This window comes from Sinomonas cellulolyticus (genome assembly GCF_014656475.1).
Taxonomy (GTDB): Bacteria; Actinomycetota; Actinomycetes; order Actinomycetales; family Micrococcaceae; genus Sinomonas; species Sinomonas cellulolyticus.
Genome location: NZ_BNCM01000001.1, coordinates 288,358 through 344,438 on the forward strand (window position 1 = coordinate 288,358; position 56,081 = coordinate 344,438).

Sequence of the window (56,081 nt, forward strand, 5' to 3'; positions counted from 1 at the left end):
CGGTGCCCCTCGACCACAGCAACCCCGGCGGGGAGCTGATCGAGGTCTTCGCGCGGGAGTACGTCTCCTCCGCGCACAGCGTGGCGGCCGCGGGGAACCTGCCCTGGCTCGTGTTCCTGCAGGGCGGACCCGGCGGCCGCGGCAACCGGGCCACGAGCCTGGCCGGATGGATGAAGGCCGCCGCGGCCGACTTCCGCATCCTCATGCTCGACCAGCGGGGAACAGGCCTCTCCTCCCCCGCGGACCGCGTGACCCTCCCGCGCCGGGGCGGACCCGCGGCGCAGGCGGAGTACCTCGCGCACTTCCGCGCCGACTCGATCGTGAAGGACTGCGAGGTGATCCGCCGGGCCCTCGGTTCCGGCCCGTGGACCGTGTACGGGCAGAGCTACGGCGGCTTCTGCACGCTCAGCTACCTCTCGATCGCCCCGGAGGGCCTCCGTCGGGCCCTCATCACGGGCGGCCTCGCGCCGCTCACGGGGCCGGCGGAACGGGTCTACCGGGCCACGTACGCGCGGGTCGCGGCTCGGAACGCCGAGTACTTCGCCTGGTACCCGCAGGATCGGGCGGCCGTGAACCAGGTCATGGAGCATCTCGCATCGGAGGACGAGCGGCTCCCCTCGGGAGAGCGGCTCACGCCCGAGCGCTTCCAGCTCGTGGGGAGCCTCCTGGGCGGGAACACGCGGGTGGACTCGCTCCACTACCTCCTCGAGGACGCCTTCACGCAGGGGATCGCCACGCGGCGGCTCTCGGACGGATTCCTCGCCCAGGTCCAGGCTCTCGTCTCTCGCGCCGCGAACCCGCTGTACGCGCTCATGCACGAGTCGATCTACGCCCAGGGCGAGGCGACGGGCTGGGCCGCCTGGCGCGTCCTCGACGCGCATCCGGAGTTCAGGGCCGACGCCGACGAGCCGCTCCTGCTGGGCGAGATGGTCATGCCGTGGTACTTCGAGCAGGATCCAGCGCTCGTGCCGCTCGCGGAGACAGCCAACCTCCTCGCCGAGAAGGCCGACTGGGGCGCCCTCTACGACACTGGGCAGCTCGGCGCGAACGCCGTGCCCGCCGCAGCCGCCGTGTACCGGGACGACATCTTCGTGGACCGCACCCTGTCCCTCGAGACCGCGGGTTCCGTGGGGAACCTCCGCGTCTGGGAGACCGCAGACTTCCACCACGACGGCATCTCGGACGACGGCGAGGCCATCTTCGCCCGGCTCCACGGGATGGCCGATCCGGACTGACCCCCGCGGCCCGGAACGGTTCACGCGGCCCGGAACGGTTCACGCGGCCAGACTGACCCCAGCGGCCCGGGGGGTTAACGCGGCGCGGGCGCGCGTCGTAGTCCCCGCGCTGCGCCTGCCGGCTCAGGCCGCGGCGGCGCGCCGCCTTCCCAGGGCCGCGGCCGCGAGCACCCCCACGCTCAGCACGCCGGCGATGAGGGCGAGGCCCTCGAAGCCCACGAGGGCCATGGCGACGCCGGCGAGGGCTCCCCCGGCGGCTCCGGCGAGGCCCATGCCGGTATCGCTCACCCCCTGGGCCTGGACCCGGTGCTCGTCCTCCACGCTCTCGGCCAGCAGGGCCGAGCCGGCGATCGTCGCGGCGGACCACCCCAGGCCCAGCAGGACGAGTGCGACCGTCACGGCCGCCGGGCTGGCAGCGCCGATGGCTGCGAGGATCACGGCGACGAGGAGGATCCCGTGGCCGACGGCAAGCATCCTGCGCCGCCCGAAGCGGTCCGAGATGGAACCGACGAGCGGTGAAAGCGCATACATCCCCGCGATGTGCAGCGAGATCGTGAAGCCGATCAGTGCGAACGAGTCGGTGCTGACGTGGCCCTCGTGTCCCATACCGCCCAGTGGACCCACGGTGACCTGCTGCAGGTGCAGGGGCGTCATGGCCATGACTGCAACCATCACCGCGTGCGCGGCGACGACGCCGGCCACCGCGAGGGCGGCGTCCGGCGAGGTGCGGATCGCGACGAGACCGCCCCTGAACGCCGTTCCCCACGGCTGCCTGCCCGAGCCTGCCGCAACGGCCGTGACGCCCAAGCGCCGGCGCGCCTCGAGCAGCGGATCGGGGCGCAGGCCGAACCACAGGATCGCGGCGGCGAGGGCCATGCCCGTCACCGAGATGACGAACGGGCCGGCGGTCTCGGGCAGATTCAGCGCGCGTCCGAGCGCTGCCCCGGGCTTGATGAGATTGGGGCCAGCGACCGCACCGACCGTGATGGACCACACGACGAGCGAGAGGTCCCGCCCGCGGTGGGCCGGCCGGGCGAGGTCGACGGCGGCGAAGCGCGACTGCAGGTTCACGGCCGTCCCGACGCCGAGGAGCGCCGCGCCCACGAGCAGCGGAATGAGGGACGCCACGATCGTGGAGACGACGATGCTGGCCGAGCCGAGCATCGCGAGGCCGAGGCCCGTCACGAGCGCCGTTCGCCGGCCCAAGGCCGCGGCAAGGCCGCTCAGAGGCAGGGCGGCGATGGCCGCGGTGAGGGTGAGGATCGTCGTCACCGAGCCCGCCCAGGCGTCGGAGCCGCCGTACTGGACCGCGAGAAGGGACCCGATGGCCAGGGTGGCGCCGTTCCCGAGGCCGCTCAGCAGCTGGGCCGAGGCGAGCACGCCGACGGTGCGCCGCTGGACGCGACGGAAGCCCGCGTCGTCGTCCCCGGGCCTGGGCGGGGATGGCCGCTCTGCCTCGTCGGCGGCGGCCTCCTTCGGCTCAGGCATGCCCGGCCGCCTGCATCTGGCGCAGTTCCTTCTTGAGGTCTCGGACCTCGTCCCTCAGCCGCGCGGCGAGCTCGAACTGGAGCTCGGCTGCGGCCCCGTGCATCTGCTCGGTGAGCTGCGCGATGAGACCGATGAGGTCCTCGGCCGGCGCGGCGGCAACGCCGTCCTTCCGGACCGTCTCCCGGCCGGCCTGCACAGCCCGCGCCGAGGAGTAGCCCCGTTTGCCCTTGCCGTAGTCGAACTGCTTGAACAGCTTCTCCGTGTCCTGGTCCTCGCGGGCCAGCTGGTCCGTGATGTCCGCGATGCGCTTCCGCAGCGGCTGCGGGTCGATGCCCCGCTCCCTGTTGAACGCCACCTGGATCTCACGGCGGCGGTTCGTCTCGTCGATCGCCTGGGCCATCGAGTCCGTGATCTTGTCCGCGTACATGTGCACTTGGCCCGACACGTTGCGCGCCGCGCGGCCGATCGTCTGGATGAGTGAGGTCGCCGAGCGGAGGAAACCCTCCTTGTCCGCGTCGAGGATGCTCACGAGGGACACCTCGGGCAGGTCGAGGCCCTCGCGCAGGAGGTTGATGCCCACCAGGACGTCGAAGGTGCCGAGCCGCAGCTCCCGGAGGAGCTCGACGCGCCGGAGGGTGTCGACGTCGGAGTGCAGGTACTGGACCTTCACGCCGTGGCCGAGGAGGTATTCGGTGAGGTCCTCGGCCATCCGCTTGGTCAGGGTCGTGACGAGCACGCGCTCGTCCCTCTCGACCCGGTCGCGGATCTCGCCCAGCAGGTCGTCGATCTGGCCCTTGGTGGGCTTGACGATGACCTCGGGATCAATGAGCCCGGTAGGACGGATGATCTGCTGCACGACGCCGTCGGACTTGCCGAGCTCGTACTTGCCCGGGGTCGCCGAGAGGTAGATCGTCTGGCCGATCCGCTCGAGGAACTCGTCCCACTTGAGCGGCCGGTTGTCCATGGCCGAGGGCAGCCGGAAGCCGTGTTCCACAAGGGTCCGCTTGCGGGACATGTCGCCCTCGTACATTGCCCCGATCTGCGGCACGGTCACGTGGGACTCGTCGATGACGAGCAGGAAGTCCTCCGGGAAGTAGTCCAGGAGGCAGTGCGGCGCCGTCCCCGCCTCGCGGCCGTCGATGTGCCGCGAGTAGTTCTCGATGCCGTTGCAGAACCCCATCTGCTGCATCATCTCGAGGTCGTAGGTGGTCCGCATGCGGAGGCGCTGGGCCTCGACGAGCTTGTTCTGGGACTCGAGGAGTGCAAGCCGGTCCGCGAGCTCGTCCTCGATGCCCTTGATGGCCCGGGCCATGCGCTCGGGGCCGGCCACGTAGTGGCTCGCGGGGAACACGTACATCTCGGTCTCTTCCCGGATCACCTCGCCGGTGAGCGGGTGGAGCGTGTGGATGGACTCGATCTCGTCCCCGAAGAACTCGATCCGCAGCGCCTGCTCCTCGTACATCGGAATGATCTCGACCGTGTCGCCCCGCACCCGGAACGTGCCGCGGTGGAAGTCGACGTCATTGCGCACGTACTGCATCGAGACGAACTGGCGCAGCAGTGCGTCCCGGTCCATCTCCATGCCGCGCCGGAGCGTGACCATGCCAGCCACGTACTCCTCGGGAGTGCCGAGGCCGTAGATGCACGAGACCGTGGCGACCACGACGACGTCGCGACGGGTCAGGAGGGCGTTGGTCGCGGAGTGGCGCAACCGCTCGACCTCCTCGTTGATCGAGGAGTCCTTCTCGATGAAGGTGTCCGTCTGCGGCACGTACGCCTCGGGCTGGTAGTAGTCGTAGTACGAGACGAAGTATTCGACCGCGTTGTTGGGCATGAGCTCGCGGAACTCATTGGCGAGCTGCGCGGCGAGCGTCTTGTTCTGCACGAGGACGAGCGTGGGGCGCTGGAGCTTCTCGATGACCCACGCGGTCGTGGCGCTCTTGCCCGTGCCAGTCGCGCCGAGGAGGACGACGTCCTTCTCCCCGTTCTGGATCCGCTCGGCGATCTCGGCGATGGCGGTCGGCTGGTCGCCCGCCGGCTCGTACTCGCTGACCACCTTGAACGGCGCCACGACGCGGTTGATCTCCTGGGCAAGGCTCATAGGTCAAATCTACGCCCGCGCAGCGGACAGCAGCTGTCCGCAGCGGCCCGTGATCGCGCAGGGCTGACTGGGGTCTCCGGGACACGGACCCTACGCGGCCCGTCCGGCGCTCATCCTCCAGGCCGCGCAGCAGCCGGCGCGAGGACGTCGTCCCAGAGCCGGTCCACCTGGGCGCGCAGGGCCTCGAGCGAGCCGTCGTTGTCCACCACGTGGTGCGCGGCCGCCAGGCGCTCCTCGCGCGTTGCCTGGGCGGCGATCCGCGATCGGGCCTCCTCATCGCTCATCCCGTTGCGCGCGCGCAGGCGTGCGATCCGGACGTCGTCCGGCGCATCGACGACCACCACGGTGTCGAAGGCCGCCGCCTGGCCCGTCTCGACGAGGAGGGGGATGTCCTGCACCACCACCGCGTGGGGATCAGCGGCCACTGCGTCTGCGACGAGCTGGGCGGCACGCGCCCGGACCCGGGGGTGGATAATGCCGTTGAGCCTCTCGCGCTGCGTCCGGTCCGCGAAGACGATCGCGCCGAGCGCCGCCCGGTCCAGCCCGCCGTCGTGCGTGAGGACTCCGGGGCCGAACGCCTCGACCACCTCCGCGAGCCCGGGAGATCCCGGGGCGACCGCCTCCCGTGCGAGCACATCCGCATCCACGATCACCGCGCCGCGCTCCGCGAGGCGCCGCGACACTTCCGACTTGCCAGAGGCGATCCCGCCTGTCAGCCCAACCCTCAGCACCGCTCCAGAGTAGCCGAGCAGGGCTCCTAGACTGGTGACGGTGAGCGAGATCAGCCGCGCCACGGCCTATACGACCATCGACGGGGAGCACCGCCATGAGCTCGAGGTCAAGCGGTCCCGGTTCATCACCGTCCTGCGGAGGGCGACCAGCGAGGAGGAGGCCCGCGCGCTCGTGGCCGCGCTGCGCCGGGAGTTCCACGACGCGCGCCATCACTGCAGCGCCTTCGTGCTCGGGCCCGACCGCACGATCCAGCGCAGCAGCGACGACGGAGAGCCCTCGGGAACCGCGGGAATCCCGATGCTCGAGGCCCTCCTGAAGCGCCAGACGCACGACGGCGTGGCGGACCTCAGCGACATCGCCGCGGTGGTCGTGAGGTACTTCGGCGGGATCCTGCTGGGCGCCGGCGGGCTCGTGCGGGCCTACTCCGAGTCAGTCTCCGCGGCCCTGGCATCGGCGCCGCTCCTGGGCCGGCAGCGCCTGCGCCTCCTCGAGATCGAGGCGCCGCACGCCGTCGCCCCTCGGCTCGAGAATGACCTGAGGGCAGCCGGCACCGTGGTGCTGGGGAGCGAGTACGGCCCGCACGCGGCCGTCCTCCGGGTGGCGCTTGATGATTCCGACGACGCCGCCGACTCGTTCCAAGAACGTCTTGCGAGCCTCACCGGTGGCGCTGCACGGGCCGTTCCCCGTGGCACGTCCTGGGTGGACCTTCCGCTCTAGCAGGACTGTGCGCCTCTAGCAGGACTGTGCGGCGGCCGTCAGCCGGCAGCGGCGAGCTCTCTGCCCCATGCCTCGGCGCGCTCGACCTCGCCGTCGAGCAGCGGGCCCTCCTGGCCCGCGACGTAGTACCACGAGGGCTCGGCCGCGCGCCGGGCGCCGGCCTTCTCGAGCGCGTGCTCGATCTTCTTCGCGGCGTCTCCGTGGATGAAAAGCTTCACGCGCGTGTCGAAGGCGGCGGTCCGGATCCCCGCGAGCGACCCGGGCGCGAGGGCGTCGAGCCACGCACCGAGGCCCTCGAGGGGCCTCCACCCGACGATCGGACTGCCCACCACGAGCAGCGAGCCCGGCCGGAGGCCCGCGGGAGAGAATCCACTCGCGTCAACCGCTGGCGTGCCGGACCCGATCCCGCGCGCGATCGCCTCGGCGATCATGCGGGTGTTGCCGAACTGGGACGCGTAGACCACGACCGCTTCCATGCCGCTGCCTTCCGAGGACGAGTACGGAAGGCGGGTGCTGGGGGTTAACCCGCCTCCCGCCATCCACGCTAGGAGCCGTCGGAACCCGCTGTTAGGGACCAAGGACCCGCACCTTCCCAGGCTCCGTCCCCGTCCACTCCTCAGAGACGCCCGAGGGCGGGTCCCGCTCGTGCAGGACCCGCCCTCAGGGACGGTGCAAATCCTCGACGGTCCCAGCGGACCGCCAGCAGGATCAGTTGCCGGTGAGCTTCTCGCGCAGGGCGGCGAGAGCCTCATCGGAGGCAAGCGTGCCGTGCTCGGTGGCCGGAGCCTCGGAGGAGTAGGTGGTCGGCGCCGACTCGTGGCCAGACGCGGCGGCCGCGTCGTCCGAAAGGTGCTGCGCGACCTGCTTCTTGTGCGCCTCCCAGCGGGCCTGGGCATCGGCGTACTGCTGCTCCCACGCGGCGCGCTGCGCCTCGTAGCCCTCGAGCCACTCGTTGGACTCCGGGTCGAAGCCCTCCGGGTACTTGTAGTTGCCCTCCTCGTCGTACTCCGCAGCCATGCCGTACAGGGCCGGGTCGAACTCGGTCGAGTCCGGGTCCACGCCCTCGTTGGCCTGCTTGAGCGAGAGGGAGATGCGGCGACGCTCGAGGTCGATGTCGATGACCTTGACGAAGAGCTCGTCGCCCACCGAGACGACCTGCTCGGCGAGGTCCACGTGGCGGACTGCCAGCTCGGAGATGTGGACGAGGCCCTCGATACCGTCCTCGACGCGCACGAATGCGCCGAACGGCACGAGCTTGGTGACCTTGCCCGGGACGACCTGGCCCAGCGCGTGGGTGCGCGCGAAGGTCTGCCACGGATCCTCCTGCGTCGCCTTGAGCGACAGGGAGACGCGCTCGCGGTCGAGATCGACCTCGAGGACCTCCACCGTGACCTCCTGGCCGACCTCGACAACCTCGGACGGGTGGTCGATGTGCTTCCAGGACAGCTCCGAGACGTGCACGAGGCCGTCGACGCCGCCGAGGTCCACGAACGCACCGAAGTTGACGATCGAGGACACGACGCCCGTGCGGACCTGGCCCTTCTCGAGCTTGTTGAGGAAGGACGAGCGGACCTCGGACTGGGTCTGCTCGAGCCAGGCACGGCGGGACAGGACCACGTTGTTGCGGTTCTTGTCGAGCTCGATGATCTTGGCCTCGATCTTCTGGCCGATGTACGGCGCGAGATCGCGGACGCGGCGCATCTCCACGAGGGAGGCAGGGAGGAAGCCGCGGAGGCCGATGTCGAGGATGAGGCCACCCTTGACCACCTCGATGACGGTGCCGGTGACGACGCCGTCCTCTTCCTTGATCTTCTCGATGTCGCCCCACGCACGCTCGTACTGCGCACGCTTCTTGGACAGGATCAGGCGGCCTTCCTTGTCCTCCTTGGTGAGAACGAGGGCCTCGACCTGGTCGCCGACGGCAACGACGTCGCTCGGATCGACGTCGTGCTTGATGGAGAGCTCACGGGAGGGGATGACACCCTCCGTCTTGTACCCGATGTCAAGCAGGACCTCGTCGCGGTCGACCTTGACAACAGTGCCCTCAACGAGATCGCCGTCGTTGAAGTACTTGATGGTGGCGTCGACGGCGGCGAGGAACTCCTCGGGCGTGCCGACGTCGTTGATGGCGACCTGCGGCGTAGAGGACGTCGTGGAGGTGATGGTCATGTAGTAGGGGCTCCGATGTGGATAGTTGGTCGGTCAGGCAGGGCGATGGGACCGGCTGCAGCCGGCACCGTGGTCCCGCGTGAAGTTTCAATGGTTCTTGCATGGATCTCGCGTGAATGCACGCGCGGTACACGCCCATCCAGTCTAGTGGCGGCCGCAATCCGGGTCAAAACAGCTCAGACGTGGGCGGCGCCCGCGCGCGAGAGCGTCGCGAAGGCCACTCCCCGGTCCAGCATCCGCGGCAGCACGGCCTCGTATCCGGCCGCAGTCCCCGAGGCGGGGCGGTTCAGGTGGCTGATGACGATGTCGCCGGGACGGGCCGCTCCCACGGCGTCCACGACCTGCGTAGGCGTGAAGGTCGCCCCGCCGTCGCCGTTGACGGCGAAGTTGACCGGGACGAGCCCGAGCGCGCGGACCAGGTCCACCGCGACGTCGTCGTAGTAGGCCGTCCCCGGACGGTACCAGGGGGACGGCTGGGCGACGAGCAGTTCCAGATGCTGCCGATTGGACACCAGCTCGTCATAGGCGGCCGCGACGGAGGCCGTGCCCGGGATTCCGTACGCTGCACGTCCGGTCACCGACAGCGGGCGGTGGGCCGTGCCGTGGTCGGCCAGCTCGAACAGAGGGTCGGCAGCGAGCTCGCCGCTGAGCCCGGGGTTGGCCGCGATCCACCGGGCGTTGAGGAAGAGCGTCGCGGGAACCTTGTTCTTCCTCAGCGCTGCGAGGAGGCGCTGGTCGATCGAGGATCCTCCGGGACCGCCGCACGCGTCGAAGGTCAGGGCAACGGACCCGGAGCCCGTCCGCGTCACCACACCCGCCAGGTCCAGCCCCCAGCCGCGTGGGCGCCGGCCGCCGAAGCGCTCGACCATCTCGGCGGCGGAGGGACGCGCGATGGCAGCCCCGTGGGGTGCCCCGGGGGACTGTGCTGGAGCCGTCGCGACCGCGTTGGCGGCGGCAGCATCGTCCGCGGGCGCCGTCCCGTCGACAGGCGAGGCGGCACGGGCACCTGCAGTGCCAGCCTCGATGGCGCGCGGCGCCGCACAGGCGGTGAGCGCGAGCGCGGGCAGCATCATGAGGGCGTGGCGGCGGGTGGGCATGGGGTCTCCGGGTGAGGGCCTGTCAGGCGCTGGTCGTCAGGGTCGTGCTGCGGGAGGCCAGCGCGCATGCCGAAGGGCGCGCTCTGGCTAGAAATGGGTGGAACAGTGGGGCGCACGCTCGACGGCGAGCATCCGCTCGAGCGTCAGTGCCGCCTCAGGCGAGTGCTCCCCGCTGCGGATGCGGCCCGCCTCCGCGAGCAGCACCGGGCTCACCCCGCCAATGTACACCGACGAGAGCTCCGCGATGTCCATCGTGAGATCGTCCGGCGAAGGGTCATCGTCGGGCACCCGCTCGACCTGGCACTCGCCGGATGCCACCGACACGCGGTAGCGCCCGGACGTGAGGCCGAGCGGGTCGTCGATTCTGGTCAGGAGCGCGCCGTCGTGCGCGAACCGGCGCCCCTGCAGGGCAGCCGCGACGTCGAGGATCCGCAGCCACAGCATGTCCTGGGCGCCGTCGGCCTTCAGCACCCGCGGGTCGACGAGCGCCCATGAGAGCGGGTCTTGGACGGGCGCCTCGTCCCACGCGACGCGCTCGACGAGGTCGAGCGAGCCGAGGAACTCCCACAGGCCGAGGTACGCGTCGGGGGTGGCGGCGACGAGGTCACACAGGTCCATGGTCGGCGGCTCGTGCGACCATCCGCGGAAGGAGTACGCGGCGTAGCCGTCGGGACGGCCATCCTCGCCCACGTGGACCGCGACACGCGCCGCACTGTCGGGGCCGCCCGTCTCCTCGGCCCACTCGCCCGCGGCGCGCAGCCGGTACCTCTCCTGCCGGTCGATCGATCCGGGGACCGCCCCGTGGGCCAGGGCGAAGATCTCGGGAGCGAGCCGGCGCATCACGGGAGGGTCAACCGAGAGGACGCGGCCCCGCGGCTTGACGGCCAGCGCGAAGCGCGGGCCCGTGTCGACGGTGATGCGCCGCTCGAGGGTTGCCACGCCGTAGCCGAATCGCCGGTAGATCGAGGCCTCGGACGCGGTGAGCGCGGCGACGGGCACGCCGTCCGCCTTCGCCCGCGCGAGGTCCTCGCCCATGAGTCGGCGCAGGAGGCCACGGCGGCGGTGGTCGGTCCGGACCGTGACGGCGGTGACGAGGTGCGCGGGGACCAGCCGGCCGTAGCCGACATTGAGCGTCTTGCGGAGCGTGGCGAAGGTTGCGACGGGCCGATCGGGGCCGAAGCCGGGGATGCTCGAGGCGTCCACCTCATAGGCGCCGGTGAGCTCACGGTCGTCGGCCACGTGGGTGTCGACGATCTGCCGCAGGAGGTCCTCGCCGACCGCCTTCTGGTAGAACCCGTAGTTGACCGCGCGGATCCACTCCGCCGTCCGGGAGGCGCCGGCCCCCTCGCCGGGCTCCGCGTGGAACCGCCGGATCTCGTAGCGTGCCTCCGGCCCCGGCATCAGTGTCCGGCCTCGTTCCAGGTCCGGCCCACTCCGATCTGGACCTCGAGGGGCACGCTCAGCTCCGCGGCCGAGCCCATCTGCGCCGCGACGATCTCGCGCACCTGGGCCTCCTCGCCGGGAGCCACTTCGACCACGAGCTCGTCGTGGATCTGGAGGAGGAGCCGCGAGCCGAGGCCCCGTCCAGCCAGCTCGCCCTCGACACCGATCATGGCCCGCTTGATGATGTCCGCGGCCGACCCCTGGATCGGGGAATTGAGGGCGATCCGTTCCGCGAGTTCCCGATGGGCCCGATTGGGGCTCGTGAGGTCCGGCAGGTAGCGGCGGCGCCCGAAGATGGTCTGGGTGTAGCCGTCCTGGCGCGCCTGCTCAACGACGCCCCGGAGGTAGTCCCGCACCGCACCGAACCGGTCGAAGTAGTCCTTCATGAGGGTCCTCGCCTCGTCCACCGAGATCTCGAGCTGCTTCGAGAGCCCGAACGACGAGAGCCCGTACGCGAGCCCATAGGACATGGCCTTGACCTTGGAACGCATCTCGCTCGTGACGTCCGCGGGCTCGACGTGGAAGATCCGCGAACCGACGAACCGGTGCAGGTCCTCCCCCTCGCGGTACGCCTCGATGAGGCCCTCGTCGCCGGAGAGGTGCGCCATGATGCGCATCTCGATCTGCGAGTAGTCCGCCGAGAGCAGCGACTCGTACCCCTCGCCTGCCACGAACACGTCGCGCACCCGCCGGCCCTCCTCGGACCGGATCGGGATGTTCTGCAGATTGGGGTTGTTCGAGGAGAGGCGGCCCGTCGCGGCGATCGTCTGGGCGTAGGTGGTGTGGATGCGGCCGTCTGCGGTCACGGCCTTCTTGAGCGTCTCGACCATCTGGCGCAGCTTGCTCGACTCGCGGTGCGCCATGAGCGAGGCGAGGAACGGGTGTCCGGTGCGGTCGAGGAGTTCCTTGAGGGAGGCCGCATCAGTCGTATAGCCGGTCTTGATCTTCTTCGTCTTGGGCAGCTCGAGCTCCTCGAAGAGGACCGTCTGCAGCTGCTTGGGCGAACCGAGGTTCACCGGGTGGCCGATCGCCTCGTACGCGGCCGCCGCCGCCTGCTCGCTCGCGGCGCCGAGCTCGTCGAGCAGCGCATCGATCTGCGGCTCATCGACGCTGATCCCGATCCATTCCATGTCCAGGAGCACCCGGGAGAGCGGCAGCTCCATGTCGGCCAGGAGCGCGCTGGCTCCCCGCTCCTCGAGCTGGGGCGCGAGCACCTCATGAAGCGCGTGCACGACGGCGGCCTCCCGGACGAGCGCCGCAGCGGCCGCCTCGGCTCCCGCGAGGTCCAGGGCGAGCTGGCCGCTCTGCTGCGTTCCCGACGCGAGCTCGATGCCGAGGTGGTGCTGGGCGAGGTCCCCGAGGGCATACGAGCGGCGGTCCGGTTCGGCGAGGTAGCCCGAGATGGAAACGTCGTCCACCACCCCGGCAATCTCCGTGCCGGCTGCGCGCAGGGCCTTGGCCAGCTCCTTGAGCTCCGCGGTTGACTTGTGGATCGCAGGATCGGCGAGCCATTGGGCGAGGGCGGCGGGGACCCTGCCCTCGAGCCGCACCACGAGGGCCCGGTCCGCGGTCGCAAGCGCGAGGGCCTCCGGGGCCGGCCGGGGGCTCGCCCCATCGGTGCGCACCGCCACGGCGATGGGCGCACCCGCCGCGCCCTCGGTGAGGTCCGCGAGTTCGGCGGCCAGGGCGCCGTCGTCCGTGACCACGGTGTGCTCCGGGACATGGAACTCATCAGCGGACTCCTCGGGGCCTTCCGTGCCGAAGATGTCGTAGACCCTCCCCCGGAGGGCCTTGAACTCGAGCTCGTCGAACAGCGCCTCGACCGCCGAGCGCTCCGGTCGCGGATCTGCGAGGTCGTCCAGCGCGAGCGGCAGCTCGAGATCGGTCAGGAGGCGGTTGAGCCGTCGATTCCGCTCCACCGCCTCGATGTTCTCGCGAAGGTTCTCACCCGCCTTGCCCTTGATCTCGCCGGCATGCGCGAGGACGCCTTCGAGCCCGTCGTACTGCGTGATCCACTTCGCCGCCGTCTTGGGCCCCACCCCCGGAACGCCCGGGAGGTTGTCCGCGGACTCCCCCACCAAGGCGGCCAGATCGGGGTACTGGGCCGGAGGCACGAAGTACTTCTCCTCGATCGCGGCCGCGTCCATCCGCGGGAGGTCGCTCACACCCTTGCGCGGGTACAGCACCGAGACCTGGTCGTTCACGAGCTGGAACGTGTCCCTGTCCCCCGAGACGAGGAGCACCTCGTAGCCGGCTGCGGCCCCCTGAGTGGCCAGCGTTGCCAGGATGTCGTCGGCCTCGTGGCCCGGGAGCTCGAGGGTACGGACTCCGAGCGCCGCCATGACGCGCTTGATGTACTCGATCTGGCCGGCGAACTCGGGAGGCGTGGCATTGCGGCCCCCCTTGTACTCGCTGTACTCCGCCTTGCGGTGGGTCGTCTCGTCGCTCACATCGAACGCCACGGCGACGTGGGTCGGCTCCTGGTCCCGGATGAGGTTGATGAGCATCGAGGTGAAGCCGTGGATGGCGTTCGTGTGCTGCCCGGCAGCGTTGACGAAGCTGTCGGCGGGGAGTGCGAAGAACGCGCGGAACGCCATCGAATGGCCGTCCAGGACCAGCAGCCGCCCCTGACGTCCCGCGCCTGCCCCGGCTGCCGCCGTCGCGGTGGCCAAGGGGGACGGAGCGGCGAGGGTTTTGCTGGATTCAGTCACGGGTGTCAGCCTAGTGGCCATGCAGGACAATTTCACCGCGCCCTCCGGCCGCTCCGCGGACGGCGACGGGGACGCCGGCTTCGCCGCCGAACTCGAGGCCGTCGGGATCCCGGAGGGCCTCCGGCCGCTGCTCGCCGCGCGCGGCGTGGGAGCCCTCGTGGTCAAGATGGGCATCGTCTTCGAAGAGCTCACGCCGCAGCGCGCCGTCGCCACGATGCCCGTGGCCGGCAACACCCAGGTGGCCGGGATCCTCCATGGGGGCGCGCATGCGGTCCTCGCGGAGACCCTCGGCTCCTTCGCGGCGTGGTGCCACGCGGGTCCGGGGCGCCATGCCGTCGGCGTCGACCTCAACGCCACCCATCACCGCGCCGCGGCGCACGGCCTCGTCCGGGGAACCTGCACCGCCCTCCACCTCGGGTCGACGCTCACGGCGCACGAGATCGTCATCACGGACGAGGAGGGCCGGCGCCTCTCGACGGCGCGGATCACGAACCTGCTGAGGGACAACCCCTCGGGCCCGCGCCGGTAGGCCTATTCCGACCGCACGTAGCGCAGCTCGACGGTGCCCTCCCGCTCGGCGAGGCCGTCGAGGCTGAAGTCCGCGGGCACGCGCAGGGGATTCCCGCCGAACAGGGGCACCCCGCCGCCGAGTGCCACAGGCACCAGGGTGAGGATGATGCGGTCAATGAGCCCTGCCGCGAGGAACTCGCCCGCCAGCGCTCCGCCGCCGACGATGTAGACGTCCTTCTCGCCCGCATCGCGCCGCAGCTCATCGGCGAAGGTCACGACGTCGCCCCGCACGAGCACGACGTCCGCGCCGTCCGCAGCGCCCAGCTCGTGGTGGGTGAAGACCCAGCACGGCACCTTATAGGGCCAGGCGCCGGGCTGGTGGAGGCGGATCCACTCGTAGGTCTCGCCGCCCATCGCCACGCAGCCGACCCCGTCCTCGAAGGACCTGTAGGAGTCGCCGAGGCCCTCGACGCCGTTGAACTTCTCGAGCCAGTCCAGCCCGCCGTCGTCCTGCGCGATGTAGCCGTCGAGGCTGCTCCCCACGAAGTACACGAACTCAGACATGGGCCTCAGCCTAGCCACGGGCGATGGCAGGAACCAGCGGCGCCGCTCGGGGGCTGCGGAAAGAGGAGGAGCCCCGGCACGTGCCGGGGCTCCTCCTCGTTCAGTGCCCGAGGTGGGACTCGAACCCACACACCTTTCGATACCGCATTTTGAGTGCGGCGCGTCTGCCGATTCCGCCACTCGGGCACAAACCACTGCCATGGTTTCCGCGACTACTGTACCCGGTAGGATCGAGGCAGGAACATTCGCTGACCCCAAGGAGCCCGCGTGTCAGACAAGACCCCCCACGCCATGGAAGCCGGTGAGAACACGGCCACCGCACCCGCGCGGCGCGTTGTGGTCGCGGAGGACGAGACCCTCATCAGGCTCGACATCATCGAGATCCTGCGAGGCGAGGGCTATGACGTGGTCGGCGAGGCAGACAACGGGCAGCGCGCCGTCGAACTCGCCGAGGAGCTCAGGCCGGACCTCGTGCTCATGGACGTGAAGATGCCGGTCATGGACGGCATCACCGCAGCGGAGAAGATCGTGAGGGCGCGCATCGCCCCCGTGGTGCTCCTCACCGCCTTCAGCCAGAAGGAACTCGTCGAGCGTGCCCGGGACGCCGGCGCCATGGCGTATGTGGTGAAGCCGTTCACGCCGAACGACCTCGTGCCGGCGCTCGAGATCGCCCTGTCCCGGCACGAGGAGATCAAGGCCCTCGAGTCCGAGGTGACGGACCTCAAGGAGCAGTTCGCCACGCGGAAGCTCGTCGAGCGTGCCAAGAGCCTCCTCATCACCAAGATGGGGCTGACCGAGCCGGAGGCCTTCCGCTGGATCCAGAAGACCTCCATGGACCGCCGCCTCAGCATGCGCGAGGTCGCCGAGACGATTATCAACCAGGTCAGCTGAGACTCAGCGTCCGCGCTGACTCCGGGTCGGCATGACGAGGGCGGCACTCCCCGGTGGGGGGTGCCGCCCTCGTTGTTATTGGCTTCCTGCAGCCCTCGGGCTCCCTACAGCTTGGTGCGGCGGGGCTCGGTCGGCAGCGGCCAGGGGCCGACCTGCTCACGGGCCGGTGCGGCCGCGCCGTCGAGCAGCTGGCCCGCGTCCGCGAGGTCGCCCACCTTGTGCACGCGCAGGGCGTTCGTGGAGCCGGCCACTCCGGGCGGGGAGCCGGCAGCGACCACGACCAGGTCGTTGGGTGTCGCGAGGCCAGCGCGGAGCAGGTACTCGTCCACCTGGGCGATCATCTGGTCGGTATGCGCGGCGAAGTCCACCATCCTCGGCTGGATGCCCCAGCACAGGCTCAGGATGTTCAGCGTCGACATCAGGGGGGTGAACGCGAAGACGGGCTTCTGCGGGCGCAGGCGGCTCAGGCGGCGCGCCGAGTCCCCGGACTGCGTGAACGTGCAGATGTACTTCGCGTCCAGCTGATCGGCGATCGCGACGGCAGCCCGGGTGATGGCGCCGCCGCGGGTCTTGGGCTGTGAGCCGAGCGGCGGGACGCGCTCGAGGCCGTGCTCCTCGGTGGACTCGATGATCTTCGCCATCGTCTTGACCGTCTCGATCGGGTAGGCGCCCACGCTCGTCTCACCGGACAGCATGACCGCGTCGGCGCCGTCGAGGACCGCGTTGGCGCAGTCGGACGCCTCCGCGCGGGTCGGCCGCGGGTTCTCGATCATCGACTCCAGGACCTGGGTCGCCACGATCACGGGCTTGGCCCAGCGCCGCGCGAGCTCGACGGCGCGCTTCTGCACGAGCGGGACCTGCTCGAGCGGAAGCTCGACGCCCAAGTCGCCGCGGGCCACCATGATGGCGTCGAAGGCGTCGATGATCTCGTGGAGCTGGTCGACGGCCTGCGGCTTCTCGATCTTGGCGATCACCGGGACCCTGCGGCCCTCCTCGTCCATGATCTCGTGGACGCGCTCGACGTCGCTCGCATCCCGTACGAACGAGAGCGCGACGAAGTCGACTCCCCGCTTGAGGGCCCATCGGAGGTCAACCTCGTCCTTCTCGCTCAGGGCGGGGACGTTGACCGCCACGCCGGGGAGGTTGATGCCCTTGTTGTTGGACACGGTCCCGCCGACCGTCACCTCGGTGGTGACCTTGACGTCGTCGACGGCGGTCGCCCTCAGCGCCACCTTGCCGTCGTCGATGAGGAGGGTGTCGCCCACCCGCACGTCCTCGGTGAGGCTCTTGAGGGTTGTGGAGCAGATGTCCTTGGTGCCGGGCACGTCCTCGGTCGTGATGGTGAAGACGTCGCCCACCGCGAGCTCGTGCGGCCCGTCGACGAAACGGCCCAGACGGATCTTCGGGCCCTGGAGGTCAGCCATGATGCCCACGGCCTTGCCCAGCTCGGCGGCCGCCTTGCGGACGTTCTCGTACGTCACGTCGTGCACGGAATGGTCGCCATGGCTCATGTTCATGCGGGCGACGTCGACGCCCGCCTCGATGACCGCCATGGTGTTCTCGTAGCTGGAGATGGCCGGGCCGAACGTGGCCACGATCTTCGCGCGTCTCATGTACCTACCCTAGGTGTGAAGTGGTGGACAGCGGGTTCTTCAGGGATGAACTCAGAGGGGTGGCCATGCACCGCGGGGCGGGCAGGTGGCCCGCCCCGCGGTCTGGATCAGAGGACCGTGATGGCGCGGTCCGTCGGCGCTACGGGGGCGGGGAGGATCGTCGATCCCATGAGGTGGCGGTCGACCGCAGCGGCTGCGGCGCGGCCTTCCGCGATGGCCCACACGATGAGCGACTGGCCGCGTCCGGCGTCGCCCGCAACGAACACGCCGGGGACGTCGGTCATGTAGTCGGCGTCGCGGGCCACGTTGCCGCGCTCGTCGAAGCCGGCCTTGACCTGCTCGGTGATGCCCGCAGGCTCCGCGCCGGTGAAGCCGAGTGCCAGGAAGACGAGGTCTGCCGGGATGATGCGCTCCGTACCGGCCTTCGGCAGTCGCTTGCCGTCCACGTACTCGGTCTCGGCCACCTTGATGCCCGTGAGGCGCCCGTTCTCGCCGACGAACTCCACCGTCGAGGCGAGGTACGTGCGCTCGCCGCCCTCCTCGTGGGCGGTGGCGACCTCGAAGAGGTTCGGGTACATCGGCCACGGCTGGTGGGCAGGCCGCTCCGTGGGCGGCTGCTTGCCGATGGCCAGAGTGGTCACCGAGGCGGCCTGCTGGCGGTGAGCGGTACCGATGCAGTCCGCGCCCGTGTCGCCGCCGCCGAGGATGACGACGTGCTTGCCGCGTGCGTCGATCTGGTCGACCACCGTGTCACCCGCCGTGGCGTGGTTCGACTGCACGAGGTAGTCCATGGCGTAGTGGACGCCGTCGAGGTGGCGGCCCGGGATCGGGAGATCGCGGGGCACCGTGGCGCCGGTGGCGATGACGACCGCGTCGTAGCGGCGACGCAGCTGATCCCAGCTGACGTCCTCGCCTACCCTGACGCCGGTGCGGAAACGCGTGCCCTCGGCCTGCATCTGGGCAAGACGCCGGTCGATGACGTCCTTCTCCATCTTGAAGTCGGGGATCCCGTAGCGCAGGAGGCCGCCGATGCGGTCATCGCGCTCGTAGACGGCGACTGTGTGGCCGATCCGGGTCAGCTGCTGGGCAGCGGCGAGGCCGGCGGGCCCGGATCCGACGACAGCCACGGTCTTGCCCGTGAGGCGCGCCGGCGGGAGCGGCTCGATCCAGCCCTCGTCGAACGCCTCCTCGGCAATCGAGACCTCGATCTGCTTGATCGTCACGGCCGGCTGGTTGATGCCGAGGACGCACGCCGTCTCACAGGGCGCCGGGCAGAGGCGGCCCGTGAACTCCGGGAAGTTGTTGGTCGCGTGCAGGCGCTCGGAGGCGTCCTGCCCCATGCCGCGCCGGGTCAGGTCATTCCACTCGGGAATGAGGTTGCCGAGCGGGCAGCCGTGGTGGCAGAACGGGACGCCGCAGTCCATGCAGCGGGAGGCCTGCCGCCTCAGGACGGTGCCCTCCTGACGCGCCTCGTACACTTCCTTCCAGTCCATGATGCGGACGGGAACCGGTCGGCGCGTCTGCGTCTCCCTCTGCCGGGTCTTCAGGAATCCGCGTGGGTCAGCCACCGGTCACCTCCAGGATGCGAGACCAAACTTCTTCACCGTCGGGATCGAGGCCCTCCTCGAGGGCGCCCAGACGGGTCTGCAGCACTGCTGCATAATCACGCGGGAGGACCTTGGTGATCCTGGCCGCGGTGTCGTCGAAGTTGTCGAGGAGCCGCTGGGCGAGCGCCGACTCGGTCTCCTCGATGTGCTTCACGAGCAGGTTGCGCACGATTCCGCGGTCCTCGTCGTCGAGCTCGCTGAGCGTGAGCTCGCCCGAGTCGAGGGCCTGCTTGTTCACGCGCTCCGGCTTGAGGTCGAGCACGAAGGCCGTGCCGCCCGACATGCCGGCGCCGAAGTTGCGCCCGGTCCGGCCCAGGATGAGGGCCTGGCCGCCGGTCATGTATTCGCAGCCGTGGTCGCCGATGCCTTCGACGACGGCGGTCGCGCCGGAGTTGCGGACCAGGAACCGCTCGCCCACCTGGCCGCGCAGGAAGAGCTCGCCGCCCGTGGCGCCGTAGCCGATGACGTTGCCCGCGATCACGTTGTGCTCGGCGGGGAACACGTTGGTGCGGTCGGGCCGGACGATGATCCGGCCGCCCGAGAGGCCCTTGCCGACGTAGTCGTTGGAGTCCCCGAAGAGGCGCAGCGTGATGCCGGCCGGCAGGAACGCGCCGAGCGACTGGCCAGCCGTTCCGGTCAGGGTCACGTCGATGGTGTCGGTGCCGAGCGTCTCGATGCCGAACGTCTTGGTGACGTGGTAGCCGAGCATCGTCCCGACGGAGCGGTCCGTGTTGACCACCGGCAGGCTGATCTTCACGGGCGTGCGGTCGGTGAGCGCCTCGGACGCGAGCTCGATGAGCTGGACGTCGAAGTGCTTCTCGAGCTCGTGGTTCTGGCCGGTCGTGTTCCGCAGGGGGGCGTCCTCGTCGAAGTCGAGGCCCGCGAGGATCGGCGAGAGGTCGAGGCCCTCGGCCTTCCAGTGCTCGATCGCGTCGCGCGTCTCGAGCACCTCGGAGTGGCCGATCGCCTCTTCGATCGAGCGGAAGCCGAGTGCCGCGAGGTGCTCGCGGATCTCCTCGGCGATGAACTCGAAGAAGTTCACCACGAACTCGGGCTTGCCGCTGAAGCGGGCCCGCAGCTCCGGGTTCTGCGTCGCAACGCCGACCGGGCAGGTGTCGAGGTGGCAGACCCGCATCATGATGCAGCCCGACACGACGAGGGCGGTGGTGGCGAAGCCGTACTCCTCGGCGCCGAGGAGCGCCGCGATGACCACGTCGCGCCCGGTCTTGAGCTGGCCGTCCACCTGGACGACGACCCGCTCGCGCAGCCCGTTGAGCATGAGCGTCTGCTGGGTCTCGGCGAGGCCGAGCTCCCACGGGACACCCGCATGCTTGAGCGAGTTCAGCGGCGAGGCGCCCGTCCCGCCGTCGTGCCCGGAGACGAGCACGACGTCGGCCTTGGCCTTGGTCACGCCCGCGGCCACCGTCCCGATGCCCACCTCGGAGACGAGCTTGACGTGCACGCGGGCCGTCGGGTTGGCGCGCTTGCAGTCGTAGATGAGCTGCGCGAGGTCCTCGATCGAGTAGATGTCATGGTGGGGCGGGGGCGAGATGAGCGCGACACCGGGGGTCGAGTGGCGCGTCCGCGCAACCCACGGGTACACCTTCTGGGCCATGAGCTGGCCGCCTTCGCCGGGCTTGGCCCCCTGCGCCATCTTGATCTGGATGTCGGTGGCGTTGGTCAGGTACAGGCTCGTCACGCCGAACCGCCCGGAGGCGACCTGCTTGATCGCTGACCGGCGCTCGGGGTCCAGGAGCCGGTCGACGTCCTCGCCGCCCTCACCGGTGTTCGACTTGCCGCCGAGCCGGTTCATGGCGATGGCCAGCGTCTCGTGCGCCTCCTTCGAGATCGAGCCGTAGCTCATCGCGCCAGTCGAGAACCGCTTCACGATCTCCGAGACCGGCTCGACCTCCTCGATCGGCACAGCCGGCCGCAGCCCCTCCTTGAACTTCAGGAGGCCCCGCAGGGTCATGAGGTTCTCGGACTGGTCGTCGATGCCCTTGGTGTAGGCCTTGAACACGTCATAGCGGCGCTCGCGCGTCGAGTGCTGCAGGCGGAACACCGTCTCGGGGTTGAACAGGTGCGGCTCCCCGTCGCGGCGCCACTGGTATTCGCCGCCGTTGAGCAGGGGGCGGTGGGGCTGCTCGATGCCCGACGACGGGTACGCCATCTCGTGGCGCGCCGCGACCTCCGCCGCGATCACATCGAGGCCGACGCCGCCGAGCTGGCTGTTCGTCCCGGCGAAGAACTCGTCCACGAGGTCCTGGGACAGTCCGAGCGCCTCGAAGGTCTGGGCGCCGCAGTACGAGGCCACGGTGGAGATGCCCATCTTGGACATGATCTTCAGGACGCCCTTGCCGAGGCCCTTGATGAGGTTGTAGACGCCTTCTTCAGGCACGACGCCGGGCAGCTCGCCGGAGCGGATGAGCTCTTCGACGCTCTCCATCGCGAGGTAGGGGTTGACGGCCGAGGCGCCGTAGCCGAGAAGGACGGCGACGTGGTGGACTTCGCGCACATCGCCGGCCTCGACGACGAGGGCGGTCTTGGTGCGGTTCGCGCTGCGCAGCAGGTGATGGTGGACCGCCGAGAGCAGCAGGAGAGACGGGATCGGCGCCCACTGGGCGTTCGAGTCGCGATCGGACAGCACGACGTACTGCACGCCGCGGTTGATGGCCCCGGAGACCTGCTCGCAGATCTCCGTCAGACGCGCGCGCAGCGCCGCTTCCCCGCCCTCAGGCCGGTAGAGGCCGCGGATCTTGACGGCGATCCTCTCTCCGGCGTGCTCTCCCGACTCTGCCTCCATGTTGGCGATCTTCGCGAGCTGGTCGTTGTTGATCACCGGGAAGGGCAGGATCACCTGCTTCTCCGCGACGCGACGTGTGCTCAGCAGATTGCCATTGGGGCCGATCGCACCGTTGAGGCTCGTCACGAGCTCCTCGCGGATCGCGTCGAGGGGCGGGTTCGTGACCTGCGCGAAGGACTGCACGAAGTAGTCGAAGAGGAGCCGCGGACGCTTGGACAGGACGGCGACCGGCGTGTCCGTGCCCATCGCACCGATAGGCTCGGCGCCCGTGCGGGCCATCGGGCCCACCAGGATGCGGAGCTCTTCCTGCGTGTAGCCGAACGTCCGCTGGCGCACGTTCACCGACTGCGGCGTGTGCACGACGTGCTCGCGCTCGGGGAGGTCGTCCAGGCGGATCACGTTCTCCGCGACCCACTCGGCCCACGGGTTCGAGCCCGCGATCTCTGCCTTAACCTCCTGGTCGTCGATGATCCGTCCGGCCTCGGTGTCGACCACGAACATCTTGCCCGGCGACACGCGGCCCTTCTTCACCACGTTGGCGGGCTCGACGTCGACGACGCCGACCTCGGAGGCGAAGACCACGAGCCCGTCCTCGGTCACCCAGTACCGGCAGGGACGCAGGCCGTTGCGGTCCAGGGTGGCACCCACGAGGGTCCCGTCGGTGAAGGAGATGGCGGCAGGGCCGTCCCACGGCTCCATGAGGAGCGAGTGGTACTCGTAGAAGGCCCGGCGGGCGGGATCCATCGTGACGTGGTTCTCCCACGCCTCGGGGATCATCATCATGATCGAGTGCGTGATCGGCCGGCCGGAGAGCCACAGGAGCTCGGCAACCTCGTCGAAGGACGCGGAGTCGGAGGCGCCCGGCGTGCAGATCGGGAAGAGCTCCTCCGGTGCATTGCCGAGCAGTGGGCTGTTCAGCTGCGACTGGCGGGCGCGCATCCAGTTCCGGTTGCCCTTGACCGTGTTGATCTCGCCGTTGTGCGCGATGGTGCGGAACGGCTGCGCCAGAGGCCAGGACGGGAACGTGTTGGTCGAGAACCGGGAGTGGACGATCGCGAGCTTGGTCGCGAACCGGTCATCCGAGAGGTCGGGGTAGAAGGGCTCAAGCTGCGCCGTCGTCAGCATGCCCTTGTACACGATCGTGCGGGAGGACAGCGACGGGAAGTAGACCCCGTGCTTGTTCTGGGCGCGCTTGCGGATGCGCCAGACCCGGCCGTCGAGGTCGTTGGGGGTGAGCTCCTCGCCCGTGGCGGACGCGAAGAACGGCTGTTCGAAGCGCGGCATGCACGCACGCGCCATCGCACCCACGAGTTCGGCGACGACGGGAACGGTGCGCCAGCCGAGGACTGTCAGGCCCTCGGCGTCGGCAAGGGACTCGATGCCGGCCCGTGCGGACGCGGCCTCGTGCGACTCGGTCGGGAGGAAGGCGATGCCGACGGCATACTGGCCGGCTGCCGGCAGCTCGAAGTCGACGGCTGCGCGGAAGAAGGCATCCGGGATCTGGGTGAGGAGCCCGGCGCCGTCGCCCGTGCCCTCGTCGGCGCCCACCGCGCCCCGGTGCTCAAGCGCACGCAGCGCGTGCAGTGCCGTGTCGACGATGTCATGGCCGGCCTCGCCGCGCAGCGTCGCGACGATCGCGAGGCCGCACGCGTCCTTCTCGGCGTCGGCACTGTAGAGCCCCTGTGAGGGGGGAAGGGCGGAGAAGCGCTCGAAGGGCGAGGGCACCCTTTCGGACTCCTGCTCGGCAGAGCCGTGGGTCGGATGAGTCATGACGTAACGTCCTTCCTCCTGGTCGATTCGCGACAGGGGACAACGTTGGCCCCGCGATGCCGGGCCCGTTCGAGGGCACAGCACTGCGCTGTGTACTGGAAAGTGTATGGCCGCTGAGATGGCGGACTGAACGGTCCGCCGCTGATCGGCCATACGATGACGCCCTCCCCGCGCTGTGCGGGAGGGTCTTCACGTCCACCTCATCGTGGGAATCGAGCCGCTCGGGCGGTGGCCCGGTACGGAACTGCCGCGGCTCCCCCTGCCCGCCGGCCGGTCGGCAGGACTCCGACTCGGTCGCGGCCTTGATGCGGGCCGCCGAGTGTGAGCGCCGTCTCGACTTGCCGCAAGATTACCACGACACCGCATGGCGAGACGCTTCTGTCCGCCATGCGGACGGAATGTTTCGGCCCGTGCGGACCGCCCACTCCCGCGCTCAGGCGCTGGCCGGCGTCGTGCGCTTCAGTCCTGTGGCGAGCTCTGCAGCGAGGGCACCGACTGCCTCGGGGCCGCCGTCGCGCAGGGCCGTCACCAGGGCGGTGCCGACGATGACGCCGTCCGCATAGGCGGCGATCTCACGCACCTGGTCGGAGTTGGAGACGCCGAGGCCTACGCACACGCGGGGCGCACCGGCCGCGCGGGCGCCCTCGACGACGGTGCGAGCGGCGGAGTCCACGGCCGCACGGGCCCCCGTCACGCCCATGAGCGAGACGGCGTAGGTGAAGCCGCGGGTCGCCTCGACCGTCTTCGCCATCCGCTCCGGGCTCGTCGACGGCGCAACCAGGAAGACCCGGTCGAGGCCGTACTTGTCGGAGGCGGCGAACCACTCTGCCGCCTCGTCCGGAATGAGGTCCGGAGTGATGAGGCCCGAGCCACCGGCCTCCGCGAGCCGGCGCGCGAACTCATCCACGCCCAGGCGCATGACGGGATTCCAGTACGTCATCACCAGCACGGCCGTTCCGAGGTCAGCCGTGGCGTCGGTGACCGCCTTGACCGCATCGAACACGCTCGTCACATGGAAGCCCTTGGCCAGCGCCTCAGTGGTTGCCGCCTGGATCACGTTGCCGTCCATCACCGGATCGGAATACGGAACACCGATCTCGATGACGTCTGCACCGTTGCGCGCGAGGGCGACGGCTGCGTCGATGCTCTCCTGCACGCTCGGGTAGCCGGCCGGAAGGTATCCGACGAGAGCGGCGCGCCCCTCGGCCTTCGCCTTGTCGATGACGTCAGCGACGCGGCTCACGCGATACCCTCCTCGGTCTCGTCCTGCTCATTCCCCTCGCCGACGGCGTCCTCCCCCACGTGGGAGATGGTCCCCTTGGGGCGCCGCGTCGAGAGGGTGGTGCCCTTGACCTGGCCGTTCTCGTCCAGCATTCCGAACCACTCGGCAGCCGTCTGCACGTCCTTGTCTCCCCTCCCGGAGAGGTTGACGATCACGATCCGCTCGTGCGGATCACCGCCCTCCTCGGCGAGCCGCTGGCCGACCTTGATGGCGCCCGCGAGGGCGTGGGAGGACTCGATGGCGGGGATGATCCCCTCGGTGCGGCACAGGAGTCGGAAGGCGTCCATGGCCTCGGCGTCAGTGATCGGCTCGTACGCCACACGCCCGATGTCGTGGAGGTAGGAGTGCTCGGGTCCCACCCCCGGGTAGTCGAGGCCGGCCGAGATCGACTCAGACTCGACCGTCTGGCCGTCCTCGTCCTGCATCAGGTACGTCCTCGCCCCGTGCAGCACACCGGGGCGCCCCAGCGTGATCGTCGCCGCGTGGTGCCCAGTCTCGACGCCGCGGCCGCCGGCTTCGAAGCCATAGAGGCGCACCGCGGAGTCGTCGAGGAAGCCGTGGAAGATGCCGATCGCGTTCGATCCCCCGCCGACGCACGCGCAGACGGCGTCCGGGAGGCGGCCCGTCTGCGCGAGGATCTGCTCGCGCGCCTCCTCGCCGATGACCTCGTGGAAGAAGCGCACCATGGCCGGGAACGGGTGTGCGCCGGCTGCGGTGCCGAGCAGGTAGTGGGTCGTGGAGACGTTGGCGACCCAGTCGCGCAGGGCGTCGTTGATCGCGTCCTTGAGCGTCTGGGAACCGTTTGTCACGGGCACGACCTCCGCGCCGAGCAACTGCATGCGGGCCACGTTCAGGGCCTGCCGCCGGCAGTCCTCAGCCCCCATGTAGACCACGCACTCCATGCCCATGAGCGCAGCCGCGGTGGCGCTGGCCACCCCGTGCTGCCCCGCGCCGGTCTCGGCGATGAGCCGGGTCTTGCCCATGCGCTTGGCCAGAAGGGCCTGGCCGAGGACGTTGTTGATCTTGTGCGAGCCCGTGTGGTTCAGGTCCTCGCGCTTGAGGAAGACCCGGACACCGCCAGCGTGCTCCGAGAAGCGCTTGGCCTCGGTCAGCAGGGACGGGCGCCCCGAGTAGCTGCGGTTCAGCTCGGCGATCTCGGCAAGGAACTCCGGATCGGCCTTCGCCTTCTCAAAGGTGTCCTCGAGCTCGTCGAGGGCAGCAATGAGGGACTCGGGCATCCATCGGCCGCCGTAGGAGCCGAAGTACGGCCCCGGAGCGTGGCGAAGGCTCCCCTTCAGGAAGGCATCGGCCACCTCCCCGTGGCCGCCGCCCTGAGTCGTCTCGTCCCGGGTGTCCGGGCTGCCTGCCTGCGTGGTCTCGCCCACCAGTCCCACCTTCCTTGCCCCGCGCGCCGCTCGAGCAGCGCTGGGTCTCCTAGTGCGCCGCGAGGCGTCCGGCGATGGCCGCCGCTCCCGCGCGCTTGAAATCCTCGACCCTCGTGACCGGGTCCCCGTGCGTCACCAGCGCTTCCCCGACGAGGACAGCGCCGGCGCCCAGGCCCGCGTAGTACGCGATGTCCTCGGGCCCGCGGACGCCCGACTCCGCAACGGCCACGGCCTCGGCCGGGAGCCGGTCTGCGAGGCGCGCGAACACCGAACGGTCGACGTCGAGCGTCTTGAGGTTGCGCACGTTGACGCCCACGATGCGGGCACCGAGCACTGCGGCGCGGTCGATCTCCTCCTCGGTGTGCGTCTCGACGAGGGCGTTCATGCCGAGCTCGTGGGTGAGCTCGAGGAGCCCCCGCAGCCGGGCATCATCGAGCGCCGCGACGATGAGCAGCACGAGGTCGGCGCCGTGTGCCCGGGCCTCGTGCACCTGGTACTCGTCGACAGTGAAGTCCTTGCGCAGGACCGGGATGCCGACGGCGTCGCGCACCGCATCGAGGTCCGCGAGGCTGCCGTTGAACCGCCGCCGCTCCGTGAGGACGCTGATCACCGAGGCGCCCCCGCGCTCGTACTGTGCTGCCAGCGCGGCCGGGTCCGAGATCTCGGCCAGTGCCCCCTTCGAGGGGCTCTTCCGCTTGACCTCGGCGATGATGCGCAGGTCCCGGACCGGAGCGCCGCCGCCGAGGGCGGCCCAGGCGTCCAGCGCGGCGGGCCGGGCCGCCGCGGCGGCCTCGACCTCGGCAGCCGGCACGAGGCGCACCCGATCGGCGAGGTCCTCGCGGACGCCGACGATGATGTCGTCGAGGACCGTCGCCATCAGTGCTGGTTCTTGAGCTTGCTGCCGCCCACGCCGTAGCCCGCCCTGCGCATGGCCCAGCCCACGATGAGGCCGATCGCGATCACGACGATGCCGGCCCAGAAGATCGGCGCGTTGGCGATCGCGAAGGCGATGCAGGACACGATGGCGCCGATCATCATGATGAAGACGCACGTCCAGGCGGCCGGGCTGTTCCCGTGCCCGAGGTCGTCAGCCAGCAGGACCTCGTTGGTGCCCTGGGAACTGCGCGTGTTGCTCATCTTTCTTCTCCTGACGTTGCGGTTCTAGTGACATTCTGCCATCTCCCGCAGAATGTGAAGCCCATCCGGGCAGCGGGTCAGCCGGTCGGATCCTCGCCGCGCGAAAGCCGGTCCCAGCCGTCGATTCCGTCCACCGAGGCCCCGTCGTCAGAGGCCTCCTCAGGCGCCGTCCCCGCTGCGCCACGCCGGGTCCCGGGTGCGGCCGCCGCGCGGGCTCCCCGACCGGCGTCGTACCTGGTCCGCAGCGGCCAGAAGCGGGCGGCGACGAGGAGCAGCACGCCCGCGAGGGCGAGCAGGACTCCGGCGGCCGCTGCAAGGGCGGGATACGCGGTGAGCGTGACCGCCGCGTCGCTGCCCGCGAGGCCGGTCGCCTTGGCGATGGAGCCTTCAGCGGCAGCGCGGGGATCGGCGAGGACGGCGGCGCAGGCGGCGGCGACGCCGGCCCCCGCGAGCACGACGACGACGCCGGCCACCGTCCGCCCGACCCGTCCGGCGACGGCCGCGGCGAGGGTTCCGGCCAGTCCCACGAGCGCGAGGGCCGAGACCGCTGTCGCGGCCTTGCTGCCCTGAACCGTCAGGTGGGCCGTGCGGACGGCGGAACCCTGCACGTCCGCGTCGACCCACGTCTGGGTCGTTGAGGCGAAGGCCAGGAGGGCGAACAGCAGGCCGATGAGGACCACGATCGGCTTCCGGGCCCACACGGGCACCGGGCGGGACGTCCTTGCCTCAGACATGTGCTGCACCGGCCTCGGCGCCCGCGGCCGTCGCCGCGGGCCTCAGCGCGGACGCCGTATAGACCGCCCGGAGTGGGGCGGCGGCCTTGTTCACGGACTCCTGCGCCTCGGCCTGGGGGTCCGAGTCGGCGACGATCCCGCCGCCGGACTGGACGTAGGCCCTCCCCTCGCGCAGGAGTGCCGTGCGGATGGCGATGGCCATGTCCATGTCCCCGGCGAAGTCCAGGTAGCCGACCACCCCGCCGTACACACCCCGGCGGACCGGCTCGACCTCGTCGAGCAGTCGCAGCGCGCGCGGCTTCGGGGCCCCCGAGAGCGTGCCGGCCGGGAAGGTCGCGGCGAGCACGTCGTAGGCGCTCGCCTCGGGCCGCAGCTTGCCGTCCACCGTGGAGACGAGGTGCATGATGTGGCTGAACCGCTCGACCTCCATGAATTCGCTCACCTCCACCGTGCCGGGGCGGCAGACCTTGGAGAGGTCGTTGCGGGCCAGGTCGACGAGCATGAGGTGCTCGGCACGCTCCTTCTCATCTGCGAGCAGTTCCTCGGCGAGAGCCTTGTCCGCCTCGACGGTGGCGCCGCGGGGCCGGGAGCCGGCGATCGGATGGGTCACCACCTGCTCGCCGGTCACCGTGACGAGCGCCTCAGGCGACGATCCGACGATCGAGTACGGGCGGCCGGACGCGTCCTCGAGCGTGAGGAGGTACATGTACGGGCTCGGATTCATCTTCCGCAGCACGCGGTAGACGTCCAGCGGCTCAGCGTCGTAGTCGAGCTCGAAGCGGCGGGAGATGACCACCTGGAACACGTCGCCGTCGTAGATCGCGCGCCGGCCCCGCGCGATGGCGTCGAGGTAGCCCTGCTCGCTCCACTGGTGGACCACCTTGTCCTGGTAGTCGCCCACCGGCGACAGGACGCTCACGGCCGACTCGGCGGGCCGCAGCAGTGCCGTCAGCATGCGCTGGAGCCGGGACACGGCGTCGTGCCACGCCTCGTCGACGCGTTCGTCGCTGTTGTCGAAGTTGATCGCGTTGGCCACGAGCGTCACGGTGCCGTCCACGTTGTCGTGCACCACGAGGTCCGTGACGAGGTTCATGGCCAGCTCGGGCAGCTCGAGGTCGTCCTCGGGCGGGTCGAGGAGCTTCTCCCAGCGGCGCACAGCCTCCCAGCCGACGAACCCGACCATGCCCGATGTGAACGGAGGCAGGCCGTCGAAGCGCTCGGTCCGCAGGGCGGCAACGGTGTCGCGCAGCGCCTCCAGCGGATTGCCGGAGGTCGGGACCCCCACGGGCGGCTCACCGATCCAGTGCGCCTGGCCGTCGCGGCTCGTGAGGGTTGCCCTCGACGCGGCGCCGATGAAGGAGAACCGCGACCATGACCCTCCCACCGCGGCGGACTCGAAGAGGAACGTGCCGGGCTTGCCGTCCGCGACCTTGCGGTAGATGCTGATCGGCGTCTCGGCGTCGGCAAGCACCTGCAAGTGCACGGGGACCACCCGCCGGTGGGCCGCAACGGCGCGGAACTCCTCGAGCGAGGGGCTGATGACTCCAAGGTCGTTCATGGGGTGCGGTATCGCTTTCGGGCTGTGCACCCAGAGGGGGTGCGCTGGCGTGGGTGGTTCTGTCCGCTCAGGCGGCGGGGCCGACGACGGCGTCGAGGCGCCGACCGTCGAAGCACGTCCGCGTGCCGGTGTGGCACGCCGCCCCGACCTGGTCGACGCGCACGAGGAGGGCGTCGCCGTCGCAGTCGAGGTCCACGGACTTGACCCACTGGACATGCCCCGAGGTGTCGCCCTTGCGCCAGTACTCACGGCGCGAACGGGACCAGAACGTCACGCGACCGGTGGTGAGGGTGCGGTGGAGGGCTTCGTCGTCCATCCAGCCCACCATGAGCACCTCGTGGGTATCGTGCTGCTGGACGACCGCGGCGACCAGACCGGCGTCGTCCCTCTTCAGGCGTGCGGCCAGGTCGGCGGGCAGGGGGCTGTTCGGCTCAGACATCCCTCCAAGTCTAGTCCGCCTCCCGGCAGTGCCCGGGCGCGTCGGGCGCGCGCGTGCTAGGTTCGCCAGTGATGCACTTCGTAGACCCATCGCGTGAAGTCTTGGCCGAGACGCTGCTCGCGGCCGGCCCCGACGCGCCCACCCTCTGCGAGGGGTGGAGGACCCGTCATCTCGCCGCCCATCTGTACCTTCGCGAGCACAGCCCGCGGGTGGGTCTGGGCCTGCTCATGACATCGCGAGCGAAGACCTCTGACGAGGCGACGGACCGCCTCGCCGCGGAGCACGCGTCAGAGGGCCCCTATCGGGAACTGGTCGAGTCGTTCCGCGCCGGACCGCCGCGCCTCTCCCCCCTCCGGCTTGGTCCGATCGACGAGGCAGCCAACCTCGCCGAGTTCTTCGTGCACACCGAAGACGTGCGCCGCGCGGGCGACCGCTGGGCGCCCCGGGCCCTCGACACTGCCTACGCCGACGCGCTCTGGCACGAGGTCGTCAAGCGCGCGGCGTACCTGTACCGGGGGGTCGATCTGGGCATCGTCCTCGTGAACACAGCCGGTCCACGGCATGTGGCCAAGCGCGCACCTGTCTCCGTGGCCATTGTGGGCGACCCCGGCGAGCTCCTCCTGCACGCCTTCGGGCGATGCGCCCAGGCGCTCGTCACCTTCGAGGGCCAGCCCGACGCCATCGCGCTCCTGGACAGCGCAGAGATCGGGCACTGAGCTCCGTGACGAAGGCGTGACGGAGTTGGGTGCGGCCGGTGGCAGGATGGTGGCATGACTGACTTCGAGCTCAACTGGGATTCCGTCGCCCCGCTGTTCGCGGCGATCGCCGGCGAGGACCGCACCTACACCCCGCACGAGGGATCGGGGAATGCGGACGCCACGGTCCTGGCGATTGCCACGGGCGACGTCCCGCAGCCGCCCAGGCTTCCCGAGGGCGGAGGGATCTCGGAGGCGCCCCTGGGCGAGTACGACGTCGTCGAGCTCACCATCTGGGGTCGGCCCGCGGCCCAGGGGCGCATCGCGTTCGGAGACGGCATCGCGGCGATCGGCGGCTTCGGCTTCGCGGCCGACGACGCCGACGGGCGGCTCGGGGCCGCGGTGGTCTCCGCCCTGGCGGAGGAGGCCTTCCTCGAGGGCGCGGAATGGCTCGTGACGATCGTGGAGGGCGACTCAGCGCAGACGCCGCCCTTCCTCGCCGAAGGATGGGCCGAGGCCGGGAAGCTCAGCGTCGGCTAGCGGACGGGGAAGCCTGCGGCCCGGATGGCCGACTTGACCTGGCCGATCATGTCCACCGGGCCGAAGTGGAACATCGACGCCGCGAGGACGGCGTCAGCGCCCGCCTCGATGGCCGGCGGGAAATGCTCGGGCTTCCCAGCACCGCCGGAGGCGATGATGGGCACCGCGACCGCCGCGCGGATGAGGCGGATCAGCTCGAGGTCGAAGCCCTCCTTGGTGCCGTCGGCGTCGATCGAGTTCAGCAGGATCTCACCCACGCCGCGGTCGGCGGCCTCCTTGGCCCAGGCCACGGCGTCGATCCCGGTGCCCTTGCGGCCGCCGTGGGTCGTGACTTCGAAGCCCGAGGCGGTCGCGGTGTCCCCCTGGACGCGCCGCGCGTCCACCGAGAGCACCAGCACCTGCGATCCGAAGTGCCTCGTGATCTCGTCGATCACCTCGGGGCGCGCGATGGCGGCTGTGTTGATGGACGCCTTGTCCGCGCCCTCGCGCAGGAGGCGGTCGACGTCGTGCACTCCCCTGACGCCGCCGCCCACCGTCAGCGGGATGAAGACCTCCTCGGCGGTGCGGCGCACGACGTCGAAGGTGGTCTGGCGGTCGGAGGAGGAAGCCGTGACATCGAGGAAGGTGAGCTCGTCGGCCCCCGCGCGGTCATAGCGGTGGGCGAGCTCGACCGGGTCACCCGCGTCGCGGAGGTTCAGGAAGTTCACTCCCTTGACGACGCGACCGGCATCGACGTCGAGGCAGGGGATCACGCGGACGGCAACAGACATGGGGGCCCTCCTAGATGCGGCAGGCGTGGATGCTGCTGACGAGGATCGCACGTGCGCCCAAGTCGTACAGCTCGTCCATGATGCGGTTCGTCTCGCGCTTGGGGACCATTGACCGCACCGCCACCCACTCGGAGTCACGCAGCGGCGAGACGGTCGGCGATTCGAGGCCGGGGGTCAGCGACGCGGCGCGCTCCACGAGGTCCTTGCGGACGTCGTAGTCCATGAGCACGTACTGGCGGGCCACGAGGACGCCCTGGAGCCGGCGGATGAGCACGTCGATCGCCGGGAGGGAGTGGCCCGTCCGGCCGATCAGCACGGCCTCCGACTTCAGCAGCGGTTCCCCGAAGACCTCCATCCCGGCGGCCTTGAGCGTGTTGCCCGTCTCGACGACGTCTGCGATCGCGTCGGCCACGCCGAGCCGCACCGAGGATTCCACGGCGCCGTCGAGCCGGACGACGCGCTCGGCGGAGATTCCCCGCTCGCCGAGGTAGCGGCGCACGAGCCCGTCGTAGCTTGTGGCGATGCGCTTGCCCTCGAGCTCCTGGAGGCTCGTGAACTGCCCGACCGGGCCAGCGAAGCGGAACGTGGACGCCGCGAAGCCGAGGGACAGGAGTTCCTCGGCCTCGACCTCGGCGTCGAGCAGCAGGTCACGGCCGGTGATGCCCACGTCAAGCGTTCCCCGGCCCACGTAGACTGCGATGTCGCGCGGGCGGAGGAAGAAGAACTCGATGTCATTGTCCGGGTCGACCATGACGAGTTCACGGCCGCCCTCGCGGCGCTGGCGGTACCCTGCCTCGGCGAGCATGGACGAGGCGGATTCGGAGAGGGATCCCTTGTTGGGAACGGCTACACGGAGCATGGCGGGCTTTCTGGGCGGAGTGACGAGGGAGGCGGCTGGCGCCGCGGGGCTGCCGGTGCTGTGCGACCGCCAGCGCCCCGCGGCTACAGATGCCGGTACACGTCCTGGAGCGTGAAGCCCTTGGCCACCATGAGCACCTGCACGTGGTAGAGGAGCTGGGAGATCTCCTCGGCAGCCTCCTCATCGGACTGGAACTCGGCGGCCATCCACACCTCGGCGGCCTCTTCGACGATCTTCTTGCCGATGCCGTGCACTCCGGACTCCAGTTCGGCGACGGTGCGTGATCCAGCCGGGCGGGTCTCGGCCTTCTCGCTGAGTTCGGCGAACAGTGTCTCGAAATCCTTCACCGTTCTACCCTACTAGAGCGAGCGGAGCGTTACGGCCGTCAGGAGCGCGGCCGTGGTCGCCTCGTGGCCCTTGTCCTCCTTCGACCCGGGAAGTCCCGCCCGCTCGATGCCCTGCTCTTCGGTGTCGCACGTGAGCACGCCGAATCCCACGGGGATCCCGGTGCGGACTCCCACCTCGGTGAGGCCCACCGTGGCCGCCTCGCACACGTACTCGAAGTGCGGCGTCCCTCCCCGGATCACGACGCCGAGCGCCACGACGGCGTCATGCGTCTCCGCGAGCTTCACCGCGGCGACGGGGAGCTCGAAGGCCCCGGGGACGCGGACGACGGTGGGCGCGTCGATCCCCGCCTCGGAAGCGGCGCGGCGGGCGCCCTCGAGCAGCCCGTCCATGATCTGCGTGTGCCAGCTCGCCGCCACGATCGCGAGGCGGAGCCGGGCAAGCTCGGGATTGTCGAGGGAGAGGGTGGGGGCGCCGTGGCCGCTCATGCATAGTCCTTCGGGTAGGGAAGGGTGCCGGGTGCATCCCGGCGCCCTGTGGTGTTCAGGGGCGTCACTCAGGGTCGCCGGAGACCCGGAGCCCCGCTTGGCGGTCGAGCGTGAGGAGGTGCTCCATGCGCTCCTTCTTGGTCCGGAGGTAGTGCAGGTTCTCCGCCCGGGAGGGCACCTCCGCCGGCACCATCTCGACCACGTGGACACCGGCCTTGGCCAGCCGGCGCTTCTTGTCGGGGTTGTTGCTCAGGAGCCGGATGCTCGTCTGGCCCATCTCGGCGAGGATCTGTGCCGCTGCCCGGTACGAGCGGGCGTCCACGGGCAGGCCGAGCTGCTCGTTCGCCTCGACCGTGTCGTACCCGGCCTCCTGCAGTGCGTAGGCCCTGATCTTGTTCGCCAGGCCGATGCCGCGCCCCTCGTGGCCGCGGAGGTACAGCAGCGTTCCGCCCTGGTCCCGGATGAGGCCGAGCGCGTAGGCCAGCTGCTCGCCGCAGTCGCAGCGGTAGGAGCCGAAGACGTCCCCCGTGAGGCACTCGGAGTGAAGGCGCACGAGCGGTGCGATGCCAGGCGGCGGCGGGGCCGGCGAGCTCACCGCGAGGTGCTCCGCACCCGTCTCCTCGTCCAGCCATGCCTGGGCCACGAACTCGCCGAACGCGGTGGGCAGCTTGACGACGGGGCCCCCGCTGACGGTGTGGGCAGTGCTCATCCGATTCCTCCCTGCGCGGCCCGCACCGTGGCCACATGGTCGACGAGGTCCTCGATCGAGATGAGCGGGCATCCGTGGGCGTCGGCGAACTCACGCAGTGCGGGCAGCCGCATCATCTCGCCGTCGTCATGGACGACTTCGGCAATCACGCCCACGGGGGCCAGGCCCGCGAGCCGGCACAGCTCGACGGCCGCCTCCGTGTGGCCCTGCCGGGCCAGCACACCGCCGTCGACGGCACGGAGGGGGAAGATGTGCCCGGGCCGGGTGAAGTCCGCCGGGGACGAGGAGGCATCCGCGAGGGCTGCCACGGTCATCGCGCGGTCCGTTGCGCTGATCCCGGTGGTGATCCCCACGCGCAGGTCGCACGAGACCGTGTAGGCGGTGCCCTTCGCGTCCTGATTGTCCTCGACCATGGGCGGCAGGGCGAGCCGGTCCGCGGTCTCGCCGGGCATCGGCACGCAGATGACGCCGGAGGAGTATCGGATGGTCCAGCCCATCAGGGCCGGCGTGGCGTGCTGGGCGGCGAAGATGATGTCGCCCTCGTTCTCGCGGTGCTCGTCGTCGACGACGAGCACCGGGCGTCCGGCCCGCAGCGCGTCGACGGCGGCGTGGACGGGCTCGAGGCTGATGGCGTGCAGTGTGTGGGTCACAGCTGGGCCTCCTGGATCTGGGCACCGAACGAGAGAAGCCGGGCCGTGTACTTGGCGAGGACATCAACCTCGAGATTGACCGCCGCACCGACAGGCTTCTCGCCCAGTCCGGTCTCGGCAAGGGTTGCCGGGATGAGGCCCACTTCGAACCACTGCTGGTCCTCGTCGGGGCCGCTCACCGCGGTGACCGTGAGGGAGACGCCGTCGACGGCGATCGACCCCTTCTCGGCCACGTAGCGCGAAAGGTCGGCAAGAACCGAGAACCGCAGGCGGTTCCAGTGATCGAGGGGCTCGCGCTCGAGGAGGGTGCCGACGCCGTCGACATGGCCCTGGACCACATGCCCGTCGAGCCGGCCCCCGGCGGGGACACACCGCTCGAGGTTGACGTGGTCCCCCGCCGCGAGCCCGCCGAGGGTGGTGCGGACTAGCGACTCGCCCATGACGTCGACCGTGAACCGATGGCCGTCATTCGTCACCGCGGTGAGGCAGCAGCCGTCCACCGCCATCGATCCGCCCAGGGGCAGGTCCCGCGCGAGCGTCGGCGCGGTGAAGGTCAGGACGGCGCTGCCGTCGGCCAGGCGGACGTCCTCGACGGTGCCGCGCTCGGCGATGATTCCGGTGAACATCAGAGTCCCTCCTGGGGGAGTGCGTCGTGGGGCGCCGCGTCGGGGTGCGCGGCCGGGGCAAGGTGGAGTCGGAGGTCGCAGCCGAGGCGGCGGACGGCCCCGCCGCCGGACTCGTCCCAAGTCCAGCGCTGCGCGTCGGCGAGCGTGCGGACCCCGAGATCGGTCACGGCGTTCTTCCCCGAGCCCAGAATGGTGGGCGCCTGGTACACGATGAGCTCGTCGACGAGGTTCGCGCTGAGGAAGGCGGCGATGATACGGGCCCCGCCCTCCACCATGACGTGCCGCACGCCCTGATCGAACAGCCGGGAGAGGGCCGCAGCGGGATCCTGGGTGCGCAGGTGAACGAACCGCCCGTCGTCGCCCCGCACGGCCGCGTCGTCGGGCACTTCGCGCAGGCCCATCACTGCCCTCAGCGGCTGGTGGTCGGCCAGCTGCCCATCCTCGGTCCGGGCCGTGAGCCTCGGATTGTCCACGGCCACGGTCTGGCTCCCGACGAGGATGGCATCGATTCTGGCGCGGATCGCATGGTTGTCCGCAAGCGACTCGGGGCACGTGATCCACTGGCTCGTGCCGTCCTCCGCCGCGATCCGCGAGTCGAGCGTCTGGGCCAAGTGGAGCGTCACGAAGGGGCGGCGGGCGGCGACCGCGCCGAGCCATTGGCGGTTGAGTTCCGTTGCCTCGCCGGCGCGGACTCCCCCGATGACGTCGATGCCCGCGGCGCGCAGTGTTCCCGCTCCCCCGCTCGCGGCATCGTGGGGATCGTCGATCGCGTAGACCACGCGGGACACCCCCGCGGCGATGAGGGCCTGGGCGCAGGGACCGGTGCGGCCCGTGTGGTTGCACGGCTCGAGCGTGACGTACATCGTTGCGCCCGTCAGGTCGATGCCCCCGCGTGCCGCATTGGCGATCGCGTCCGCCTCGGCATGCGCGGTGCCCGCACCGCGATGCCAGCCCGACGCCAGTACCTTGCCGTCACGGCCGACGGCGACCGCACCCACAAGCGGGTTGGCGCCCCTGACGCCGTGGATCGCCAAGCCGAGGGCCTGATCCATGAAAGCGCCGTCGGCCGGCACCTTGGAGTGGCCAGCAGAGGCGGCTCCTCGGCGCATCGTGTCCGGCACCGTGTGCGGGGCGCTCATGCGGCCACCGCCTTGGCCGGTCCCGCCATGGGGAACTGCGCCGTCAAGAGCCACTGCATGAAGTCCATCGCAACCATCCTTCCCTTCACCGCAGCGGCTCCGGGGTTGCGACAGACGCGGCGCGCCGAACGGACTCTATCCGCGGCGCAACGCATACTGCACGTGCTTCTCCCATCCAGACTTTGACTGTCGGTGCCGGAATTCCACCGGCTCAACCGGCATCCCGCTCGGAAGCAGGGTGCCGGGTCGCGGACTATCACCGCCGGTTCGGACTTTCACCGACCCCGGAGCACGTATCTTCGTTGGTTCAGCCGCTGCTCTGCCGTCACGATAGGTGACGGTTCAACCAAGCGGCTTGTCCCATTGTGCCACACATACCGCACATCCGGGGTGTGCCGCGTCACCTACGGCTCACGATGACTGGACCCGGCCCCGGGCGGCGCCTTCCGCGAGCCCACGGAGCTGCTCGACGGCCGCCCCCGGATCATCGGCACCGTAGACGGCCGACCCTGCCACGAACACGTCGGCACCCGCCTCCGCCGCGCGCTCGATCGTGGAGGCCGAGATGCCGCCGTCGACCTGGATCGCGACCTTCGCCCCGGAGCCGTCGACCGCGGCCCGGGCCCGGCGGATCTTCCGCAGGGTCAGGTCCAGGAAGGATTGGCCCCCGAACCCGGGCTCGACCGTCATGACCAACAGCATGTCCAGCTCGGCGAGCATGTCCAGGTAGGGCTCGACGGCGGTTGCCGGTCGCAGCGCCATCCCCGCCTTCGAGCCCCTCGCACGGAGTTCCCGCGCAAGCTTGACGGGGGCGGTGGCCGCCTCCGCGTGGAATGTCACAGAGGCAAGGCCGAGGTCCGCGTACAACGGCGCCCAGCGGTCGGCGTCGGCGATCATGAGGTGGGCATCGAGCGGGACCGCACTCACCGCCTGGATGCGCTCCACGACGGGCAGGCCCAGCGTGAGGTTCGGCACAAAATGGTTGTCCATCACGTCCACGTGCACGGCGTCGGCGGTCTTGATCCGGCCCAGCTCGGCCTCGAGGTTGACGAAGTCTGCGGACAGGATGCTGGGGTGGATGCAGCAGCTCACTCAGGACTCCTCGGTCGTGGCAGCGGGAAGCTTGCGGAACAGGGCCAGGAACATCGCGTCGGTCTGATGCACATGGGGCCACAGCTGGGCGGTGCGCTCGTGGCCTGCCCCGAGGGGGCGGAGTGCCACGGCGTCGAGTGCGGCCCCGGCGTCGAGGAGTTCGACGTCGTGCCGGCGCTTGAGAGCGTCGGCGACCACCGTGGTCGTCTCGGCCGGGTGCGGCGAACAAGTGATGTAGCCGACCACGCCGCCCGGGGCCGCCGCGTCGATGGCCGCATCCAGGAGGTCGCGCTGGAGCGGGCCGAGCTCCGCCAGGTCTCCCGGCGTGCGGCGCCAGCGCGCCTCCGGTCGCCTCCGCAGGGCTCCCAGCCCGGTGCAGGGCACGTCGGCAATGACCCGGGCGAACTGGCCCGCCAGCTCGTGGCCGAGATCGCGGCCGTCACCGGTATGCACTTCCCACGCCGCCTCGGGCACCGGGCGGAGTGCCTTGCGCACCAGGTCCGCACGGTGCGGAGCAGCCTCGTTCGCCAGGAGGGTCGCCCCCCGTTCGGCGGCCAGTGCCCCCAGCAGCGCCGCCTTCCCCCCGGGGCCCGCACACAGGTCCAGCCAGCGCTCGGCGCCGGCGGCGCCCTTCGCAGTCTCGCCGGGGCCCGCAGCCCCGAGGGGGACAGCGGCGACGGCACGCGCCACGAGCTGCGAGCCGACGTCCTGGACCCGCACTGTGCCTTCGCGGACGGCCGACCAGCGTCCCAGGTCTCCCCCGCCGGACAGCGCCGAGCCTTCCACCAGGTCGCCGGGCTGGGCGCCGGCTTCGAGCGCGTCCTCGAGCTTCCCGACGCCCGGCAGGGCGATGAGGTTCACGACGGGTGCCGCATTGTCCGCCTCGAGGAGGGCGTGCACCTCGTCTGCGGCACGGCCATGCGCCACGAGGGACTGCCGGAGGGCCCGCACGATCCACGCCGGGTGCGCGTAGTCGATCGCGTCCCGCTCGGCGGCATCGTCTTTGGCGGCAGTGAGCTCTGCCGTCCACGCCGCGAGGTCCTTCCCACTCACCCGGCGCAGCACGGCGTTCACGAGGGACGAGGGGCCCGCCCCGATCACTGCCCGCGTGAGGGCAACAGTCTGGTTGAGCGCGGCGTGGGGCGGCACCCTCATTCCGAGGAGCTGGTGCACGCCGAGGCGCAGGACATCGAGCACGGCAGGGTCCAGCTGCGCGAGCGGACGGTCCACGTTGAGGGCGAGGACGGCGTCGTACGTCCCCTGCCATCGCAGGGCCCCGTAGGCGAGCTCGGTGGCGAAGCCTGCGTCCCGGCGGTCGAGATGGTGGTGGCGCACCCGCTGCGGCAGGACGAGGTTGGCGTACGCGTCATCCCTGGACACCGCGCGGAGCACCTCGAAGGCCACGAGGCGCGCCGGATCTGCAGAGCGTGAACGCTGGCGCGGCGCCTGCTCGCTGAACTGCCGCCGGCCATGCCCTCCGCGATTCCGCTCCCGGCCCTGCGCGTCGCGGCGACGCTCCGGGCGGCGGCCGCCGCCCCCTCCGCCGTCGCCTCGGCGGGAGCCTGACGCACGCTCGTTCATCCCAGCACCGTCCCTTCGATGTTCCCTGCGCCGCGAGCCCAGTCGGCGGCCGCCATCATCTTCTTCCCCGCGGGCTGGACCCGCGTGAGCTCGAGCGCATGCGTCCCCGTGCCGACTACCAGGCTCTTGTCTGCCCAGGCAAGATGTCCCGGCTCGATCCCTTCAATATCAGGGCGAAGCCGAGGGGGCTCCAGTTTGAACCGGTCAGCGCCCAGCATCGTCCACGCGCCGGGCTCGGGAGTGACCCCGCGGGCGCGGCGGTGGAGGGCTACGGCGGGCAGCGACCAGTCGAGCCTGCCATCCTCGAGCGTGAGCTTCGGCGCGAACGTCGGCTCGCCAGCCTGTGGCCGCGGCTCGAGCCGCCCTTCTGCCACGCCGGTAAGCGTCTGGGCCAGCAGCTCGGCTCCCGCGTCCGCAAGCTGCGCGAGGAGCTGCCCGCTCGTTGCCTCCGGCCCCGGCGTGAGGGCCACCGTCCCGAACACGGGGCCGGTGTCGAGGCCCTCCTCAAGCCGGAAGGTGGACGCACCGACGACGTCGTCGCCGTGGATCACCGAATACTGCAGAGGGGCCGCCCCACGCCACGCAGGGAGCAGCGAGAAGTGGAGGTTGATCCAGCCGTGGCGCGGAATGGCCAGGGCAGCAGGAGGCACGATGCCGCCATACGCGACGATTGCGGCGGCCTCGGGCGTCCACTCCTGAAGCCGGGCCACGACCTCTGGCGTGATGCGCGCGGCCTTGAGCACCGGGATCCCGAGCTCCTCGGCCCGGGCGGCCACGGCCGAGGGCGTGATGGCACGCTTGCGGCCTACCCGGGCGTCCGGCCGTGTGAGGACCCCGACCACAGTGAACCCCGCCAAGACGAGGCGGTCCAGCGAGGGCACCGCGACGTCAGGAGTTCCCGCGAACACAATCCTCACGAGGCGCCGCCCGCGCCGAACGCCGCGCCTCGCACTTGGCCGGCCCCGAACGCGGAGCCCACGTGGTCCGATCGCTTCGACAGGGTGTCCTCGACACGGCTGCGGTAGTCGATCGCGCGGATGGCGCGCAGGGCTGCACGGCGGTCGTCACCCTCCAGCCGGTCCGGGAACAGGACTCCGTCGAGGTGGTCAGTCTCATGCTGCACGATGCGCGCCAGGAGACCCTCGGCGGGGAATTCCACCGGGTTCCCCTCCTTGTCCGAGCCGGTGACGAGGGCCTGCGCGCGCCGGCGTACCGGGAAGGCCACGCCGGGGATGCTCAGGCATCCCTCGACCATGTCGTCCTGGTACTCCTCGGACAGCGTCAGCACAGGATTCACGACGTGGCCACGCTCCTGACCGATCTGGTAGGTGAAGACGCGCTTGCTCACACCGACCTGCGGCGCCGCGAGCCCCGCGCCGTCGACGTCCTCCATGGTCTCCAGCATGTCCTCCACGAGGCGCGTGAGCGCCGGTCCGAAGTCCGTCACCTCCTCGGCCACCGTGCGGAGCACGGGATCGCCGATGATCCTGATGGGCAAGACGGCCATGATGCGGTGCCTTTCTCATGGAGCGGGCGCTCGGCCCGCGCTCGCGGAGGAATCGGGGTGCCGGAGAGCCGGCACTGCCTTTCAAGTCTAGGCGGCGCGTCTCAGGCGCCAGCGGCTATAGCGCTATGCGGCTGGGGGCGGCGGCAGCGGGAGGAGTGTCCGGCCGGCGGCGGCAGCCTCCACCCGCGCACCCCACACCCTGCGCAACTGGCAGAACGTGAGCCAGTGGTGCCGCCGGACCTCCGGATTGACGCGGACTGCCGCGTGCTCCGTCTCGCCGACGGCCACCGCGATGAGCAGCGGGTCCTCGCCGTAGGCCCAGGGCTCCCATGTGCCCGCAGAGGAGTCGACGACGCTCTCCTCCGCCTTCATCCCAGCCACGAGCTGCATCGCGACCTTGTCGTCCAACGCCTTGACGCGCCCGTCCCGGGACGTGCCCTTGGTCTTGTAGTCGATGAGGCAGACCCGGCCGTTGATGCGCGCCACGAGGTCCAGCGTCCCTGCATACCCGAGCGTGTGGTTCCAGACCGTGAGCTCGGCGGCGAGCGGTTCGACCGAGAAGGATTCCCACCAGCGGTCCACGCTGACGGCGAACCCCTCCTCTCCCTTCTCCCGCAGGGCTTCGAGTGCCTCGGCCACGCGGTCGGGACGGCCAAGAGCGCGCAGGGCCACCTGCTCGGCATAAGCGTGGACGCGGTCGCCGCGCTCGGCGGCCGACCTGGCGTATGCCTCGGACGCATCGACAGCGGTCCGCACGAGGCGCCGCATCTGGGAGGGGTCGGCCATGAGGGCCCCGAGCTCGGGGTGGTCCGCCACGTGCTTCGCCGCCATGTAGCTGCGCCAGCCGTCCAGCTCGACCGGCTGCTGCGCGATCACCGTGGTGATCGACGGGACGCTCGGCGGCTGGTCAGCCGAGCGCCGGTACATGCGTCCGAAGCCGTCGGGAGAGGGGACTGCGAGCTCCGGTGCTGTCATGGACACACCCTTTCATGACGGTCCGACAGTCTTGACACGAGAAGGACCCCCGGACATGTCCGGGGGTCCTCGGTGTGGGCGATACTGGGTTCGAACCAGTGACCTCTTCGGTGTGAACGAAGCGCGCTACCACTGCGCCAATCGCCCGTCCGCCTCAGCCCTTATCCGGCCTGCGGCGCCCTCCGACTGTAGCCCACATGCCAGCCGAGGATCAAATCAGAGCGCTGCCCCGGCGCCCAGATCCGGTCCCCTGGGCCCCCTTCGCGGCGCACGCTGCCAGCCCCTCTCGGATTTGTCGAAAGGCCATCCCGTCCTATACAGTCGTTACTCGTTGAAGCGCGCCCCGGATGCGGAAAGCACGGGACGTTGCGACGGCCTGCGGACGTAGCTCAGTTGGTAGAGCACCACCTTGCCAAGGTGGATGTCGCGAGTTCGAGTCTCGTCGTCCGCTCGCAGGACACTGTCGAAGCATCCTCGTGATGCCTACACGGTGGGGTGGCCGAGAGGCGAGGCAGCGGCCTGCAAAGCCGTATACGCGGGTTCGAATCCCGTCCCCACCTCGGTGGACACCTGCTCCCTTGACGGGAGTGAGGGCGATTGGCGCAGCGGTAGCGCGCTTCCCTGACACGGAAGAGGTCACTGGTTCGATCCCAGTATCGCCCACGGCGGAGCCCAGCGCTCCCCCTGCGGACGTAGCTCAGTTGGTAGAGCACCACCTTGCCAAGGTGGATGTCGCGAGTTCGAGTCTCGTCGTCCGCTCTGCTCGCGTTAACGCCATCGGAACCCTCCAGGGCGCACGCTGCACACAACAGAACACGGGCGATTGGCGCAGCGGTAGCGCGCTTCCCTGACACGGAAGAGGTCACTGGTTCGATCCCAGTATCGCCCACGGCGGAGCCCAGCGCTCCCCCTGCGGACGTAGCTCAGTTGGTAGAGCACCACCTTGCCAAGGTGGATGTCGCGAGTTCGAGTCTCGTCGTCCGCTCTGCTCGCGTTAAACGCCACCGGGACCCTCCAAAGCGCACGCGGCACACAACAGAACACGGGCGATTGGCGCAGCGGTAGCGCGCTTCCCTGACACGGAAGAGGTCACTGGTTCGATCCCAGTATCGCCCACCACTCCCTCGAAGGCGCCCGGCGGGCGCCTTCGCTGTCTCCCCGCGGCCTAACCCGGCTTCTCCTTTCGCAGAACGCAAGCCGTCCGCTGACAGCGGAACGGTACCCGCCGCAGAGCGGTTGGATTGACTCCCTCCGATGACTACCATCGTGGACAGGAGGGGCGCTGTAGCCCCGGGAGTGAAAGGAGGTGGCCGTGTCTTTTCTGGACGACATAGAGGGCAAGGCTGAAGGGCTCATCGGCGACGACAGGACCGGCGGCAGATTCGCTGATCAGGTCAAGGGAGTCCAGTAGGTCGCCTCCGACGATGTGAGCGGTCTGGCCCAGGGCAGTGCCCAGCCTGACCCGCAGCACCGAAGCCTCCTGCTGCGGCCCGCCGAGGGCCTCGGAGCAGCCCCGAGAATCGTCACTGAGTGCCGGCACCGCCGAGAGGCGGGGCCGGCACTTGGCGTTTCAGGACGGCTCGTGGCTCTGGGCCTCCCGCGCGAGAGCGGTGAGGCGTGACACTGCGCGGAAGTACTTCTTCATGTAGCCGCCCGCCATCATCTCGGGCGTGAAGAGCTCGTCGAACGGCACCCCGGACGCGAGGATCGGCACGTCCTTGTCGTAGAGGCGGTCCGCGAGCACGACGAAGCGCAGCGCCGTCGCCTGGTGCTGGATCGTGCGGACGTCCTTCCACACGATCCCGTCGACCCCATCGATGAGCTGGCGGTAACGGCTCGGATGGACTCCCGCGAGGTGCTTCAGCAGGGCCGCGAAGTCGTCGACAGCAACCAGGCCGCCGTCGAACTCCGCATTCATCCTCGCGTCCAGTTCGGCGTTGGACAGCGGGGCGGGCGCGGCCGGGAGGCCGCGATGGCGGTAGTCCTCGCCGTCGATCCGGATGACGTCGAACTGGTCGGCCAGGACCTGGATCTCGCGCTGGAAGTCGACGGCGGCGAACCGGCCCTCGCCGAGGGAGCCGGGCAGCGTGTTCGAGGTCGCGGCGAGCTTGACCCCCGCGTCGGCGAGCTCGCGCATGAGTCGGGACATGAGGACCGTATCGCCCGGGTCGTCGAGCTCGAACTCGTCGATGCACACGAGCTTGTACGAGCTCAGGGCTTCGACCGTCTTGCGGAAGGAGAGGGCGCCGACCAGGTTGGTGTACTCGACGAACGTCCCGAAGGCCTTGGGGCCAGGGACTGAGTGCCAGAGCGAGGCCAGGAGGTGGGTCTTCCCCACTCCGAAGCCCCCATCGAGGTACACCCCGGCGCGGGTCTTGGGCTTGGAACCGAAGATCCTGGAGAGCAGGCCTCCGTTGGACGTGCCGACTCCGTCTGCGAAGGCCTCGAGCGCCTTGACTGCTGCCGCCTGGCTCGGCTGGGCCGGATCGGGGCGGTAGCTCGAGAAGGAGACTTCACCGAAGCGGGGCGACGGGTGCAGGCCGGTGAGCAGTTCCTCGACGGACACTCGGGGCGTGCGGGTAGTGAGGTGTTCGACAGTCGCCAACGATTCCGTCCGGGGTGAGGGGTCACAGGGCCACCGGCCAGCATATCGCGGTGGCACCCGATCACCCCTTCGCGTGTGCCGAACACCACAGGCAGCACAGCGGCCCAGCGCAGGTGTGCCATGTTGCGCTGCGTGACAGGTCACGGTCGGGGCAGCCCCGCACCGGCCGCCCGATGGCTACGCTGGAAGAGACCACTCAGGAGCGTGGCCCCTGCCCCCGTCCGGCAGCCACGCGCCCTGGCTCAGCCGAGCGAAAGGCACCCCATGAGCTACCCCCTTGACAGCAGCGAGAAGTTCGCCGCGTATGCCCATCCTGAGCGACTCGTCTCCACGGAGTGGCTCGCCGAGCAGCTCTCGTCCGGCGCACTCGCGAGCGGGAAGCTCGCCGTGGTCGAGTCCGACGAGGATGTGCTGCTGTACGAAACCGGGCACATTCCCGGAGCGGTCAAGATCGACTGGCACACCGATCTGAACGACGACGTCACGCGCGACTACATCGAGGGTCCTGCCTTCGCCGAGCTCGCGGCGTCCAAGGGCATCTCCCGTGACACGACCGTGGTGATCTACGGAGACAAGTCCAACTGGTGGGCCGCATACGCACTGTGGGTCTTCACGCTGTTCGGACACGAGGACGTCCGGCTGCTCGACGGCGGCCGCGACAAGTGGATCGCCGAGGGCCGTGAGCTCACGACTGAGGCGCCGTCGCCCACACGTGGCGAGTACCCCGTCGTCGAGCGCAACGACGCCCCCATCAGGGCGTTCAAGGACGACGTCCTCGCCCATCTCGGCAAGCCCCTCATCGACGTGCGCTCTGCGGACGAGTACTCGGGCAAGCGCACCCACATGCCTGCCTACCCTGAAGAGGGCGCGCTCCGCGGAGGCCACATCCCCACCGCTGCCTCCATCCCCTGGAGCCGCGCGGCGGCTGAGGACGGGACCTACAAGTCGCGTGAGGAACTGGAGTCGCTCTACCTCGGGGAGGCCGGCCTGGCTCCCGGGGACGATGTCGTGGCGTACTGCCGCATCGGCGAGCGCTCGAGCCACACCTGGTTCGCGCTGAAGTACCTCCTCGGCTTCGACACCGTCCGCAACTACGACGGCTCGTGGACAGAGTGGGGGAATGCGGTGCGGGTTCCGATCGTGAAGGGTGAAGACCGAGGGACGTGGCCGCTCAGCTGAGGCGCGGCACGCTGGCACCCCGGTGCAAGGAGGCGGATAGGGCGACGTGGCCGCTCAGCTGAGGCGCGGCACGCTGGCACCCCGGTGCAAGGAGGCGGATAGGGCGACGTGGCCGCTCAGCTGAGGCGCGGCACGCTGGCCCCCCGGTGCAAGGAGGCGGAGAGGGCGACGTGGCCGCTCAGCTGAGGCGCGGCACGCTGGCCCCCCGGTGCAAGGAGGCGGAGAGGGCGACGTGGCCGCTCAGCTGAGGCGCAACGGAAGGTCACACAGGGCCCTGCCCACGGCGAACGCGCGCCGTGAGGCGGGGCCCTGCGCGTACGCTTGAAGGGATGAGCACGAATACTTTGCCCGCCGCACTGGCGGAGATCGTCACAGACTTCCAGGCCGTCGAAGAACGCGACAGGCTCCAGCTCCTCCTCGAGTTCTCCCAGGCACTCCCCGAGCTGCCTGAGCGCTACCGGGACCACCCTGAGATGCTCGAGCAGGTGGTGGAGTGCCAGTCGCCGCTCTTCATCACGATCGAGACGGAGCCTGCCGCGGCGGGTGCGCCGGCAGAGTCGGGCCCCGCGATCCGTCTGTACTTCTCGGCCCCCGCCGAGGCGCCCACGACGCGCGGATTCGCTTCGGTCCTCCACGAGGGCCTCGACGGTCTGACTGCGCAGGAGATCCTCGCGGTGCCGGATGACATGCCGGAGGAACTGGGCCTGACGCGCCTCGTGAGCCCGCTGCGCATGCGTGGCATGGCCGCGATGCTCGCGCGTATCAAGCGCAAGGTCCGCGGGGAGTGCCAGCTGGGCGCCTGACGTGGCCAAGAAGCAGCGGCCGGGCTCCGGGCAGGGGCCGGGCACTCCCGCCACGACGGCCCTCGACGCCGCAGGGGTGGTGTACACCGCCCGGACCTACTCCCATGACCCGTCGGTGGCGAGTTACGGATTGGAAGCGGCAGAGGCACTGGGCGTGGAGCCCGAGCGGGTGTTCAAGACGCTCATGGTCGAGGTGGCTGGCAGCGGGGGCACCCAGCTGTGCGTCGCCGTCGTCCCTGTCACGGGAAGCCTGGACCTCAAGGCGGCCGCAGCGGCCTTCGGCGCCAAGAAGGCAACGATGGCAGATCCGGCCGCTGCGGAGCGGCGCAGCGGCTATGTGCGCGGCGGAATCTCGCCCCTCGGACAGCGCCAGCATTCCCCCACCGCCGTCGACGAATCGGCGCTCGGGCACGAGACCGTGCTCGTCTCCGGTGGACGGCGGGGATTCGACCTCGAGCTGGCCCCCGGCGACCTCGTGCGGCTGACCGGTGCCGTCGTCGCGCGCCTCGGCAGCAGCTAGCGCGCGCCGCCCGGTGCTCGCCGCGGTGCGAGCACGTCCGAGAGCCACGAGCGCACCGCGTTGTCCCAGCGCTGCGGGTCGACGTTCCACTCCTTGGTGTGCAGGGCATGCCGGAACGTCTCGAGCGTCACCATCTCGGGATTGCGCTTGGCGAGCTCGAGGGAGGGCCCGACGGGCACGAACTCGTCGTCGACGCTGTGCAGTACGAGGGTCGGAGTGCGCAGCTCGACGGCGCGCGCGACCCAGTCCATGGCCTTGAAGTCGAGCGGGGCAGCGAGGCCGGTGAGCCTTCGGCCCCACGCCTGCCCGAGGAGCAGCTGGCCGAAGCGGCCGACGCCGGAGGGGATGCGGTTAAGGTGCGCCTGATGGGCGAGCACATCGACCCAGTCCACGACCGGTGCGTCGAGCACGAGGCCACGGACGGACTCTCGCAGCATCGAGGAGTCCGCGGTCCGGAGGCTGATCGCCCCGCCCATCGACCATCCGAAGAGCACCACGTCGCGTGCTCCGGCGCCGAGTGCATAGCGGATCGCAGCCTCCACGTCACGCCATTCGGTCATCCCCAGGCCGTACCGGCCATCCGGCGTTGCGGGGGCGTCCCCATCGTTCCGGTAGGAGACGAGCAGGCTGGGCATGCCCAGGGAGTGCGCCGTGGGAACCGCACGGAGCCCCTCCTGCCGCGTGGCCCCACGGCCGTGGACCATGATCGCCCACGTGCCCTTCGCCTTCTTGGCGGGCACGAGCCACGCCGGCGCCGGGCCCACGTCGAGCGGGAGCGTGACGTCCTCGTACTCGAGGCCGAGGTCCGCGGGCGTGGAGTAGACGACGCCGCTCCAACGGGCCCGGACGGCCCTGCTGAGGTCGCCCGAGTACTCGGAGACGACGGGGCGGGTCACCGTGGACTCCTCGGGGCTGTAGTCCACGAGCCGGCCGACGCGGACGTGCCCTGCCCCTCGGTCGAAGAAGAGGCTGTACTCCCCGTCCACCCGGGTTTCCTCGGTGGCCCGGAGGATGACCCGACGTTCCGGGCCCTCGCCCTGGACGGCGAGGATCTCCTGGTCCTCGGGCCTGACCCGCTCGGGCGTCACCACCCGGCGCGCGAAGTACGCCGCGAGCGCCGAGCTCGAGGCCGCGACGGCCGAGGTCAGAGCGAGTGCGCCGCCAGCCCCGGCCAGGGCCCACAGCGCGCGCGGCAGCGGCTCGTCGGCGGCGGACGGCGGAGTGCGCCATGGCGTGCGCGCGGGCTCGATGCTCTCTCGGGCGGGCATGGAACCCATTGTGGCAAACGATCGCGGGTGAAACCGCGCCGCCATGCCTCTCCCCCACGGCACATCGCCTGCCATAGTCTGTCCCCATGAGCGCCCCGATCCTGATCCTGACCGAAGTCGCACTGGGCCCGAGCGAGCGCAAGGCCGTCGAGGGCCTCCTCAGCGAGGGGTCCAGGCTCGAGGTTCTCGTGCCTGCCGGCCGCAAGCGCCGCCTGGTGGTGGATTTCCTCGACCATCTCTCGCTGCTCGAGTTCGGCAAGGCCGTCGAGGGGCTCTCGGACCGTGGGCCGAGCCCTGAGATTGCGCGTTCACTCGCCCAGACAGCCCTTGATACCTCGCTCGCCGCACTCGAGGGGCTCGGGGCCCCTGTCACCGGCAGCGTCGTCGAAGGCGATCCCGTGCGGGCGCTCGCCGACAAGGCGGCCGCCGGTGGAGCAGAGCAGGCGGTTGTCGTGACCCTTCCCCACGCGATCGAGGACACCTTCCACACCGATTGGGCCAACCAGGCACAGCGCAGGCTCGGCATCCCGGTCCTTCACCTCTACGCCGGAACGGGATTCATCGGCGACTCCTGAGCGTTGGAACAGTCATGGACACCACGCCTTCCACACCTGACCCCGCCACGACGAAGGTCCGCAAGACCGACGAGGAATGGCGGGAGACCCTCACCCCGGAGGAATACCGCGTGCTCCGGCAGGCCGGCACTGAGCGTGCCTACACCGGCGAGTACTGGGACTCCCACGTCAAGGGTTCCTACCGCTGCCGCGCCTGCGGCGCTGAGCTCTTCACGAGCGAGGAGAAATTCGACTCGCACTGCGGCTGGCCCTCCTTCTGGGCACCCCTCGCCGAGGACCGGGTGGTCTACCTCCACGACCGCAGCCTGGGCATGGAGCGGGTCGAGGTCCGCTGCGCCGCGTGCGACTCGCACCTCGGGCACGTGTTCGAGGGCGAGGGCTACGACACCCCGACGGATCAGCGCTACTGCATCAATTCGATCTCGCTCACCCTCGTCCCGGAGGCAGACTGATCCCAGGGAGAGCCGAGAGGGGCACCGGAAACCCCGGCTGCCGGTCGGGGCGGACGCAGCGCCGAGGATCAGCTCCCGTCCGCCTCGCGTCTTGGCGACGCCGACGAGCAATAGTCTTGCTGATGCTCGGACCGATTGAGACCTAGTCACCCGGCCATCTCGCTACGCTTCGGAGAAAGCAGGGCACCGCGGTTCCCCCCGACGGTGCCGGCCCATCCCGCAGACGAAAGCGAGACTGAGATGACCGCACAGGCCATGGCGCCCGCCATCGCGTCCGACCCCCAGCTCCCGGCCCAGCAGGACCCCGCCTGGCTGGCCCTGAAGGCCGCCGCCATCGAGTTCCAGGGCTTGCAGGCCCAGGACGGCTCCGTGCCCGAGCCTTCCCACCACGCCCGCGCCGCCCAGCTGGTCGACACGGTGATCGCGGGGGTTGCCGCCCTGGCGCCCCGGTTCCCGCACGACGACGAGTACCTCCGCCTGCTCCAGGCCGACTTCCGCGCCTGGGAGGCTTCCGGGTTCGGCGTGCCGGACTTCCTCGACTCGCTCATGGCCTTCCAGCCGCAGCAGCACCGCGTCGACGGCCTGCAGCACGTCGTGGTGTTCCCGATGTACACCCAGAACGGCAGCCGCAGCCGGTTCGTCGAAGCCGTCCTCGTCGAGGTGGTGTGGCCGGAGTTCGTGGGTGAGCTCGAGGCCGGCGAGTACAGCAACAAGCTGTTCGTCCCGATCCGCTTCCTCGACTTCACCCCCGGATACGCGACCAACTCGGCGGTCCTCTTCCCCGAGACGGTGGCAATGCGCGAGATCCCCACCTTCACGTGGGGCGCCATCTTCGCCGACCGCGAGGCTGCCCGCTTCCGCCGCGTCCTCAACGCCGCCGCCAAGGTCACGAACCTCGAGCTCCCCGCAGACGCCGCCGAACTCGTCGCCGACCAGAAGCTCGCCCAGGAGACCTTCGTCATGTGGGACCTGATCCACGACCGCACCCACATGCGCGGCGACCTCCCGTTCGACCCGTTCATGATCAAGCAGCGCATGCCCTTCTTCCTGTACTCCCTCGAGGAGCTGCGCTGCGACCTCACCGCGTTCCGCGAGTCCGTGAAGATCGGGCGCGACGAGACGGCGGCTCCCGAGGCGCGCCGGCATGCGAAGCTCGTGCAGTACGCCGTGATCTTCGACCGCATCTTCCGCTTCGCCATCACCGGCGGCCGTGTGCGCAACTACGACGGCCTGGGCGGCCAGCTCCTGTTCGCATGGATGCACCAGCACCATGTCCTCCACTGGACGGACACGAAGCTCGCGATCGACTGGACGCAGGTCCCGGAGGTGGTCAGCGCGCTCGGCGACGCGATCGACGAGCTCTACTGGCGTTCCATCGACCGGCCCAAGGTGGCACACTGGCTCGCAGCGTACGAGCTCGTCTCCTCGACGGTGACGCCACACCCTGCCTCCGTGTGGGCCAAGGGGCCGGACGCCCTGCCCCTGGCCGGGACGGCGCGGGAGATCACGGATCAGGTGATGGACGACGAGTTCCCGCTGTCCATGTTCTACGAAGCACTGGAGAAGAAGATGCGCGGAGTCATCGAGTCCACCGCCGGCATCACCGGCGATACTGCCCTGCCCGAGGCCACGGAATGACAGAGGCGCCGAGCGCAGGCACGGGGCAGCCCGTAGCCCAGACCGCCGGTGCACGGGGTCCCGAAGCACGTAGCACGGTCGTGGTCGCGGGGGCCGCCTCGGCCTCGGGCCGCGCGGCGGTGGCTGCCCTGCGCGCGGCCGGTGCCGTCCCGATTGCCGTCGGATCCAGCGCCGACCACCTCGCCGAGGCGTTCGGCGACCCTGGAGCCGGAGTGCCCCAGCACGTCTGCGACCTCGCGGATTTCGCGGCGACGCAGGCCCTCGCACGGGAGGTCCGGGAACGCTTCGGCGCGGTCGACGGCGTCGTCCACCTCGTGGGGGGATGGCGCGGCGGTGCGCCGTTCGCGCAGCAGAGCGACGCCGACTGGGAGTTCCTCCTGCGGTCCTTCACGACGCTGCGCAACACCTCGCGCGCCTTCTTCGAGGACATCGCGTCCTCGCCCTGCGGACGCTTCGCCATGGTGTCCACGAACACCCTGGCGCGGCCGAGCGCCGCGAACGCGAACTACCAGGCCGCCAAGGCCGCAGCCGAGGCGTGGACCCGGTCCATGGCCCAGGGGCTCGCGCTGCGCCAGTCGAAGCGGCCCGAGAAGGACGGCGGCCCGCTCCCCCAGACCAGTGCCGCCGTCGTGTTCGCCGTCAAGGCACTGCTCGACGATGGGATGCGCGAGCAGAACCCCGAGCGCGCCTTCACCGGCTACACCCATGTCGATGTCCTCGCGGACCACGCCGCAGGCCTGTTCTCGCGCGATGCGGCCGAGCTCAACGGCTCGCGGATCGACCTCACCTCCTGAGACGACAACCCGTTAGGCAATACTTTGACAGTGACCTCCCCCTCCTTCTCCACGCCTGCCCCGTCCGTTCCCGGCACCCCGTCCGGCTCGCCGGCAGGGTGGCCTCTGCACGACCCCACGGTGCGCGGCTTCGCCTCGGACAACTACTCGGGCGTCCACCCCGAGGTCCTCGCCGCCCTGGCTGCGGCGAATGGCGGCCACCAGGTCTCCTACGGCGAGGATGAGTACACCGAGCGGCTCAGCGACGTCATGAAGGGCCTCTTCGGCGCGTCCGCGGAGTCCTTCCCGGTCTTCAACGGCACCGGTGCGAATGTCGTGTCGCTCCAGTCCCTCGTACCGCGCTGGGGTGCCGTGGTCTGCGCAACGACGGCACACATCAACGTGGACGAGAACGGTGCCCCGGAGCGCGTGGGCGGCCTCAAACTCCTTGCCGTCCCCACCGAGGACGGCAAGCTGACCCCCGAGCTCATCGACAGGGAGGCCTGGGGATGGGGCGATGAGCATCGGGCGCAGCCGCTCGCGGTCTCCCTCACCCAGACCACCGAGCTGGGCACCCGGTACACGGCCGAGGAGGTGACGGCGATCGCGGAGCACGCGCACTCCCTCGGCATGAAGGTCCACATGGACGGGGCGCGGCTTGCCAATGCCGCGGCGGGCCTCGGCAGCGACGTCCGCGCATTCACGTCCGATGCCGGGATTGACGTGCTCACCTTCGGCGGGACGAAGAATGGGCTGCTCTTCGGCGAGTGCGTGGTGGCGCTCGCGCCCGAGACCGCGCACGCGCTGAAGTACCTGCGCAAGATGGACATGCAGCTGGCCTCGAAGATGCGCTTCATCTCGGCCCAGTTCCTCGCCCTTCTCGAAGGCGGGCTGTGGCTTCGCTCGGCCGCCCACGCGAACGCCATGGCCCAACGGCTCCGCAGCGCCGTCGAGGGGCTCGACGGCGTCGAGCTCACCCAGCCCACCGAGTCCAACGGGGTCTTCGCGATCCTGCCCGACGGCGTGGCGGACCGGCTCCGCGAGCGGTTCCGGTTCTACGACTGGGATCCCGCGCGCCGCGAGGTGCGGTGGATGTGCTCGTTCGACACGAGCGAGGACGACGTGGACCGGTTCGCCGCCGCGCTTCGCGAGGAACTCGGAAGGTAGGAGGCGCACGGCCCCGTGCTTCCGCGGGAGTAGCGGGATCTACTCCTGCGGGGGCACGACTGCCGGGGCCCCAGACGCGCAGCATGGACTCATGACATCGGCACGCGCGAATGAGGTCACCATGTCCACGCCAACGGCTCTCGACTCCGTCGTCCTGCTCCGCCGGTCCCTCGAAGCCCTCAGCGCCCTCGGCGCGCAGTTCCTGCTCGGCATGGGCGCCAACCTTTTCGGCTCGCCTGAGGACGCCGCGGGGGGTGCGCGGATCGCGGCCGGGATCGTCCTCGGCCTGCATGCGCTCGTGGGGCTCGGGCTCGTCGTCGTGGGCATCCGCGTCCTGACGGCCGCCCGCAGGCTCGACGTCGAGAGCACGACGGCGGTCTGGGCGCTGGCCGTCGTCGTGCTCACCTTCCTCGCGGGCCTGGGCACGATGATGACCGGCAACGACTGGCTCTCGTTCGCCATGTCCGTGGGGTTCGCCGTCACCGCCGCGCTGTACGTCCGGACCCTCCTCGCAGCTGCCCGCATCGAGTCCCGCAGAGTCTGAGCGGCCGCCGCCCCTCGCGGCGCCCGGGTCGCGGCGTGCCGCTCCCCCGAGGGCACGGGGCGCCAGCGTAGCCTGTGAACTGTGACCGCGTTAGCACAGCTGCCCGCGGAGTTCTCCGCAGCCCTCCGCTCGATGCGGGGTGCCGCGGGTGCCTCCCGGCCCTCGGGCCTGCACCTCGAGGAGATCCCGGCACCCGCACGGCTGGCCCCGTACGCCGTGGCCCTCGAGGCCGAGATCTGCGAGGGCGAGGAGGAACTCGCGAAGGGCCGCTTCATCCTCCTCTACGACCCGGAGCCGCCGGCTGTGTGGGAGGGAACGTTCCGCGTCGTGACGTACATCCGCGCCCAGCTGGAACCCGAGATGGGCAATGACGCCCTGCTCGGATCGGTGGCGTGGACGTGGCTCGTCGAGTCGCTCGAGAAGCACCACGCGGACCGTGTCGCCGCGGGTGGCACGGCCACCCGCGTCCTGTCCGAGAGCTTTGGGACCCTCGCCGGCCGCCCCGACACGATCGACATCGAACTGCGCGCCTCGTGGACACCCACGGGCCCCGAGCTCAGCTCGCACCTCGACGCCTGGTGCGACATGGTCGCGACGTTTGCCGGAGTCCCACCGCTGCCCGCCGGCGTCGCCGTCCTCCCCCGGCGCCGCCGAGGCCAGGAGACCCGCTGACTGGGCCCGGCGGCCCGACCGGCGGCGCTAGACTGGCGGAATCATGACCGCACAGCCCGAGGACCAGTCCGCGAAAGGAGCGGGCAGCGCGCCCCAGGAGGGGCCCGAGGCTTCTCCGCCCGCGCCGAGCATCATGGTCGAGGGCTTCGCGGAGCCCATTCCCGCGGTCGTGGAGCTCGAGGAACCACGTGACGGCATTCCGCTCGTGATCTCGACCCAGGAGGGTCTTGAGCGGGCCGCCGCCGCCCTCGCAGCGGGGACAGGCCCTGCCGGAGTCGATGCCGAGAGAGCCTCCGGGTTCCGCTACGGGCAGCGGGCCTTCCTCGTCCAGATACGCCGCGAGGGCGCCGGAACGTGGCTGATCGACCCCGAGCCGTTCGAGAGCCTCTCCATCGTCAATGCGGCCCTGTCAGGGGTCGAGTGGATCATCCACGCCGCCACCCAGGACCTCCCCTGCCTGGCCGAGCTGGACATGTGGCCCGACCGGCTCTTCGACACCGAACTCGCCGCACGTCTGGCCGGCCTGCCACGGGTCGGCCTCGCCGCCGTGGTCGAGCAGATGCTCGGCTACAGCCTGGCCAAGGAGCACTCCGCCGCAGACTGGTCCACGAGGCCCCTGCCGGAACCGTGGCTCCGATACGCCGCGCTCGACGTCGAGGTGCTCGTCGAACTGCGCGACGAGCTGGCCGAACTCCTCGAGGCCCAAGGGAAGCTCGGCTTCGCCGAGGAGGAGTTCGCCGCCGTCCTCGCGGCGGGAGTACCGGCTCCGCGCGTCGATCCGTGGCGCCGGACCTCCGGGGTGCACCAGATCCGTGACCGGAGGCAGCTTGCCGCCGTGCGGGAACTCTGGCTCGAGCGGGACGCCTTGGCCCAGGCCCGGGACATCGCCCCGGGCAAGCTCGTCCCCGATTCAGCGCTTGTCGCGGTCGCCCGCGCGATGCCCACGACCGTGCCGCAGCTGCTCACGACCAGGGGCTTCCACGGACGTGCGGCGCAGCGCGAGGCACCCCGGTGGCTCCGCGCCATCATGACGGCGCGGAACCTGCCCGACGACGAGCTCCCGCCCCTGCATCTGCCCAGCTCCGGGCCTCCGCCGCCTCGTGTGTGGGACGACCGCGACCCTGCGGCTGCGGCGCGGTTCAAGACGGCCCGCCCCCGTGTCGCCGCGCTCGCCGATTCCCTGTCAATGCCCACCGAGAACCTGCTGACGCCCGACCACCTGCGCCGAGTCGCCTGGCGTCCCCCGGAGCCCCTCACAGCGGAGTCGCTTGCTGCCGCCCTCAGAGCACTGGGCGCCCGCGAGTGGCAGATCGGCCTCGTCGGCCCCACGCTCCTGGAGGCCTTCAAGCACCCGGAACCGCTTGCCGCGCGCAAGGGCCACGGAGCCGACAGCGCTCCTGCCGGTGAGCCGGCACCCCACGACTCCTAGGCCGCGGTCCCTGCCCTTTCCCCGCACGCGGGGACCCGTGCGCGGGATGGCACCCCATTGCACAGTAAGTTACTCACAAGTAACATCGGTCGCAGAGGGCACCTCATCCGCCCGTCACCCACGCAAGGAGCCGCCCATGTCCAGCAGGCATGTCCGGGACGTCGTCTTCGTCGACGGCGTCCGCACCCCGTTCGGCAAAGCCGGTGAGAAGGGGATCTACCACGGCACCCGCGCCGACGACCTCGTGGTGAAGACCATCCGTGAGCTGCTGCGCCGCAACCCCTCCCTCCCCTCCGGCCGCGTCGACGAGGTCTCGATTGCCGCAACGACCCAGACAGGCGATCAGGGCCTCACGATCGGACGCACCGCGGCACTCCTCGCGGGCCTGCCCCGCACCGTCCCCGGCTTCGCGATCGACCGCATGTGCGCCGGCGCCATGACGGCGGTGACCACCACAGCGAGCGGCATCGGCGTCGGGGCCTACGACGTAGTGA

52 protein-coding genes, 9 tRNA genes and 1 riboswitch (2 of these 62 only partly in view) are annotated in these 56,081 nt (G+C 70.4%); of the genes, 25 read left to right on the plus strand and 36 right to left on the minus strand.

Features of this window, described 5'->3' with window-relative positions:
- A protein-coding gene (locus tag IE231_RS01295; RefSeq protein WP_189692301.1) for an alpha/beta fold hydrolase crosses the window boundary here: on the plus strand, positions 1–1,235 show its 3' portion. Its footprint begins 25 nt before the window's first position; only the last 1,235 of its 1,260 coding nucleotides appear in the window; its start codon lies beyond the left edge, outside the window; its stop codon occupies positions 1,233–1,235.
- A gap of 123 nt (positions 1,236–1,358) precedes the next feature.
- Here the strand turns inward: IE231_RS01295 and IE231_RS01300 are convergent, their stop codons facing one another.
- From IE231_RS01300 to coaE, 3 genes are all read right to left on the minus strand, one after another.
- Positions 1,359–2,723, minus strand: coding sequence for an MFS transporter (locus tag IE231_RS01300; RefSeq protein ID WP_189692117.1), 1,365 nt, complete (start codon positions 2,721–2,723; stop codon positions 1,359–1,361).
- Positions 2,716–4,824 (minus strand): excinuclease ABC subunit UvrB, encoded by a 2,109-nt coding sequence (gene uvrB / locus IE231_RS01305; RefSeq protein WP_189692118.1) that lies wholly within the window; start codon positions 4,822–4,824, stop codon positions 2,716–2,718. Before uvrB ends, IE231_RS01300 begins: the two co-directional genes overlap by 8 nt.
- A 110-nt stretch (positions 4,825–4,934) precedes the next feature.
- Positions 4,935–5,555 carry a dephospho-CoA kinase gene (coaE, locus tag IE231_RS01310; protein WP_189692119.1) on the minus strand — a complete coding sequence of 207 codons (621 nt, stop codon included), beginning with the start codon at positions 5,553–5,555 and terminating at the stop codon, positions 4,935–4,937.
- Positions 5,556–5,589: 34 nt separating this feature from the next.
- Here coaE and IE231_RS01315 point away from each other — a divergent pair, with 34 nt between their 5' ends.
- Complete coding sequence (locus IE231_RS01315) at positions 5,590–6,273, plus strand: IMPACT family protein (protein ID WP_189692120.1); 684 nt, start codon at positions 5,590–5,592, stop codon at positions 6,271–6,273.
- 38 nt (positions 6,274–6,311) lie between these two features.
- Here IE231_RS01315 and IE231_RS01320 read toward each other — a convergent pair whose 3' ends face one another.
- The 5 genes from IE231_RS01320 to polA all read right to left on the minus strand — a co-directional run bounded on the left by IE231_RS01320 (position 6,312) and on the right by polA (position 13,579).
- Positions 6,312–6,749: a flavodoxin family protein gene (locus tag IE231_RS01320; protein WP_189692121.1), complete on the minus strand. Its 438-nt coding sequence runs from the start codon at positions 6,747–6,749 to the stop codon at positions 6,312–6,314.
- 232 nt (positions 6,750–6,981) lie between these two features.
- Positions 6,982–8,442, minus strand: a complete 1,461-nt coding sequence (gene rpsA, locus IE231_RS01325; RefSeq protein ID WP_189692122.1) for a 30S ribosomal protein S1 — start codon at positions 8,440–8,442, stop codon at positions 6,982–6,984.
- Between the two features lie 176 nt (positions 8,443–8,618).
- Positions 8,619–9,539 carry a polysaccharide deacetylase family protein gene (locus IE231_RS01330; protein WP_189692123.1) on the minus strand — a complete coding sequence of 307 codons (921 nt, stop codon included), beginning with the start codon at positions 9,537–9,539 and terminating at the stop codon, positions 8,619–8,621.
- 87 nt (positions 9,540–9,626) lie between these two features.
- The gene (locus IE231_RS01335; protein WP_189692124.1) at positions 9,627–10,940 is read right to left on the minus strand and encodes a GNAT family N-acetyltransferase; all 1,314 of its coding nucleotides are present in this window, start codon (positions 10,938–10,940) and stop codon (positions 9,627–9,629) included.
- Complete coding sequence (gene polA / locus IE231_RS01340; protein WP_229866440.1) at positions 10,940–13,579, minus strand: DNA polymerase I; 2,640 nt, start codon at positions 13,577–13,579, stop codon at positions 10,940–10,942. Before polA ends, IE231_RS01335 begins: the two co-directional genes overlap by 1 nt.
- Positions 13,580–13,712: 133 nt before the next feature.
- On the opposite strand from polA, the gene IE231_RS01345 reads away from it, so the two are divergent.
- Complete coding sequence (locus IE231_RS01345; protein WP_189692126.1) at positions 13,713–14,222, plus strand: hotdog fold thioesterase; 510 nt, start codon at positions 13,713–13,715, stop codon at positions 14,220–14,222.
- 2 nt (positions 14,223–14,224) lie between these two features.
- On the opposite strand, the gene IE231_RS01350 is transcribed toward IE231_RS01345, so the two are convergent.
- Positions 14,225–14,767 (minus strand): dihydrofolate reductase family protein, encoded by a 543-nt coding sequence (locus tag IE231_RS01350; RefSeq protein ID WP_189692127.1) that lies wholly within the window; start codon positions 14,765–14,767, stop codon positions 14,225–14,227.
- 104 nt (positions 14,768–14,871) lie between these two features.
- A tRNA-Leu gene (locus tag IE231_RS01355) sits at positions 14,872–14,953 on the minus strand.
- A gap of 105 nt (positions 14,954–15,058) precedes the next feature.
- On the opposite strand from IE231_RS01355, the gene IE231_RS01360 reads away from it, so the two are divergent.
- A complete protein-coding gene (locus IE231_RS01360; RefSeq protein ID WP_189692302.1) occupies positions 15,059–15,658 on the plus strand; it encodes an ANTAR domain-containing response regulator in 600 nt (199 codons plus the stop codon).
- 104 nt (positions 15,659–15,762) lie between these two features.
- On the opposite strand, the gene pyk is transcribed toward IE231_RS01360, so the two are convergent.
- From pyk to hisI, 10 genes are all read right to left on the minus strand, one after another.
- Entirely contained in the window at positions 15,763–17,271 is a 1,509-nt protein-coding gene (gene pyk, locus IE231_RS01365) for a pyruvate kinase (protein WP_189692128.1), read from the minus strand.
- A 107-nt stretch (positions 17,272–17,378) separates the two neighbouring features.
- The gene (locus tag IE231_RS01370; protein ID WP_189692129.1) at positions 17,379–18,839 is read right to left on the minus strand and encodes a glutamate synthase subunit beta; all 1,461 of its coding nucleotides are present in this window, start codon (positions 18,837–18,839) and stop codon (positions 17,379–17,381) included.
- Positions 18,832–23,451, minus strand: a complete 4,620-nt coding sequence (gene gltB, locus IE231_RS01375) for a glutamate synthase large subunit (protein WP_189692130.1) — start codon at positions 23,449–23,451, stop codon at positions 18,832–18,834. Before gltB ends, IE231_RS01370 begins: the two co-directional genes overlap by 8 nt.
- A gap of 433 nt (positions 23,452–23,884) precedes the next feature.
- Complete coding sequence (gene trpA / locus IE231_RS01380; RefSeq protein ID WP_189692131.1) at positions 23,885–24,694, minus strand: tryptophan synthase subunit alpha; 810 nt, start codon at positions 24,692–24,694, stop codon at positions 23,885–23,887.
- Positions 24,691–26,046 (minus strand): tryptophan synthase subunit beta, encoded by a 1,356-nt coding sequence (gene trpB, locus IE231_RS01385; RefSeq protein WP_189692303.1) that lies wholly within the window; start codon positions 26,044–26,046, stop codon positions 24,691–24,693. Before trpB ends, trpA begins: the two co-directional genes overlap by 4 nt.
- Before the next feature lie 121 nt (positions 26,047–26,167).
- A complete protein-coding gene (trpC, locus tag IE231_RS01390) occupies positions 26,168–26,995 on the minus strand; it encodes an indole-3-glycerol phosphate synthase TrpC (protein ID WP_189692132.1) in 828 nt (275 codons plus the stop codon).
- Positions 26,995–27,255 carry an HGxxPAAW family protein gene (locus tag IE231_RS01395; RefSeq protein ID WP_189692133.1) on the minus strand — a complete coding sequence of 87 codons (261 nt, stop codon included), beginning with the start codon at positions 27,253–27,255 and terminating at the stop codon, positions 26,995–26,997. The genes trpC and IE231_RS01395 overlap by 1 nt, the downstream gene beginning before the upstream one ends.
- A gap of 77 nt (positions 27,256–27,332) precedes the next feature.
- Positions 27,333–27,989 carry a Trp biosynthesis-associated membrane protein gene (locus IE231_RS01400; protein WP_189692134.1) on the minus strand — a complete coding sequence of 219 codons (657 nt, stop codon included), beginning with the start codon at positions 27,987–27,989 and terminating at the stop codon, positions 27,333–27,335.
- The gene (locus IE231_RS01405) at positions 27,982–29,547 is read right to left on the minus strand and encodes an anthranilate synthase component I (protein ID WP_189692135.1); all 1,566 of its coding nucleotides are present in this window, start codon (positions 29,545–29,547) and stop codon (positions 27,982–27,984) included. The genes IE231_RS01400 and IE231_RS01405 overlap by 8 nt, the downstream gene beginning before the upstream one ends.
- 67 nt (positions 29,548–29,614) lie before the next feature.
- Positions 29,615–29,986 carry a phosphoribosyl-AMP cyclohydrolase gene (gene hisI / locus IE231_RS01410; RefSeq protein ID WP_189692136.1) on the minus strand — a complete coding sequence of 124 codons (372 nt, stop codon included), beginning with the start codon at positions 29,984–29,986 and terminating at the stop codon, positions 29,615–29,617.
- Positions 29,987–30,057: 71 nt separating this feature from the next.
- On the opposite strand from hisI, the gene IE231_RS01415 reads away from it, so the two are divergent.
- Both IE231_RS01415 and IE231_RS01420 read left to right on the plus strand, forming a co-directional pair.
- Positions 30,058–30,702 (plus strand): TIGR03085 family metal-binding protein, encoded by a 645-nt coding sequence (locus IE231_RS01415; protein ID WP_189692137.1) that lies wholly within the window; start codon positions 30,058–30,060, stop codon positions 30,700–30,702.
- 54 nt (positions 30,703–30,756) lie between these two features.
- Entirely contained in the window at positions 30,757–31,221 is a 465-nt protein-coding gene (locus tag IE231_RS01420; RefSeq protein ID WP_189692138.1) for a hypothetical protein, read from the plus strand.
- Here IE231_RS01420 and hisF read toward each other — a convergent pair.
- The 14 genes from hisF to IE231_RS01490 all read right to left on the minus strand — a co-directional run bounded on the left by hisF (position 31,218) and on the right by IE231_RS01490 (position 42,109).
- Entirely contained in the window at positions 31,218–31,991 is a 774-nt protein-coding gene (gene hisF / locus IE231_RS01425; RefSeq protein WP_189692139.1) for an imidazole glycerol phosphate synthase subunit HisF, read from the minus strand. The two genes, IE231_RS01420 and hisF, sit on opposite strands and share 4 nt — an antisense overlap.
- Before the next feature lie 10 nt (positions 31,992–32,001).
- Positions 32,002–32,850, minus strand: a complete 849-nt coding sequence (gene hisG / locus IE231_RS01430; RefSeq protein ID WP_189692140.1) for an ATP phosphoribosyltransferase — start codon at positions 32,848–32,850, stop codon at positions 32,002–32,004.
- A gap of 83 nt (positions 32,851–32,933) precedes the next feature.
- The gene (locus tag IE231_RS01435) at positions 32,934–33,197 is read right to left on the minus strand and encodes a phosphoribosyl-ATP diphosphatase (protein ID WP_189692141.1); all 264 of its coding nucleotides are present in this window, start codon (positions 33,195–33,197) and stop codon (positions 32,934–32,936) included.
- 12 nt (positions 33,198–33,209) lie between these two features.
- Entirely contained in the window at positions 33,210–33,683 is a 474-nt protein-coding gene (gene ribH, locus IE231_RS01440) for a 6,7-dimethyl-8-ribityllumazine synthase (protein ID WP_189692142.1), read from the minus strand.
- 64 nt (positions 33,684–33,747) lie between these two features.
- Positions 33,748–34,392, minus strand: coding sequence for a GTP cyclohydrolase II (gene ribA / locus IE231_RS01445; RefSeq protein ID WP_189692143.1), 645 nt, complete (start codon positions 34,390–34,392; stop codon positions 33,748–33,750).
- Positions 34,389–35,042, minus strand: coding sequence for a 3,4-dihydroxy-2-butanone-4-phosphate synthase (gene ribB, locus IE231_RS01450; protein ID WP_189692144.1), 654 nt, complete (start codon positions 35,040–35,042; stop codon positions 34,389–34,391). Before ribB ends, ribA begins: the two co-directional genes overlap by 4 nt.
- On the minus strand, positions 35,039–35,668 hold the full coding sequence (locus IE231_RS01455; RefSeq protein ID WP_189692145.1) for a riboflavin synthase: 630 nt from the start codon (positions 35,666–35,668) through the stop codon (positions 35,039–35,041). The genes ribB and IE231_RS01455 overlap by 4 nt, the downstream gene beginning before the upstream one ends.
- Positions 35,668–36,777, minus strand: a complete 1,110-nt coding sequence (ribD, locus tag IE231_RS01460; RefSeq protein WP_189692304.1) for a bifunctional diaminohydroxyphosphoribosylaminopyrimidine deaminase/5-amino-6-(5-phosphoribosylamino)uracil reductase RibD — start codon at positions 36,775–36,777, stop codon at positions 35,668–35,670. Before ribD ends, IE231_RS01455 begins: the two co-directional genes overlap by 1 nt.
- 189 nt (positions 36,778–36,966) lie before the next feature.
- Positions 36,967–37,103: riboswitch (FMN riboswitch) on the minus strand.
- Positions 37,104–37,218: 115 nt separating this feature from the next.
- Entirely contained in the window at positions 37,219–37,899 is a 681-nt protein-coding gene (rpe, locus tag IE231_RS01465) for a ribulose-phosphate 3-epimerase (RefSeq protein ID WP_189692146.1), read from the minus strand.
- A complete protein-coding gene (locus IE231_RS01470) occupies positions 37,900–39,480 on the minus strand; it encodes an RsmB/NOP family class I SAM-dependent RNA methyltransferase (RefSeq protein WP_189692147.1) in 1,581 nt (526 codons plus the stop codon).
- Entirely contained in the window at positions 39,477–40,397 is a 921-nt protein-coding gene (gene fmt, locus IE231_RS01475; protein ID WP_189692148.1) for a methionyl-tRNA formyltransferase, read from the minus strand. Before fmt ends, IE231_RS01470 begins: the two co-directional genes overlap by 4 nt.
- Entirely contained in the window at positions 40,394–40,987 is a 594-nt protein-coding gene (gene def, locus IE231_RS01480; protein ID WP_189692149.1) for a peptide deformylase, read from the minus strand. Before def ends, fmt begins: the two co-directional genes overlap by 4 nt.
- Positions 40,988–41,110: 123 nt before the next feature.
- Positions 41,111–41,962, minus strand: coding sequence for a cytochrome (locus tag IE231_RS01485; protein WP_189692150.1), 852 nt, complete (start codon positions 41,960–41,962; stop codon positions 41,111–41,113).
- A gap of 75 nt (positions 41,963–42,037) precedes the next feature.
- Positions 42,038–42,109 (minus strand) — tRNA-Val (locus IE231_RS01490).
- A gap of 231 nt (positions 42,110–42,340) precedes the next feature.
- Here IE231_RS01490 and IE231_RS01495 point away from each other — a divergent pair.
- From IE231_RS01495 to IE231_RS01525, 7 genes are all read left to right on the plus strand, one after another.
- A tRNA-Gly gene (locus IE231_RS01495) sits at positions 42,341–42,413 on the plus strand.
- A gap of 38 nt (positions 42,414–42,451) precedes the next feature.
- A tRNA-Cys gene (locus tag IE231_RS01500) sits at positions 42,452–42,522 on the plus strand.
- A 31-nt stretch (positions 42,523–42,553) separates the two neighbouring features.
- Positions 42,554–42,625: transfer RNA gene (locus IE231_RS01505), tRNA-Val, on the plus strand.
- Positions 42,626–42,648: 23 nt separating this feature from the next.
- Positions 42,649–42,721 (plus strand) — tRNA-Gly (locus IE231_RS01510).
- A 58-nt stretch (positions 42,722–42,779) separates the two neighbouring features.
- A tRNA-Val gene (locus tag IE231_RS01515) sits at positions 42,780–42,851 on the plus strand.
- 23 nt (positions 42,852–42,874) lie between these two features.
- Positions 42,875–42,947: transfer RNA gene (locus IE231_RS01520), tRNA-Gly, on the plus strand.
- Positions 42,948–43,006: 59 nt separating this feature from the next.
- Positions 43,007–43,081, plus strand: a tRNA-Val gene (locus IE231_RS01525).
- Positions 43,082–43,532: 451 nt separating this feature from the next.
- Here the strand turns inward: IE231_RS01525 and zapE are convergent.
- Positions 43,533–44,567: a cell division protein ZapE gene (gene zapE / locus IE231_RS01530; RefSeq protein ID WP_189692151.1), complete on the minus strand. Its 1,035-nt coding sequence runs from the start codon at positions 44,565–44,567 to the stop codon at positions 43,533–43,535.
- A gap of 264 nt (positions 44,568–44,831) precedes the next feature.
- On the opposite strand from zapE, the gene IE231_RS01535 reads away from it, so the two are divergent.
- From IE231_RS01535 to ybaK, 3 genes are all read left to right on the plus strand, one after another.
- Positions 44,832–45,746, plus strand: coding sequence for a sulfurtransferase (locus IE231_RS01535; protein WP_189692152.1), 915 nt, complete (start codon positions 44,832–44,834; stop codon positions 45,744–45,746).
- 329 nt (positions 45,747–46,075) lie between these two features.
- Positions 46,076–46,549, plus strand: a complete 474-nt coding sequence (locus tag IE231_RS01540; RefSeq protein ID WP_189692153.1) for a SufE family protein — start codon at positions 46,076–46,078, stop codon at positions 46,547–46,549.
- Between the two features lies 1 nt (position 46,550).
- A complete protein-coding gene (gene ybaK, locus IE231_RS01545; RefSeq protein WP_189692154.1) occupies positions 46,551–47,069 on the plus strand; it encodes a Cys-tRNA(Pro) deacylase in 519 nt (172 codons plus the stop codon).
- Here the strand turns inward: ybaK and IE231_RS01550 are convergent.
- Entirely contained in the window at positions 47,066–48,346 is a 1,281-nt protein-coding gene (locus IE231_RS01550; protein WP_374189389.1) for an alpha/beta hydrolase family protein, read from the minus strand. The two genes, ybaK and IE231_RS01550, sit on opposite strands and share 4 nt — an antisense overlap.
- Before the next feature lie 77 nt (positions 48,347–48,423).
- On the opposite strand from IE231_RS01550, the gene IE231_RS01555 reads away from it, so the two are divergent.
- The 9 genes from IE231_RS01555 to IE231_RS01595 all read left to right on the plus strand — a co-directional run.
- Positions 48,424–48,912, plus strand: a complete 489-nt coding sequence (locus tag IE231_RS01555) for a hypothetical protein (protein ID WP_189692156.1) — start codon at positions 48,424–48,426, stop codon at positions 48,910–48,912.
- Between the two features lie 14 nt (positions 48,913–48,926).
- Positions 48,927–49,364, plus strand: coding sequence for a peptide-methionine (R)-S-oxide reductase MsrB (gene msrB / locus IE231_RS01560; RefSeq protein WP_189692157.1), 438 nt, complete (start codon positions 48,927–48,929; stop codon positions 49,362–49,364).
- A gap of 255 nt (positions 49,365–49,619) precedes the next feature.
- Entirely contained in the window at positions 49,620–51,002 is a 1,383-nt protein-coding gene (locus tag IE231_RS01565) for a DUF6421 family protein (protein WP_374189397.1), read from the plus strand.
- Entirely contained in the window at positions 50,999–51,796 is a 798-nt protein-coding gene (locus IE231_RS01570) for an SDR family NAD(P)-dependent oxidoreductase (RefSeq protein ID WP_189692159.1), read from the plus strand. Before IE231_RS01565 ends, IE231_RS01570 begins: the two co-directional genes overlap by 4 nt.
- 105 nt (positions 51,797–51,901) lie before the next feature.
- A complete protein-coding gene (locus tag IE231_RS01575) occupies positions 51,902–52,942 on the plus strand; it encodes a threonine aldolase family protein (protein ID WP_189692305.1) in 1,041 nt (346 codons plus the stop codon).
- A 91-nt stretch (positions 52,943–53,033) separates the two neighbouring features.
- Positions 53,034–53,486, plus strand: a complete 453-nt coding sequence (locus IE231_RS01580; RefSeq protein WP_229866419.1) for a hypothetical protein — start codon at positions 53,034–53,036, stop codon at positions 53,484–53,486.
- An 81-nt stretch (positions 53,487–53,567) separates the two neighbouring features.
- The gene (locus IE231_RS01585; RefSeq protein WP_189692160.1) at positions 53,568–54,158 is read left to right on the plus strand and encodes a DUF3000 domain-containing protein; all 591 of its coding nucleotides are present in this window, start codon (positions 53,568–53,570) and stop codon (positions 54,156–54,158) included.
- 43 nt (positions 54,159–54,201) lie between these two features.
- The gene (locus tag IE231_RS01590; RefSeq protein ID WP_189692161.1) at positions 54,202–55,587 is read left to right on the plus strand and encodes an HRDC domain-containing protein; all 1,386 of its coding nucleotides are present in this window, start codon (positions 54,202–54,204) and stop codon (positions 55,585–55,587) included.
- A gap of 136 nt (positions 55,588–55,723) precedes the next feature.
- Positions 55,724–56,081, plus strand: the 5' portion of a protein-coding gene (locus tag IE231_RS01595; RefSeq protein ID WP_189692162.1) for a thiolase family protein. 857 nt of this gene lie beyond the right edge of the window; only the first 358 of its 1,215 coding nucleotides appear in the window; it begins with the start codon at positions 55,724–55,726; the stop codon falls past the right edge of the window.

Excerpts from the sequence above, each read along its gene's own strand:
- IE231_RS01300 (WP_189692117.1), bottom strand. The coding sequence starts at position 2,723 with ATGCCTGAGCCGAAGGAGGCCGCCGCCGACGAGGCAGAGCGGCCATCC.
- uvrB (WP_189692118.1), bottom strand. The coding sequence starts at position 4,824 with ATGAGCCTTGCCCAGGAGATCAACCGCGTCGTGGCGCCGTTCAAGGTG.
- IE231_RS01320 (WP_189692121.1), bottom strand. The coding sequence starts at position 6,749 with ATGGAAGCGGTCGTGGTCTACGCGTCCCAGTTCGGCAACACCCGCATG.
- rpsA (WP_189692122.1), bottom strand. The coding sequence starts at position 8,442 with ATGACCATCACCTCCACGACGTCCTCTACGCCGCAGGTCGCCATCAAC.
- IE231_RS01330 (WP_189692123.1), bottom strand. The coding sequence starts at position 9,539 with ATGCCCACCCGCCGCCACGCCCTCATGATGCTGCCCGCGCTCGCGCTC.
- IE231_RS01335 (WP_189692124.1), bottom strand. The coding sequence starts at position 10,940 with ATGCCGGGGCCGGAGGCACGCTACGAGATCCGGCGGTTCCACGCGGAG.
- polA (WP_229866440.1), bottom strand. The coding sequence starts at position 13,579 with ATGGCGTTCCGCGCGTTCTTCGCACTCCCCGCCGACAGCTTCGTCAAC.
- IE231_RS01345 (WP_189692126.1), top strand. The coding sequence starts at position 13,713 with ATGCAGGACAATTTCACCGCGCCCTCCGGCCGCTCCGCGGACGGCGAC.
- IE231_RS01350 (WP_189692127.1), bottom strand. The coding sequence starts at position 14,767 with ATGTCTGAGTTCGTGTACTTCGTGGGGAGCAGCCTCGACGGCTACATC.
- IE231_RS01360 (WP_189692302.1), top strand. The coding sequence starts at position 15,059 with ATGGAAGCCGGTGAGAACACGGCCACCGCACCCGCGCGGCGCGTTGTG.
- pyk (WP_189692128.1), bottom strand. The coding sequence starts at position 17,271 with ATGAGACGCGCGAAGATCGTGGCCACGTTCGGCCCGGCCATCTCCAGC.
- gltB (WP_189692130.1), bottom strand. The coding sequence starts at position 23,451 with ATGACTCATCCGACCCACGGCTCTGCCGAGCAGGAGTCCGAAAGGGTG.
- trpC (WP_189692132.1), bottom strand. The coding sequence starts at position 26,995 with ATGGCGACGGTCCTCGACGACATCATCGTCGGCGTCCGCGAGGACCTC.
- IE231_RS01395 (WP_189692133.1), bottom strand. The coding sequence starts at position 27,255 with ATGAGCAACACGCGCAGTTCCCAGGGCACCAACGAGGTCCTGCTGGCT.
- IE231_RS01400 (WP_189692134.1), bottom strand. The coding sequence starts at position 27,989 with ATGTCTGAGGCAAGGACGTCCCGCCCGGTGCCCGTGTGGGCCCGGAAG.
- IE231_RS01405 (WP_189692135.1), bottom strand. The coding sequence starts at position 29,547 with ATGAACGACCTTGGAGTCATCAGCCCCTCGCTCGAGGAGTTCCGCGCC.
- hisI (WP_189692136.1), bottom strand. The coding sequence starts at position 29,986 with ATGTCTGAGCCGAACAGCCCCCTGCCCGCCGACCTGGCCGCACGCCTG.
- IE231_RS01415 (WP_189692137.1), top strand. The coding sequence starts at position 30,058 with ATGCACTTCGTAGACCCATCGCGTGAAGTCTTGGCCGAGACGCTGCTC.
- IE231_RS01420 (WP_189692138.1), top strand. The coding sequence starts at position 30,757 with ATGACTGACTTCGAGCTCAACTGGGATTCCGTCGCCCCGCTGTTCGCG.
- hisF (WP_189692139.1), bottom strand. The coding sequence starts at position 31,991 with ATGTCTGTTGCCGTCCGCGTGATCCCCTGCCTCGACGTCGATGCCGGT.
- hisG (WP_189692140.1), bottom strand. The coding sequence starts at position 32,850 with ATGCTCCGTGTAGCCGTTCCCAACAAGGGATCCCTCTCCGAATCCGCC.
- ribH (WP_189692142.1), bottom strand. The coding sequence starts at position 33,683 with ATGAGCGGCCACGGCGCCCCCACCCTCTCCCTCGACAATCCCGAGCTT.
- ribA (WP_189692143.1), bottom strand. The coding sequence starts at position 34,392 with ATGAGCACTGCCCACACCGTCAGCGGGGGCCCCGTCGTCAAGCTGCCC.
- IE231_RS01455 (WP_189692145.1), bottom strand. The coding sequence starts at position 35,668 with ATGTTCACCGGAATCATCGCCGAGCGCGGCACCGTCGAGGACGTCCGC.
- ribD (WP_189692304.1), bottom strand. The coding sequence starts at position 36,777 with ATGCGCCGAGGAGCCGCCTCTGCTGGCCACTCCAAGGTGCCGGCCGAC.
- IE231_RS01470 (WP_189692147.1), bottom strand. The coding sequence starts at position 39,480 with ATGAACGAGCGTGCGTCAGGCTCCCGCCGAGGCGACGGCGGAGGGGGC.
- def (WP_189692149.1), bottom strand. The coding sequence starts at position 40,987 with ATGGCCGTCTTGCCCATCAGGATCATCGGCGATCCCGTGCTCCGCACG.
- IE231_RS01485 (WP_189692150.1), bottom strand. The coding sequence starts at position 41,962 with ATGACAGCACCGGAGCTCGCAGTCCCCTCTCCCGACGGCTTCGGACGC.
- IE231_RS01535 (WP_189692152.1), top strand. The coding sequence starts at position 44,832 with ATGAGCTACCCCCTTGACAGCAGCGAGAAGTTCGCCGCGTATGCCCAT.
- IE231_RS01540 (WP_189692153.1), top strand. The coding sequence starts at position 46,076 with ATGAGCACGAATACTTTGCCCGCCGCACTGGCGGAGATCGTCACAGAC.
- IE231_RS01550 (WP_374189389.1), bottom strand. The coding sequence starts at position 48,346 with ATGGGTTCCATGCCCGCCCGAGAGAGCATCGAGCCCGCGCGCACGCCA.
- IE231_RS01555 (WP_189692156.1), top strand. The coding sequence starts at position 48,424 with ATGAGCGCCCCGATCCTGATCCTGACCGAAGTCGCACTGGGCCCGAGC.
- msrB (WP_189692157.1), top strand. The coding sequence starts at position 48,927 with ATGGACACCACGCCTTCCACACCTGACCCCGCCACGACGAAGGTCCGC.
- IE231_RS01565 (WP_374189397.1), top strand. The coding sequence starts at position 49,620 with ATGGCGCCCGCCATCGCGTCCGACCCCCAGCTCCCGGCCCAGCAGGAC.
- IE231_RS01570 (WP_189692159.1), top strand. The coding sequence starts at position 50,999 with ATGACAGAGGCGCCGAGCGCAGGCACGGGGCAGCCCGTAGCCCAGACC.
- IE231_RS01580 (WP_229866419.1), top strand. The coding sequence starts at position 53,034 with ATGACATCGGCACGCGCGAATGAGGTCACCATGTCCACGCCAACGGCT.
- IE231_RS01590 (WP_189692161.1), top strand. The coding sequence starts at position 54,202 with ATGACCGCACAGCCCGAGGACCAGTCCGCGAAAGGAGCGGGCAGCGCG.